The organism is Cyanothece sp. BG0011, assembly GCF_003013815.1.
Classification (GTDB): Bacteria; Cyanobacteriota; Cyanobacteriia; order Cyanobacteriales; family Microcystaceae; genus Crocosphaera.
Map to the genome: position 1 here is coordinate 1 of NZ_PRLH01000047.1, position 57,671 is coordinate 57,671.

The 57,671-nt window shown below is 38.1% G+C and carries 38 protein-coding genes and 2 pseudogenes (1 of these 40 running past the window's edge); 14 read left to right on the forward strand and 26 right to left on the reverse strand.

Annotation, left to right across the window (positions count from 1 at the left end):
• From C4E06_RS06005 to C4E06_RS06015, 3 genes and pseudogenes are all read left to right on the forward strand, one after another.
• Window positions 1–1,369: pseudogene (locus tag C4E06_RS06005) on the forward strand (group II intron reverse transcriptase); the annotation flags it as partial.
• Window positions 1,370–1,480: 111 nt separating this feature from the next.
• Window positions 1,481–3,403 (forward strand): serine/threonine-protein kinase, encoded by a 1,923-nt coding sequence (locus C4E06_RS06010; RefSeq protein ID WP_107667234.1) that lies wholly within the window; start codon window positions 1,481–1,483, stop codon window positions 3,401–3,403.
• A gap of 12 nt (window positions 3,404–3,415) precedes the next feature.
• The gene (locus C4E06_RS06015; RefSeq protein ID WP_107667235.1) at window positions 3,416–4,552 is read left to right on the forward strand and encodes a HEAT repeat domain-containing protein; all 1,137 of its coding nucleotides are present in this window, start codon (window positions 3,416–3,418) and stop codon (window positions 4,550–4,552) included.
• Window positions 4,553–4,818: 266 nt separating this feature from the next.
• Here C4E06_RS06015 and C4E06_RS06020 read toward each other — a convergent pair whose 3' ends face one another.
• From C4E06_RS06020 to C4E06_RS06040, 5 genes are all read right to left on the reverse strand, one after another.
• Entirely contained in the window at window positions 4,819–5,277 is a 459-nt protein-coding gene (locus tag C4E06_RS06020; protein WP_232826174.1) for a DUF29 domain-containing protein, read from the reverse strand.
• 535 nt (window positions 5,278–5,812) lie between these two features.
• Window positions 5,813–7,420 carry a CTP synthase gene (locus C4E06_RS06025; protein WP_107667236.1) on the reverse strand — a complete coding sequence of 536 codons (1,608 nt, stop codon included), beginning with the start codon at window positions 7,418–7,420 and terminating at the stop codon, window positions 5,813–5,815.
• 487 nt (window positions 7,421–7,907) lie between these two features.
• The gene (locus C4E06_RS06030) at window positions 7,908–8,738 is read right to left on the reverse strand and encodes a hypothetical protein (protein WP_232826175.1); all 831 of its coding nucleotides are present in this window, start codon (window positions 8,736–8,738) and stop codon (window positions 7,908–7,910) included.
• Window positions 8,739–8,833: 95 nt separating this feature from the next.
• Window positions 8,834–13,879, reverse strand: coding sequence for a Calx-beta domain-containing protein (locus C4E06_RS06035; protein ID WP_157951120.1), 5,046 nt, complete (start codon window positions 13,877–13,879; stop codon window positions 8,834–8,836).
• A gap of 143 nt (window positions 13,880–14,022) precedes the next feature.
• Window positions 14,023–17,061 carry a hypothetical protein gene (locus C4E06_RS06040; RefSeq protein WP_107667239.1) on the reverse strand — a complete coding sequence of 1,013 codons (3,039 nt, stop codon included), beginning with the start codon at window positions 17,059–17,061 and terminating at the stop codon, window positions 14,023–14,025.
• 377 nt (window positions 17,062–17,438) lie between these two features.
• On the opposite strand from C4E06_RS06040, the gene C4E06_RS06045 reads away from it, so the two are divergent.
• The 4 genes from C4E06_RS06045 (at window position 17,439) to C4E06_RS06060 (ending at window position 20,910) form a co-directional block, all read left to right on the forward strand.
• Window positions 17,439–18,125 (forward strand): hypothetical protein, encoded by a 687-nt coding sequence (locus tag C4E06_RS06045; RefSeq protein ID WP_198648366.1) that lies wholly within the window; start codon window positions 17,439–17,441, stop codon window positions 18,123–18,125.
• Between the two features lie 141 nt (window positions 18,126–18,266).
• The gene (gene htpG, locus C4E06_RS06050) at window positions 18,267–20,261 is read left to right on the forward strand and encodes a molecular chaperone HtpG (protein WP_107667241.1); all 1,995 of its coding nucleotides are present in this window, start codon (window positions 18,267–18,269) and stop codon (window positions 20,259–20,261) included.
• Between the two features lie 176 nt (window positions 20,262–20,437).
• Window positions 20,438–20,680, forward strand: a complete 243-nt coding sequence (locus C4E06_RS06055) for a type II toxin-antitoxin system HicA family toxin (protein ID WP_107667242.1) — start codon at window positions 20,438–20,440, stop codon at window positions 20,678–20,680.
• A complete protein-coding gene (locus tag C4E06_RS06060; protein WP_107667243.1) occupies window positions 20,671–20,910 on the forward strand; it encodes a type II toxin-antitoxin system HicB family antitoxin in 240 nt (79 codons plus the stop codon). Before C4E06_RS06055 ends, C4E06_RS06060 begins: the two co-directional genes overlap by 10 nt.
• Before the next feature lie 149 nt (window positions 20,911–21,059).
• Here the strand turns inward: C4E06_RS06060 and C4E06_RS06065 are convergent, their stop codons facing one another.
• Together C4E06_RS06065 and dnaK are read right to left on the reverse strand one after the other, a co-directional pair.
• Window positions 21,060–21,941, reverse strand: coding sequence for a DnaJ C-terminal domain-containing protein (locus tag C4E06_RS06065; protein WP_107667244.1), 882 nt, complete (start codon window positions 21,939–21,941; stop codon window positions 21,060–21,062).
• Between the two features lie 62 nt (window positions 21,942–22,003).
• Window positions 22,004–24,247: a molecular chaperone DnaK gene (gene dnaK / locus C4E06_RS06070; protein ID WP_107667245.1), complete on the reverse strand. Its 2,244-nt coding sequence runs from the start codon at window positions 24,245–24,247 to the stop codon at window positions 22,004–22,006.
• A 227-nt stretch (window positions 24,248–24,474) separates the two neighbouring features.
• On the opposite strand from dnaK, the gene C4E06_RS06075 reads away from it, so the two are divergent.
• Window positions 24,475–25,230, forward strand: a complete 756-nt coding sequence (locus tag C4E06_RS06075; RefSeq protein WP_107667246.1) for a class I SAM-dependent methyltransferase — start codon at window positions 24,475–24,477, stop codon at window positions 25,228–25,230.
• A 6-nt stretch (window positions 25,231–25,236) separates the two neighbouring features.
• On the opposite strand, the gene C4E06_RS06080 is transcribed toward C4E06_RS06075, so the two are convergent.
• Window positions 25,237–25,896, reverse strand: a complete 660-nt coding sequence (locus C4E06_RS06080) for a phosphoribosyltransferase (protein ID WP_107667247.1) — start codon at window positions 25,894–25,896, stop codon at window positions 25,237–25,239.
• Between the two features lie 162 nt (window positions 25,897–26,058).
• On the opposite strand from C4E06_RS06080, the gene C4E06_RS06085 reads away from it, so the two are divergent.
• Window positions 26,059–26,976 carry a DMT family transporter gene (locus C4E06_RS06085; protein WP_107667306.1) on the forward strand — a complete coding sequence of 306 codons (918 nt, stop codon included), beginning with the start codon at window positions 26,059–26,061 and terminating at the stop codon, window positions 26,974–26,976.
• Window positions 26,977–28,128: 1,152 nt separating this feature from the next.
• Window positions 28,129–28,359 carry a hypothetical protein gene (locus C4E06_RS06100; protein ID WP_107667248.1) on the forward strand — a complete coding sequence of 77 codons (231 nt, stop codon included), beginning with the start codon at window positions 28,129–28,131 and terminating at the stop codon, window positions 28,357–28,359.
• A gap of 94 nt (window positions 28,360–28,453) precedes the next feature.
• On the opposite strand, the gene modA is transcribed toward C4E06_RS06100, so the two are convergent.
• A complete protein-coding gene (gene modA / locus C4E06_RS06105) occupies window positions 28,454–29,236 on the reverse strand; it encodes a molybdate ABC transporter substrate-binding protein (protein WP_107667249.1) in 783 nt (260 codons plus the stop codon).
• 102 nt (window positions 29,237–29,338) lie between these two features.
• On the opposite strand from modA, the pseudogene C4E06_RS06110 reads away from it, so the two are divergent.
• Window positions 29,339–31,102, forward strand: a pseudogene (locus C4E06_RS06110) (plasma-membrane proton-efflux P-type ATPase); the annotation flags it as partial.
• A 167-nt stretch (window positions 31,103–31,269) separates the two neighbouring features.
• Window positions 31,270–31,986: a hypothetical protein gene (locus C4E06_RS06115; RefSeq protein ID WP_198648368.1), complete on the forward strand. Its 717-nt coding sequence runs from the start codon at window positions 31,270–31,272 to the stop codon at window positions 31,984–31,986.
• A 278-nt stretch (window positions 31,987–32,264) separates the two neighbouring features.
• Here the strand turns inward: C4E06_RS06115 and C4E06_RS06120 are convergent, their stop codons facing one another.
• The 8 genes from C4E06_RS06120 to C4E06_RS06155 all read right to left on the reverse strand — a co-directional run bounded on the left by C4E06_RS06120 (window position 32,265) and on the right by C4E06_RS06155 (window position 48,453).
• The gene (locus C4E06_RS06120) at window positions 32,265–32,474 is read right to left on the reverse strand and encodes a molybdopterin-binding protein (protein WP_107667250.1); all 210 of its coding nucleotides are present in this window, start codon (window positions 32,472–32,474) and stop codon (window positions 32,265–32,267) included.
• Window positions 32,475–32,690: 216 nt separating this feature from the next.
• Entirely contained in the window at window positions 32,691–43,193 is a 10,503-nt protein-coding gene (locus C4E06_RS06125; protein WP_107667251.1) for an FG-GAP-like repeat-containing protein, read from the reverse strand.
• Between the two features lie 835 nt (window positions 43,194–44,028).
• Entirely contained in the window at window positions 44,029–44,493 is a 465-nt protein-coding gene (locus C4E06_RS06130) for a type II toxin-antitoxin system VapC family toxin (RefSeq protein WP_107667252.1), read from the reverse strand.
• Entirely contained in the window at window positions 44,490–44,765 is a 276-nt protein-coding gene (locus C4E06_RS06135; protein WP_107667253.1) for a hypothetical protein, read from the reverse strand. Before C4E06_RS06135 ends, C4E06_RS06130 begins: the two co-directional genes overlap by 4 nt.
• A gap of 74 nt (window positions 44,766–44,839) precedes the next feature.
• On the reverse strand, window positions 44,840–45,814 hold the full coding sequence (locus C4E06_RS06140) for an N-acetyltransferase (protein ID WP_107667254.1): 975 nt from the start codon (window positions 45,812–45,814) through the stop codon (window positions 44,840–44,842).
• Window positions 45,815–45,930: 116 nt separating this feature from the next.
• A complete protein-coding gene (locus C4E06_RS06145) occupies window positions 45,931–46,359 on the reverse strand; it encodes an MgtC/SapB family protein (RefSeq protein ID WP_107667255.1) in 429 nt (142 codons plus the stop codon).
• 23 nt (window positions 46,360–46,382) lie between these two features.
• The gene (locus tag C4E06_RS06150) at window positions 46,383–47,261 is read right to left on the reverse strand and encodes a mechanosensitive ion channel family protein (RefSeq protein ID WP_107667307.1); all 879 of its coding nucleotides are present in this window, start codon (window positions 47,259–47,261) and stop codon (window positions 46,383–46,385) included.
• Between the two features lie 4 nt (window positions 47,262–47,265).
• Entirely contained in the window at window positions 47,266–48,453 is a 1,188-nt protein-coding gene (locus C4E06_RS06155; RefSeq protein ID WP_107667256.1) for a helix-turn-helix domain-containing protein, read from the reverse strand.
• 173 nt (window positions 48,454–48,626) lie between these two features.
• Between C4E06_RS06155 and C4E06_RS06160 the strand changes: the two genes are divergently transcribed.
• Window positions 48,627–49,067: a hypothetical protein gene (locus C4E06_RS06160; protein ID WP_107667257.1), complete on the forward strand. Its 441-nt coding sequence runs from the start codon at window positions 48,627–48,629 to the stop codon at window positions 49,065–49,067.
• A 4-nt stretch (window positions 49,068–49,071) separates the two neighbouring features.
• Here the strand turns inward: C4E06_RS06160 and ggt are convergent, their stop codons facing one another.
• The gene (gene ggt / locus C4E06_RS06165; protein ID WP_107667258.1) at window positions 49,072–50,625 is read right to left on the reverse strand and encodes a gamma-glutamyltransferase; all 1,554 of its coding nucleotides are present in this window, start codon (window positions 50,623–50,625) and stop codon (window positions 49,072–49,074) included.
• Between the two features lie 49 nt (window positions 50,626–50,674).
• Window positions 50,675–51,445 (reverse strand): hypothetical protein, encoded by a 771-nt coding sequence (locus C4E06_RS06170; protein WP_107667259.1) that lies wholly within the window; start codon window positions 51,443–51,445, stop codon window positions 50,675–50,677.
• A 74-nt stretch (window positions 51,446–51,519) separates the two neighbouring features.
• Between C4E06_RS06170 and murG the strand changes: the two genes are divergently transcribed.
• Window positions 51,520–52,566 (forward strand): undecaprenyldiphospho-muramoylpentapeptide beta-N-acetylglucosaminyltransferase, encoded by a 1,047-nt coding sequence (gene murG, locus C4E06_RS06175; protein ID WP_107667260.1) that lies wholly within the window; start codon window positions 51,520–51,522, stop codon window positions 52,564–52,566.
• A 13-nt stretch (window positions 52,567–52,579) separates the two neighbouring features.
• Here the strand turns inward: murG and C4E06_RS06180 are convergent, their stop codons facing one another.
• The 7 genes from C4E06_RS06180 to ribD form a co-directional block, all read right to left on the reverse strand.
• A complete protein-coding gene (locus C4E06_RS06180) occupies window positions 52,580–53,494 on the reverse strand; it encodes a YihY/virulence factor BrkB family protein (RefSeq protein ID WP_107667261.1) in 915 nt (304 codons plus the stop codon).
• A gap of 539 nt (window positions 53,495–54,033) precedes the next feature.
• Window positions 54,034–54,696, reverse strand: coding sequence for a phytanoyl-CoA dioxygenase family protein (locus C4E06_RS06185; protein WP_107667262.1), 663 nt, complete (start codon window positions 54,694–54,696; stop codon window positions 54,034–54,036).
• 94 nt (window positions 54,697–54,790) lie between these two features.
• A complete protein-coding gene (gene rpmF / locus C4E06_RS06190; protein ID WP_107667263.1) occupies window positions 54,791–54,967 on the reverse strand; it encodes a 50S ribosomal protein L32 in 177 nt (58 codons plus the stop codon).
• Window positions 54,968–55,043: 76 nt separating this feature from the next.
• Complete coding sequence (locus tag C4E06_RS29485; protein ID WP_198648373.1) at window positions 55,044–55,223, reverse strand: EF-hand domain-containing protein; 180 nt, start codon at window positions 55,221–55,223, stop codon at window positions 55,044–55,046.
• Between the two features lie 75 nt (window positions 55,224–55,298).
• The gene (locus C4E06_RS06200; RefSeq protein WP_107667264.1) at window positions 55,299–55,802 is read right to left on the reverse strand and encodes a hypothetical protein; all 504 of its coding nucleotides are present in this window, start codon (window positions 55,800–55,802) and stop codon (window positions 55,299–55,301) included.
• A gap of 9 nt (window positions 55,803–55,811) precedes the next feature.
• Window positions 55,812–57,479 (reverse strand): glycosyltransferase family 39 protein, encoded by a 1,668-nt coding sequence (locus C4E06_RS06205; RefSeq protein WP_198648369.1) that lies wholly within the window; start codon window positions 57,477–57,479, stop codon window positions 55,812–55,814.
• 136 nt (window positions 57,480–57,615) lie between these two features.
• On the reverse strand, window positions 57,616–57,671 hold the 3' end of the coding sequence (gene ribD, locus C4E06_RS06210) for a bifunctional diaminohydroxyphosphoribosylaminopyrimidine deaminase/5-amino-6-(5-phosphoribosylamino)uracil reductase RibD (RefSeq protein ID WP_107667265.1). Its footprint extends 1,027 nt past the window's final position; only the last 56 of its 1,083 coding nucleotides appear in the window; its start codon lies off the right edge, out of view; the stop codon is at window positions 57,616–57,618.

A 57,671-nucleotide genomic window follows, 5' to 3' on the forward strand; every position in this document is an offset into this window, starting at 1 on the left:
TGACGTTCAAAGAACGATTTGAGTTAGAAGAAACCCTGAAACTCAAGACAAAGACCTGGAAACATCAAGGATTACGAGAAATCCCCATCCCCAAAAAGGACGGAACCAAACGAATCCTAAAAGTCCCAACCATCGCCGACAGAGCATGGCAATGTCTTGTCAAATACGCTCTAGAACCAGCCCATGAAGCACATTCCATCCCAGGAGCTACGGGTTTAGACCAGGGCGAAGCGCACACGACGCACAAAAAGCCCTGTTTCTACATCTCAGAAAAAGCACTAATGGAATTGATAAAAGAGTTCTTGAACTTGATATCAGCAAATGCTTCGACCGCATATCACACCAAACTATATTAGAACAAGTGATTGCTCCCGAATCTGTCATCAAAGGGTTACGCAAATGCCTTAAGGCAGGAGTTAACCCAGAATTTCCCAATCAAGGAGTACCACAGGGAGGTGTTTGTTCACCTTTATTGGCAAATATCGCTCTCAATGGCATCGAAAAAATCGGGGAATTTAGAAGCAGGGGCATAACTTATTCCAAATGTGTCAGATATGCTGATGATATGGTGTATGTTCTCAAACCAGAAGATGATGCGGAATCAATACTTGCCCAAGTAGAGGAATTTCTCGCTCAAAGAGGAATGGAAATTAGCCAGAAGAAAACTAAAGTAACAGCCTCGATAGATGGATTTGACTTCCTAGGATGGCATTTCTATGTCCAGAAACACAACGGAAAATTTAAAAGCATTCCCTCAGTGGAAAATTTCAAAGCATTCCGTGATAAAGTCAAACACATCGTCAACAACTCTAATTATGGGGCGAAGGTAAAAACAATCAAACTCGCTCCCATTGTAAGAGGATGGCGCAACTACCATAAATATTGCAAAATGGACGGCTCAAGGTTTAGCCTATGGCACTTGAGTCGAAGAACCTTCAAAAAGTTCAAAAAACAAAAGACCATCAACCGATACCAAGCAATAGAATTGATTAAAAGAGCCTTTCCAAACATTAGTTACTCGGAGAACAGTTTTGCCAACGTCAAAGGGACTAAATCACCCTACGACGGAGATATAAACTACTGGTCAAAGAGAAACAGTGTCCTCTACGATGGAAGTACAGCAAAAACACTTCGCCGACAAAACCATTCATGTGGTTATTGTGGTCTGAAATTCATCGACGATGAAAAAGTAGAATTGCACCACATCGACGGCAACCACAACAATTGGAGACCTAAGAACCTCTTAGCAATCCATAACAGTTGTCATCATTATACTCACATGAGCAAAGGACGGAAAGACCAAGGTTTTCGGAAGCCGAGTGCAGGGAAACCCGCACGCTCGGATTTCACAGAGAGGGGCGAAGCATGATAGCTTCCCTCGACTCTACCCACGTTCGGTTTGGAATGGGAGGGGAAGGAGGCGACTCCTTTCTCGACCCCTAATCTTTAACACCATTCGTTTAAATTTTTGAGTTTTGTTATGAATACTGGGCTACCACCTCAAACCACGGTACACGATCGCTTTCAGATTTTACGCCAACTAGGTCAAGGAAAGCTAGGGAGAACCTATTTAGCCCAAGATAGTCATCGCTTCAATGACTTATGTATTCTCAAAGAATTTGCTCCCGATGTCAATGATCCTTTCGCCCTGAAAAAAACAGAAGAACTATTTCAACGCAAAGCACAAATTCTTTATCAGTTAGAACATCCTCAAATCCCTCGTTTTCGGGAATTATTTTCTTGCCAATATAAAGAAAAAACCACCCTTTTTTTAGTACAAGATTATGTACAAGGAGTTACTTATGATCAACAATTACAGCAACGACTAAAAGAAGGGAAAGGATTGACGGAAAGAGAAATCAAACAATTTTTATTAGATGTTTTACCCGTTCTGGATTACCTTCATGAAAAAGGTATTATTCATCGGGATCTTACCCCGAAAAATATCATTTGTCGTCAAGATGATAACTTACCCGTTTTAATCGATTTTGGGAGCGTTAAGCAACTATCGACTATTGCTAATACCTATTTTAAACATCCAGAATTATTAACCAGTAAAATTATACAGGTCGGTCAACCGGGGTATGCACCCCAGGAACAGATCGAAAAAGGGATCGTCACTGCCAATAGTGATTTATACAGTTTAGCGGCCACAGCGTGTGTGTTACTGACGGGACAAGAAGCCTTACAATTACAAGACCGGCAGAGTTTGAACTGGCGTTTACCCCCAGAGGTAGCCATCAGTCCTCATTTAAGCCAGATTTTACTGAAAATGTTGGCTAAACATCCAAGCGATCGCTATACTTCAGCTAGAGACGTTCTTCACGTCCTTACTCAGTCTTCTCCTCAACCCATGACTCCTCCCACCCTGGTGGTAAAGTCTGCTATAATGCCTCAGACTTCCTCGCCAAAAGTGACCATTTCCCCTAAGCAAAAAACAGAACCCAATATGACAGTAACGAACAGCAAAAATAGTCCCCTTACTGGCTGTTTAGGTAAGTTATTTTTACTTTTAATGCTAATCTTAGGCTCAGGAACCATGGGATGGTGGGCAGGGAAATTATGGATTTCTCAAATCCTCAATGCTCAAGAAAACAGTCAACCCAAACCCGTTTTTTCTGAGGAACCCTCAACCCCAACAATTAGTGATCAAGAGTTACAACGTAAAACAGAAATACGCACCCGTCGTCGTCAGTTAGGATTAGATCATAGTTGGTTTGTGGCGGTGGTTGATGAATTATTTTGGGAAAAATATCCCAGTCAGCGAAATAAAATTTTAAGTAATCAAAAAGATGATGCTTCTTGGCGAAATAGATGGGATGAAACCGCTAGTCAAGTATTAACAACTCTAGAATCTTTGAGTTCTGAATCATTAGAAGGAATCGGCGGTTATAGCCAAAGTGAACGGACAATTTGGAAACAACAAGCTAATGGTTTATATTTAAGTAGTCGTGCTTTATATGATTTAGTGGATGGTCGTTTTTTTGCGGCTTTTCCTGAGCAAGAAAATAAGGAATTTATTGATAAACCGATCGGTCAAATCTGGAATGCTATAATTGCAGATACGATTGCAAAATTACAAGCAGGGGATAATTACGAAAGGATAGGAATTGAACTACAGCAAGATAGAATCATTCAACGTCGAAAACGATTAGAACCAGGCCAAGGAAATGCTTATGTTGCTAACTTAAATGCTTACCAAAGCATGGAGGTAAAATTAGAAGGTGATCGCCATTTACTCCTCTCTATTTATTCTCCGACCGGTAACAATAATATACTAGAAGATTCTTCAACTCATCAATGGTCAGGAAGACTGATCGAAAGTGGGTATTATGAGTTTACTGTTGTCTCAAAAAATAAAAAACCTACTAATTATGACCTGAAGATTACTATTATAGATTAAGAGATTGATTTTATGAATAATGATGATGCATTACAAAACTTTAAAACAGCAATTTATAGTAATAATAATGAAGATTATGATCTAATTAAATTAGGATTGTTCTTGTTAGAATCAGGAGATTTTCAGCAACGTTGGGAAGTAGCAAAATTGTTGCCAAAACTGGGAGAAAAGATTATTACTCCTTTATTAAATATTTTAGAAAATGAAAAGATTGACATTGAACATCGTTGGTTTGCTGCTCGGATTTTGTCTGATTTTAATGATATAAAAATAATTATTTCTTTTACTCGACTATTACAAACCACAGAAGAAGAAGAACTTTCAACTATATTAGCAGAAGGGTTAGGGAAGATGGGTATTTCTGCTATAAATAGTTTAGAAACATTATTAGAAAAGGATGAATCTTCTAGATTATTGGCTGTTAAAGCATTAGGACAAATTCGTCATTCAGAGACTATCAAACCTGTGCTAAAAGTAGTTAATGATCCTAACCCAGAAATTCGAGCGATCGCTTTAGAATGCTTAGGAAGTTTTCATCGAAAAGAATTGATTCCTATCTTTATTCAAGCCTTAAATGATCCTGTTTCTACGGTTCGTAAAGAAGCTATTATTATTCTAGGAATGCAATCAGAATTAACAACAGAATTTAACATCATTCAAAGTTTAAAACCATTACTTTATGACATAAAATTGTCTATTTGTCAAGAAACTGCCCTGAGTTTAGGACGCATTAAAAGCGATGAAGCGATAGAAGAATTAGGGATTATTCTTAACAAAGAAACAACCCCTATAGAGCTAAAAAAAGCAGTTATCCAAGGATTAAGTTGGACGGAATCACCTCAAGCTTTAATTAATTTAAAACAAGCATTATCTAGAGAAAATTTAGAAGTTTGTTTAATAATAATTCGTTTATTAGGGACTCAAAAAAGCGACATAGTTAGACATCAAGCTACTCAAATTTTAATCGATTTTTTAGCATCAAACACCCCCATCACTCAACAACCTAAAATAAAACAAGAGATAGCCGTTTCTTTAGGAGAATTAGGGGGTAAAACAGCCATTAATTGCCTTGAAAAACTAGCCAATGACCCTAATAAATCTGTTAAATTACACGCGATCGCAGGTTTGAAAAAAGCTGGAATTAAATAATAAGTAGTTGTACTTGTAGGTTGGGTTAGGCGTGATGATAATTTAAAATAACTACTAAGGGTTTTTATTAGTCGTAACCCACCATTGAAAATAGATATTTTTGAACTTGTTTAGAAATTAGAGAACCATTGCCTTAAACTCACATCTTACACCACCCCCATTAACCGCCTTGAAATTAATTTCAAGGCTAACAAATAGCGTTCAATAAATTGAACTATAAATCATATCAATATCAACTTTTTGACTTTTTTAGCCAATCTCACCTATCATTTTGTCGGGAACCAATCTTCATCTAACAATTGTTCTAGAGTATAAGGGCATTTTGGAGGAAAAGTATCAAGCTCAGTTTTTATTTTAGTATATTTAAGACTATTTTGATAAATTAATTCAAATCTGCTAACTAAAAATTTTTGTAAGTTTTTGGTTAAGATACCATTTATCTGAAATCTAAATTCAGTAATTTCTGCTTTCCAGTGAGAGGCATTATATTGAGATTCTTTTGACCAATATTCTAACAACAAAAGATGAATTATGATCTGCCTTAGTAAACTTTCTACTTTGTTTTTTCTCTCTCTACCCAAGTCGTCTAATTCCTCAATTAAATTTTCTATATCTAACTCATTAAATTTTTTTTCTTTTAAAAGTTTAATAGTTTTTTGTATCCACAGATAATCGTCTACTTCATGTAATTCTCTTAGGTTAGATTGAGATGGTATTTGTACCATGAATATTTCCCTATTTCTTTAACTAATTATATTATACTCACATCTTGCACCAAAACAAATAAACTTAATAATTATGACAAGGTAGTCAATTGTGAATAATTTAGCATCAAAATTGAACACTTTTGCCTGTCTTGGTGAGCGTTCCCTTGCGCAGATGCGAAGGCGCGGGGTCTCACCGCTCTTGCCTCTTGCCTCCCTAAACTAGCTAGTTTTAGCGAAGGTGCAAGATATGAGTTATATATGATAAATAAAAAAAGGATGAGCAATATTATAGTAACTCATCCTCAGACCAAATATTAATGTTGATGATTTAATGATTCTACTTTTTTAACTTCTTAACTAACAAAACTGAGAACTGTACCCCCAAGTGCTGCAACAGAAAGGGAGGTTAAAGATTGGATAATCTGCATAACATTCCTCAACTTATGAACAATTACATAAATATTGTTATGCCTCCCGATCTTTTGTCAAGTTTCTGTTAGTATTTGTTGCATTTTCTTCTTTTTTTGCAAAATATCCACCATTTTTCTTGTCATTAACTGCTTTTAGTTTGGTCAATGGCAGCCTTAACAAACCCTAAAAATAAAGGATGAGCGCAGTTAGGACGGGATCTAAATTCGGGGTGAAATTGAGTGGCAATAAAAAAGGGATGATCCGAGAATTCAATAATCTCCACTAAACGTCCATCAGGAGAGGTTCCACTGACTTTATACCCGGTTTCAAGCAACGAATTGCGGTAAGCATTATTAAACTCATAACGATGTCGGTGACGTTCATAAATAACTTCCTGTCTATATAAAGAAGCCGCCAAGGTATCAGGGGTAATACGACAGGGATATAGTCCTAAACGCATGGTTCCCCCTAAGTCCACCACGTCTTGTTGTTCCGGTAACAGATTAATAACAGGATTAGTGGTTTCTGGTTCAAATTCGGCACTATTGGCACTATTTAAACCGGCAACATTGCGGCCCCATTCAATGACCGCACATTGCATTCCTAAACAGAGGCCCAGAAAGGGAATTTTTTCCTTTCTAGCGTATTCAATGGCCCTTACTTTACCATCGACCCCACGAATTCCAAACCCACCCGGAACGATAATTCCACTGACATCATTTAAGTATTTATCCGCGCCATAATTTTCAATATCTTCCGCGCTCACCCACCGTAACTTAACCTCGCTATCGGTAGCAATACCAGCATGAACCAAAGATTCAACTACCGACAAATAAGCATCGCTAAGTTGAACATATTTCCCTACTAAGGCCACCTCAATGTGTCGTTTGGGGGCCTGCATTCGTTGGATGAGGGTTTGCCATTGACTTAAATCCGGTTTACGGGGTTCGAGGTGTAATAATTCTAGGGTTTGTTGGGCTAACCCTTCTTTTTCTACCACTAGCGGCACTTCGTAAATACTACTGGCATCTTGCGCCGTAATTACCGATTCGACAGGGACATCACAAAATTCTGAGAGTTTTTCCTTCATCCCTTCTTTGAGAGGGCGATCGCAACGACACACCAACACATCCGGTTGAATACCAATCGATCGCAACTCTTTAACGGAGTGTTGAGTCGGTTTGGTCTTCATTTCCCTGGCGGCCCGAATCCAAGGAATCAGCGTAACGTGCATATAGAGGACGTTATTTCGTCCTACATCCTTCCGAAACTGACGAATAGCTTCTAAAAAGGGCAAAGATTCGATATCTCCCACTGTTCCCCCGATTTCGGTGATAACAATATCAGGATTGGTATTTCTCGCTACCCGATGGATACGTTCTTTAATTTCGTTGGTAATATGGGGAATCACTTGTACGGTTCCCCCCATGTAGGCCCCCCGTCGTTCTTTATTGAGAACCGCTTGATAAATTGATCCGGTGGTGACACTGTTGAGACGGGACATGGGAGTATCGGTAAACCGTTCATAATGGCCTAAGTCTAAATCGGTTTCGGCCCCGTCATCGGTGACAAATACCTCTCCGTGTTGATAAGGACTCATGGTACCAGGATCAACGTTAATATAGGGGTCAAGTTTGAGGATCGAAACAGAATAATTTCTGGATTTGAATAAACAGCCTAGACTCGCTGCTACAATACCTTTACCGATACTCGAAACAACCCCACCCGTCACAAAGACAAACTTAGTCATAAAAATTATTGTAGATTAGAGGATCAAGACAATAGTCACTAAAAGTATACTCAATGATCAACAGACATCTGTTGCCTTTCAGAAATTCCTTGTACTTAATATTTTAGCCAAATAAATGACCCATTGATCAACTTCTTCTTAGGATTATTATTTATGATAAATAGGGAAAAATCTCGTTTTCTGCATACTTAAAAAAGTTCCTAATGATGGCTAATACTTTCAAGTGTGAGGGAGTTATATCGAACTCAGATTAATAATAATGAGAGGGTAATCAATTTTTAAGGATAAGGCATCAAAATTAAACACTCGCTATTGCCCATTGCTCATTCCCTTTCTAAACTAGCTAATTTAATCGAAAATGCAAGATATGAGTTTTAGCCATCATTCCTCAACTGAACTTTTCTTGGTGCAAGATGGGTAGTTGAGCCAAGATGTTGATTAAAACAAAATCTTGGTTCAACTTCATTAAAAAAATTTCAGATGTGACTTAACTCCATCTCTTAACTAAAGAACTTACCCCAAGGGTGATTAATAACAATAAACCTAGTTTAGAACTGGGTTCAGATGTCGTGACGGGTGTTTCTTGGGGTGCATCAATTAGTAGTGCAGAAGTTGAAGCCGTATCTTGGATGTCCACAATGCCAATACCCAAAGTGTAAACGCCAGCAGTTAGAGGATTTGAGGTAAATGTTTGGAATCCCGTTTCTTGGTTAAAAAGGGTACTAGAAGAAGATAAGAAGGATGAATTGGTATCAGCAAGGGTTGTAATTGTGCCATCAAGCACAATGAAAGCATAATCTCTCGGACTTCCAAGAGTCAATGGAAAATCAGAATTAGAATCATTAGTTAAAAAATTCCAACTAAAACTGATAGTTTCTCCTTCTTCAACCGTGAAGCTTTGAACAATAGCCGATCCTTCAAAAGCTTGTAAAAATGGAGATATATCTAAGTCTCCTGGTGATAAACCTAATGCGGTTTCTAGATCGGAAGGGGAACCAGTTGAAACAGCAGAATTTCCTGAAAAATTAAACGCTCCAGCCACAAAGGGAAAATCATCTTGTTCCAACGAAGCTGTTGTTAACAATGCCTGAGAATTACCAAATAAAGGCCCACTACCAATAAGTCCAGTATCAAGGCTAACATCACCACTAGGTGTCCAATTGGCTAGACCATTTTCAAAACCAGGATTAAGCTGTGCAGCCTGAGCCAATGGGGATATTATTAAGCTACTAATAGTCAGAATTGGCAGCATAGCAACTGATACTTTAAAAGCCGTAGTTTTCTTCAAAGATTGAAGGTTTTGAGGGTTCATTGTCATAAATCTCCAAGAAAATGAGTTGGGATAAAGTGGTTAATCGTCAGACTGAAAATGAGAAAAAGTGGCCTATTATTAATAGGTCACTTGAGAAATTTTTAATCAAGAGCAGAAGCAAAAATAAAGTTATTGGGATCGTTAAGGGTATTGGGAGCAACACCGGTTCCCTGTACAACCGCCAAGGTTCTGACATAACTATTAGCACCAGCCGAGCCATCTATATCAATGCCGATGGTGGTAAAACCAGCAAAGGAACCGATTTGTACATAGCCTAAGTCAAGGGGATTTTGACCAAACGGGTTAAAGTCAGTGTCGTTACTGAGAAGTTGCGAGAGATCAATAACATCTAGACCTAATTCAAAATCAGAAATTAAATCTAAGCCATCATCAACATTTTGGAAAGCAAACACATCAGCGCCTCCCATACCAGTCAGCATATCACTACCTGCAAACCCAGTGATAATTTCACTTTCAGCAGTTCCCATCAGGCTATCTCGACCGGCTGTGCCATTGATTTCTATCGGGCCTGAAGGTACATCATCGTTTTCAATGGTTCCAATGCCTTGAGCCTCGCTAATCGTTACATCACGGCCATTAGCATTGAGGTTAGACAGGTTAACCAAGAAATCTTCATTGGGTTCAACGATGGTGTCTCCATTCACTTCAATGGTGATGGTTTGGACTTCCCCTGCATTCCCTGTAAAGTTAAGGGTGCCATTATTAGCTGTGTAATCATTATCAGTAACGGTTGCCGTATCATCGGCTGTGTCAAAGTCAAGGGATAACCCTGTGTCCACTTCGTTATCTAAGGTGACATCAAAAGTATAAGTAGTGGTGCCACTGTTCCCTTCGCTTTGAGTGACGTTGTTAATACTCAAAGAAGCACTATCGTCGTTGCTAATGGTTCCAACACCTTGTCCGTCTACAATATCGGCTCCGATGGCATTAGAAAGGTTAACCAAGATGGTTTCATTGAGTTCAACCTTGTTATCTCCGTTCACTTCAACCGTAATAGTTTGGGTTTCCCCTGCATTACCAACAAAGGTTAAAGTGCCACTATTAGCCGTATAATCCCCATCTGCTGTGGTAGCCGTTCCATTAGCTGTGTCAAAGTCCACACTTGCGCCACCACTAACCGCATTATTGAGGGTGACATTAAAGGTTAAGGTTTGAGTGCCATTATCCCCTTCTGTTACGGTAGCGTTACTGATAGAGAAGCCGGCACCGTCATCGTTTTCAATGGTTCCAATGCCTTGAGCATCGCTAATGGTTACATCACGGCCATTAGCATTGAGGTTAGACAGGTTAACCAAGAAATCTTCATTGGGTTCAACGATGGTGTCTCCATTAACTTCAATGGTGATGGTTTGGACTTCCCCTGCATTCCCTGTAAAGGTAAGGGTGCCATTATTAGCTGTGTAATCATTATCAGCAACGGTTGCCGTATCATCGGCTGTGTCAAAGTCAAGGGATAACCCTGTGTCCACTTCGTTATCTAAGGTGACATCAAAAGTATAAGCAGTGGTGCCACTATTTCCTTCGCTTTGAGTGACGTTGTTAATACTCAAAGAAGCACTATCGTCATTAACAATGGTTCCTGTTCCCTGTCCATCTACAATATCGGCTCCGATGGCATTAGAAAGGTTAACCAAGATGGTTTCATTGAGTTCAACCTTGTTATCTCCGTTCACTTCAACCGTAATAGTTTGGGTTTCCCCTGCATTACCAGCAAAGGTTAAAGTGCCACTATTAGCCGTATAATCCCCATCTGCTGTGGTAGCCGTTCCATTAGCTGTGTCAAAGTCCACACTTGCGCCACCACTAACAGCATTATTGAGGGTGACATCAAAGGTTAAGGTTTGAGTGCCATTATCTCCTTCGGTGACGGTGGCGTTACTGATAGAGAAGCCGGCACCATCATCGTTTTCAATGGTTCCAATGCCTTGAGCATCGCTAATGGTTACATCACGGCCATTAGCATTGAGGTTAGACAGGTTAACCAAGAAATCTTCATTGGGTTCAACGATGGTGTCTCCATTAACTTCAATGGTAAGGGTTTGGACTTCCCCTGCATTCCCTGTAAAGGTAAGGGTGCCATTATTAGCTGTGTAATCATTATCAGCAACGGTGGCCGTATCATCGGCTGTGTCAAAGTCAAGGGATAACCCTGTGTCCACTTCGTTATCTAAGGTGACATCAAAAGTATAAGTAGTGGTGCCACTGTTCCCTTCGCTTTGAGTGACGTTGTTAATCCTCAAAGAAGCACTATCGTCGTTGCTAATGGTTCCAACACCTTGTCCGTCTACAATATCGGCTCCGATGGCATTAGAAAGGTTAACCAAGATGGTTTCATTGAGTTCAACCTTGTTATCTCCATTCACTTCAACCGTAATAGTTTGGGTTTCCCCTGCATTACCAACAAAGGTTAAAGTGCCACTATTAGCCGTATAATCCCCATCTGCTGTGGTAGCCGTTCCATTAGCTGTGTCAAAGTCCACACTTGCGCCACCACTAACAGCATTATTGAGGGTGACATCAAAGGTTAAGGTTTGAGTGCCATTATCTCCTTCGGTGACGGTGGCGTTACTGATAGAGAAGCCGGCACCATCATCGTTTTCAATGGTTCCAATGCCTTGAGCCTCACTAATGGTTACATCACGGCCATTAGCATTGAGGTTAGACAGGTTAACCAAGAAATCTTCATTGGGTTCAACGATGGTGTCTCCATTCACTTCAACGGTAAGGGTTTGGACTTCCCCTGCATTCCCTGTAAAGTTAAGGGTGCCATTATTAGCCGTGTAATCATTATCAGCAACAGTGGCCGTATCATCGGCTGTGTCAAAGTCAAGGGATAACCCTGTGTCCACTTCGTTATCTAAGGTGACATCAAAAGTATAAGTAGTGGTGCCACTGTTCCCTTCGCTTTGAGTGACGTTGTTAATCCTCAAAGAAGCACTATCATCGTTGTTAATCGTTCCGACACCTTGTCCGTCAGTAATAACAACATTGCGACCACTGTTTTGTAGATTAGAGAGATTAACAAAGAAGGTTTCATCGAGTTCTACTTTGTTATCTCCATTCACTTCAACCGTAATGGTTTGGGTTTCACCAGCATTACCAGCAAAGGTTAAAGTGCCATTAACCGCCGTGTAGTCACCATCTCCTATACTAGCTGTATTGTTCGCTGTAGCATAATCAACCGTAAACCCTGTATCAACCGCTTCATCTAAGGTGACGGTAAAGGTATAGAGTTGAGTGCCGTTGTTTCCTTCGCTGAGGGTGACATCGCTAATACTTAAGCTGGCAACATCATCATTAACAATGGTTCCCGTTCCCTGTCCATCAGCAATGGTTACTCCTGACGACGCATTAGAAAGATTAACCAAGAAGGTTTCATTCAGTTCAACCTTGTTATCTCCGTTCACTTCAACGGTAATAGTTTCAACTTCCCCTGCATTACCGCTAAAAGTCAACGTGCCACTGGTGGCAGTATAGTCGTTATCAGTGGTTGTAGCTGTGTTGTCAGCAGTGGTAAAGTCAACCGTTGCACCGCCACTAATAGTGTTGCTGAGAGTAACGCTGAAGACAAATTGCTGAGTCCCATTATCTCCTTCGACTAAGTTAACATTAGTGATGGAAAGATTGGCTCCATCATCATTTTCAATGGTTCCAATCCCTTGCGAGTCACTCAGAATAATATTCCGTCCGTTAGCTTGCAGGTTATTGAGGTTGACTACAAACGTTTCATCCGGTTCAACGGTAGTATCTCCGACTACGTCAACCGTAATGGTTTGGGTTTCCCCTGCATTCCCTGTAAAGTTGAGGGTTCCGTTGGTAGCTTGATAATCATTATTGGCCACAGTGGCTGAACCATTGGCGGTAGCAAAGTCCACTGATAACCCAGTATCCACTTCATTGTTGAGGGTAACAGTAAAGGTAAAAGGCGTTGTGCCATTATTTCCTTCACTTTGGGTCACATTGTCAATGCTGATGTTAGCACTATCATCATTATTGATAGTGCCAGTGCCAGACACGAGAACTGGTAACGTTCCATTACCTTGAAGGTTACTGAGAACGAGGTCAAAGGTTTCATTTAGCTCTACCTTATTATCCCCATTCACCTGAACCGTAACGGTGCGAGTCTGACCATCTGTGCCATCAAAGCTTAGGGTGCCACTATTAGCTACATAGTCACCATCTGCCACGGTTGCCGTGCCGTCAACTGTTGCAAAATCAACATCGAAGGCATCTGTCTCACCATTCAGGGTAACGTTAAAGGTTGCATTGGTGGTTCCATTATCTCCTTCTGAAATAATGACATCACTCACAGATAAGGCGGCGGTTTCTACTACGACTAGGCTCAAGTCGTTGGTATTAAACACAGGAGCGAATGCTAATCCTCCACCAATATCTAACCCACTAAAGGAAAGATTCGTGGCAATATCAGGAGCCGAATCAAAGGTAATAATTTCAAAGGTTTGACCGAGGGTTGGGGTAAAACCATTAACCAAGCTAACGTTGACAGTACCATCTAAGGTGGCTGTCCCGTCAATATCAAGGATATCAAAATTAGTGAGGCCACCAATTTCAATGTCAATGTTAGAGAAATCGGTTTCGCTATAGTCCCCTGTGATATTTAACGTTGCAATATCACCTACCGATAAACCAGGGGTAATTCTCCCTGCGTCGTTATCAATATCCCCATCAATACTACCAAAACCAGAAACATTTCCTGCATTAATATCAAGGGGATTAGAACCAACAACAATGCTTCCACCATCGAGGCGAGTATCTCCTGCGCTTTGAGTATAGTTGCCACTGAAAGTTAAAATGCCATTATTGGCTGCAACTGTCCCGGTATTATTGAAGAGAATGTTAATGGTGAAGTTATCATCACCGGCTGACTTGAGGAAGGTTCCAGCATTATTGAAGGTATTATTGACCCCAATATTGTTAAAGATACCAATAAAGCCCGTGCTATCTTCTTGGATGTCAAAGGTTGACCCCACATTGTTGTTAATGATGGAGTCACCCTGTAAGAATAGACTACTGGTGCTATTCCAAATCGCTCCATTATTAATTTCTAGGGTTCTTGACTCTCCATTCCCCCCGAAAAACTTTTGTCCGGTTCCCCCAATGGTCAAGGTGCCGTCGACTTCGGTAGTTCCTGTACCACTCTGGGTTCCTCCGTCCCAATCATAGTTTCCTGTGACGGTTAAATCATCACTACCTGTCAGAGTTCCTGCTGTGTGGACAACACTGGTAGGTGTGACGCTACTACCTGTACTTAGGTTAAGTGTGCCATTACTGAGAGTAACATCGCCGATATTATTGCCTGTAATCGTTCCCGTAAAGTTGGCAGTTCCCCTGAAACTGTTGTCGTACCACCACTGGGTAAGGCATAATCTCCTGCTAAATTAACTGTACCAGCACTGAAGAGTACATCCCGAACAGAGACGGTGGTATTACTACTGAGGTTATGGGTTCCTCCTCCAAATTCTAAGGTAGCAGTTCCTTGGAAGTCTCCTGTATGGTCGCCACCACCCCCTAAGTCTAGAATGCCATTGTTAGCCTCAACGGTTCCTGTATTGTTGAAAACCGTGCCAATAGTAAAACGGTCATCCCCTGCTGACTTAACTAGGGTTCCAGCATTATTAAAGGTATTATTGACCCCAATATTGTTAAAGATACCAATAAAGCCCGTGCTATCTTCTTGGATGTCAAAGGTTGACCCCACATTGTTGTTAATGATGGAGTCCCCTTGTAAGAAGAGATTGTTAGTGCTATTCCAAATCGCTCCATTATTGATTTCTAGGGTTCTTGACTCTCCAGAGGCTCCTAAAAACTTTTGTCCGGTTCCCCCAATGGTCAAGGTGCCGTCGACTTCGGTAGTTCCTGTACCACTCTGGGTTCCTCCGTCCCAATCATAGTTTCCTGTGACGGTTAAATCATCACTACCTGTCAGAGTTCCTGCTGTGTGGACAACACTGGTAGCTGTGACGCTACTACCTGTACTTAGGTTAAGTGTGCCATTACTGAGAGTAACATCGCCGATATTATTGCCTGTAATCGTTCCCGTAAAGTTGGCAGTTCCCCCTGAAACTGTTGTCGTACCGCCACTGGGTAAGGCATAATCTCCTGCTAAATTAACTGTACCAGCACTGAAGAGTACATCCCGAACAGAGACGGTGGTATTACTACTGAGGTTATGGGTTCCTCCTCCAAATTCTAAGGTAGCAGTTCCTTGGAAGTCTCCTGTATGGTCGCCACCACCCCCTAAGTCTAGAATGCCATTGTTAGCCTCAACGGTTCCTGTATTGTTGAAAACCGTGCCAATAGTAAAACGGTCATCCCCTGCTGACTTAACTAGGGTTCCAGCATTATTAAAGGTATTATTGACCCCAATATTGTTAAAGATACCAATAAAGCCCGTGCTATCTTCTTGGATGTCAAAGGTTGACCCCACATTGTTGTTAATGATGGAGTCCCCTTGTAAGAAGAGATTGTTAGTGCTATTCCAAATCGCTCCATTATTGATTTCTAGGGTTCTTGACTCTCCAGAGGCTCCTAAAAACTTTTGTCCGGTTCCCCCAATGGTGAGAGTGCCGTCGACTTCGGTAGTTCCTGTTCCTGCTTGAGTTCCTCCGTCCCAGTCGAAGTCTCCTGTGACTTGTAGGTTTCCTGCCCCTGTTATAGTGCCACCAGTTTGACTCCCTGTGCCGATAGTAGCCACACTGACAATTTCCCATGTTCCGTTACTAATATCGGTTCTATTTGTGTTGTAGGTAGCTCCTGTATTGACATTAACGGTACCGAAAGTAATATCAACATCCCCCGTCACACTGCTACCACTGTTAAGATTATGGGTTCCCCCTCCAAATTCTAAGGTAGCAGTTCCTTGGAAATCTCCTGTATGGTCACCACCTCCTCCTAAGTCTAGAATGCCATTGTTAGCCTCAACGGTTCCTGTATTGTTGAAAACCGTGCCAATAGTAAAACGGTCATCCCCTGCTGACTTAACTAGGGTTCCAGCATTATTAAAGGTATTATTGACCCCAATATTGTTAAAGATACCAATAAAGCCCGTGCTATCTTCTTGGATGTCAAAGGTTGACCCCAGATTGTTGTTAATGATGGAGTCCCCTTGTAAGAAGAGGTTACTGGTGCTATTCCAAATGGCTCCATTATTAATTTCTAGGGTTCTTGACTCTCCATTCCCTCCTAAAATCTTTTGTCCGGTTCCCCCAAAGGTGAGAGTGCCGTCGACTTCGGTGGTGCCTGTTCCTGCTTGAGTTCCTCCGTCCCAGTCGAAGTCTCCTGTGACTTGTAGGTTTCCTGCCCCTGTTATAGTGCCACCAGTTTGACTCCCTGTGCCGATAGTAGCCACACTGACAATTTCCCATGTTCCGTTACTAATATCGGTTCTATTTGTGTTGTAGGTAGCTCCTGTATTGACATTAACGGTACCGAAAGTAATATCAACATCCCCCGTCACACTGCTACCACTGTTAAGATTATGGGTTCCCCCTCCAAATTCTAAGGTAGCAGTTCCTTGGAAATCTCCTGTATGGTCACCACCACCTCCTAAATCTAAGATGCCATTATTAGCCTCAACGGTTCCTGTATTGTTGAAAACCGTGCCAATAGTAAAACGGTCATCCCCTGCTGACTTAACTAGGGTTCCAGCATTATTAAAGGTATTATTGACTCCAATATTATTGAAGATACCAAGATTACCATTGCTATCTTCTTGGATGTCAAAGGTTGACCCCAGATTGTTGTTAATGATGGAGTCCCCTTGTAAGAAGAGGTTACTGGTGCTATTCCAAATGGCTCCATTATTAATGTCTAGGGTTCTTGACTCTCCATTCCCTCCTAAAATCTTCTGTCCGGTTCCCCCAAAGGTGAGAGTGCCGTCGACTTCGGTAGTGCCTGTTCCTCTTTGGGTTCCTCCGTTCCACTCAGCATTGCCACTAATGGTTAAGACTCCGCTACCTTCTAAAGTGCCACCTGTTTGGGTAAAGGTATTAACGGTACTTGTTCCATTAAGTTCAAGAGTCCCATTGCTTAGGGTAAGATTATCATCAACATCAAAGGTGTTAGTAGCCGTTAGGGTTCCTGCTGAGACTTGCAAGGCACTTTGAGACGTTAAAGTGCCAATTGTTAAGGTATTTTGGCCATTAATTTGACCATTAAAGATAGTCGTCCCAAAACCTGACCCAATTTCAATGTCATCATTATCTGCAAGTGGAGTATCATTGTCCCAGTTCGTTGCGAAACTCCAGAGACCATTACCTTCGTCTCCATCCCATTGTCTAAGTGCCATTGTTAACTCCTGTCACACTATAACATTTAACTTGATTGAATAAATACAGCCTCACGTTAAGCTGTTTAGAATAAATTAAAATTGGATTAAGGTAACAAAAAATAATGATTAATTATCACCTTTATTACCTAAAAAACTTGTCTAATTGAAAACTTCATATTAGATTTTACAGAGTCAATGTTAGTTTTCATGTATAAGTTGTTTTTTTTCTTAACAAAACTTAACAATAATCGTAACTGAAGATTTAGTCAGCGTTTCTCACCATCAAAATAAAATTTCTATATTGGCCCATGACTTACTTTCGATTCTACCTAAACTCCCACTAGAATCTTTGTGATCTACTGAATCTACTTTTTTTGTTAACATTGAAATGAAACATGATAATAACAACTTTTATGACTGGTAGTAACCAAAAACTAAATAACGACTTTGAAAAAACGTTGAAAACCATTAACGATGAAATTTATAAGCAAATAGATCATAACCTAAGACCTCGTTTAGAAGATACAGGAAAAGCGTTAGAAAACGTAGCTAAAAATCCGATTTTACAAAAGATTTATCCTTGGATAGGATTACAGTGGTTAATGTATATTTTAGGAGAAGTTGATCATCATCAAATACAGACAAATATAGATCAATTACGGCAAAAATATCCCACTGAAACTCCCGATCAACTAGCCAATAGAATTATTCAACAACAGGGGATAGAAGCCGCAAAAGTTGGTGTTTTTACTAACTTGATCCCTCCCTTTGCTTTATTTTTATTGGGGTTAGAATTTTCAGCCATTACCAAACTACAAGTAGAAATGATTTATAAGCTTGCTGCTGCTTATAACTTAACCCTAGAAATTCCTTTACGTCGGGGAGAAAATTTTGCCTTATATAACTTATCATTAGGAGGTGGATTGCTCAAAACCGGTTTAAGCGTTGTGGAAATCATACCAGGAATTGGCCCCATTGTGGGAGCCTGTAGTGATGCTATTTTATTATATGGACTGGGTTATGCTACCACTTGGTTATATCAAAATGCAGTGGCTCAAAATCAGAAAATGACTCAATATTAAATCAACTTAAATCATTACTCATGATAAGTACGGATATCCACATCTGTGAGGTGTAATAATCCCAAGATGAAACAATGGTCAAAATCAGAGACAATGATAAGAGACAATATGTAAACCCTATTCTAACAACAAGGAAAAACTATGGCGGTACTGGAAAAAGGTAACATTACCATTCATACTGAGAATATTTTTCCCATTATTAAGAAGTCTCTCTACACCGATCATGAAATCTTCTTACGGGAATTAATTTCTAATGCAGTGGATGCCATTTCTAAGTTAAAAATGGCTTCTTTAGCAGGGGAACTATCAGGGGATGTTCCTGAACCCGAAATCACCATTACAGTGGATAAGAGTAATAAAACCCTTTCTATTTATGATAACGGTATTGGCATGACCGTTGATGAGATCAAAAAATATATCAATCAAGTTGCTTTTTCAAGTGCAGAAGAATTTGTTCAAAAATATCAAAAAAGTGCCAATGATTTGATCGGCCATTTTGGTTTAGGTTTCTACTCTGCTTTTATGGTAGCCAAACAAGTAGAAATTGATACGTTATCTTATAAAGAAGGAGCAAAAGCGGTTCATTGGTCTTGTGATGGTTCTCCTGAATTTGAGATAACAGAATCTTCTAAAACTCAAATTGGAACTACCATTACATTAACCTTAATGGACGATGAACAAGAATACTTAGAACCCCAAAGAATTCGTCAATTAGTTAAGACTTATTCTGATTTTGTTCCCGTTGCTATTAAGTTTGAAAACGAAACCATTAACCGACAAAAAGCATTATGGAAAGAATCCCCCCAAAATTTAACGGATGAGGACTATTTAGAGTTTTATCGTTATCTCTATCCGTTTCAAGAAGATCCCTTATTATGGGTACATTTAAACACGGATTATCCTTATCTTTTAAACGGGATTTTATACTTTCCTAAATTACGTCCTGATGTTGATGTCTCTCAGGGTCATATTAAACTGTTTTGCAATCAGGTCTTTGTTAACGATCACTGTGAAGAAATTATCCCAGAATTTTTAATGCCGTTACGGGGTGTTATTGATAGTCCTGATATTCCTTTAAATGTTTCTCGGAGTGCATTAACCAATCATCGCACTGTTCGCAGTATTGCTAATCATATCGCCAAAAAGATAGCCGATCGCCTCAAATCTATCTATAACGAAACTCCAGAAGAATATATAAAATGTTGGCAAGATGTGGGAACCTTTATTAAATATGGGTCTCTCAAAGACGATAAGTTTAAGAAACAAGTTGAAGATATTCTCATCTACAAAACCACTTATAAAGCCGATAAAGTAGGTGGAAAATCTGAATCTGAAACCCCACAAGTGCAAGTAGAAGGAGAAGGGGATCTCTGGGAAGATGTCACTTCTAACACTGAAAATGAGGAAAAATTTAGTTACGAAAGCGAAGGTTATACTACCTTACCCGCTTACTTAGAACGGAATAAAGAACGTCATGAAAATCGCATCTTTTACTGTACTGATCCCGATACCCAAGCCACTTATGTAGAACTCTACAAAAATCAAGGCTTAGAGATCCTCTTTATGGACTCTTTCATTGATACAAATTACTTTATTCCTTTCCTAGAAAGAGAATATTCTGAGGTTAAATTCTCCCGTGTCGATGCGGAATTAGATGATACTTTAGTTCAACAAGATAAAGCGGATGAAATTGTTGATCCCACCACCAATAAAACCCGCAGCGATCAAATTAAGGAAATCTTTGAGAAGGCTTTAAATAATAATAAAGTCAACATCAAAACCCAAGCTTTAAAATCAGATAGTCCCGAAAGTACACCCCCTGCAATGGTCTTATTACCCGAAGCAATGAGACGTTTTCGTGAGATGATGGCTGTCTCTCAACAACAGGTGATGGACTTCCCAGAAGAACACGTATTTGTGATTAATACAACCCATCCTTTGATTGAAAATATCTATCAGTTGAGTCAGGGAAGTATTATTCAAGCAGGGGGTGAGTCTCCCTCCGCAGAAATGGCCAAAATGTTGTGTCAACATATCTACGATTTAGCTTTAATTGCACAAAAAGGACTCGATGGTGAGGGGATGAAATCCTTTGTTGAACGGTCAAATCAAGTGTTAACTCGTTTGACTAAATAGTTAACAGTTAGTTCAGATTAAAATTAAAAGTAGGGTGGACATTTTCCACTCTATTTTTTTAAACGGTTGGTCAAATCAATCTCAAGACAACTTTAGGATCATTTTATTTACGTATAACGTTATCCGTCAATTTTGATAAAGTTCAATCATTGATTACCGATAAACTTAGTTAAAATATGACAAAGAAAGAAAAACTATGGCAAAAAGCAATAAACAGCCCACAAAATCTTACTTTTGATGAGTTTGAAAGATTATTAAGACAAACAGGGTGGATATTGAGTCGTCAAAAGGGAAGTCATCGTTTATGGTGTTCACCCAAGGGTAAAGTCTTACCCATTCAACCTCGTAAAGATGGTAAAGCAAAAGTTTATCAAGTTCAACAATTTATTAAGTATCAGGAGGAAGAAGAATGTCTTTAGAAAATTACGATTTTGATGGTTTTGTTATTAATTTATATGTTGATGAACAAGGTGACTGGTTGGCACATTTTCAAGAAATGCCGAATATTTCTGCATTTGGTGATAGTCCTCAAGAAGCGTTAGAAGAATTAAAAGTGACCTGGGAAATGGTCAAAGAAGATTATGAAGAAAAACAGCAAGAAATTCCCACTTCTATTCATAAAAAACAATTATCAAAGTTTATAAAATAACACTACATCTTGTTTTTATACCCTACTTTTGTAAAAATATTTTCTTCAATGTTAAGATTTTGATGAGATATGGGTAACTTAAATATTATGACAGTTGAAACTTGTAGGGCTTAACTGTTATTGTTATTAAACCCTATGATTTAACTGTTTCATAACCAGTGTTGACGGGGATTAAATTGTTCTTTTTCCCTGATTTGTTGATATAAAGCGATTTCTTCTTCACTCACTTCTGAAGGAATGGCGATTTGTATTTCTACCAGTTGATCTCCCCGTTTTCCTGAACCGTCGGGATACCCCTTATTAGCTAACCGTAACCGTTGACCCGGACGCACCCCTTTAGGGACCGTCATTTTCACTAAACCATCGATAGTAGGAACCTCCACCGAACCCCCTAAAATGGCTTCGCTGGGGGTAACAGGCACTCGACAAGCGATATCGCTACCCCGTAACTCAAAAAAAGCGTGAGGGGTAATGGTAATTTTCAGATAGAGATCCCCCCCTTGTAACCCTTGGCCTTTGAGACGAATTTTCTGACCATCAATCATCCCTGAAGGCATATCCACTTCTAGCGATCGCCCATCTTCTAAGCGAATACGTTCCCGTCCCCCCCGATAGGCTTTTTCCAGGGGAATATTTAACTTAGCTTCTACATCCCTGGCACTGCGAGAGGGGTTAACCACTTTTGCCCGTCGGGTACTGCCGGGATTATAGTCTTGAAACCGCCAAAACTCACTATCTCGACTGTAACTACTGGCATTGTTGCCATTACGAGAGGGACGAGGTTGGGGGCGAGGGGGACGGCGTTTGGTTTTGCCGAAACGGACGCGATCATAATCAGCCCGTTTGGTCTCATCGGATAAAATATCGTAGGCTTCGTTAATACTCTTAAATTTTTCTTCTGCTGTGGTATCCCCTGGGTTCACATCAGGATGATACTGCCGAGCCAGTTTGCGAAAAGATTTTTTAATCTCCTCGGCAGTGGCATCTCTAGAAACCCCTAAAACGGCATAGTAGTTACGAAGTTGCTGCATATATCAGTATAAAACGGGAATGGGAATCGGGTCAGAATTTTTATTTTAATGGTCTTACGACCTTAGAACCAATCATCGTCCTCTTCATCCCATTGATTTTCCGTTGGAATCCGACGAGAGCGATCGCGGGTATAGTAGCTATCTGACTCTCTGGGGGGATATGGGCGCGGTTCAGACGGTGGACGACGACGGGATCTCGGACTAGGGCGTTCTTCTTGCCAGTCGTCATATTCATCTTCATAGCGATCGTAACGAGGGGGAGGAGAACCGTAGGTTTGACGCTCATCATAACGAGGAGGAGGAGAACCATAGGTTTGACGCTCATCGTAACGAGGGGGAGGAGAACCATAATCTCGTGGTTCTGGATAACGGGGCATTCCATAGTCATCCCCGTAAGTTCCTCGACGGGTTGTATAGGGATAGTCGTCTTCATCATCTCCCGTTAAGGTCTTACGAATGGACTCAAAAATGCCTTCATCTTCCTCATCATCGTATTGTAAGCGCACTTCTCGGTTCAGTTCATATAAAACATCTTGTAAGTCGGCTTGCGCTCGATCTAAGCGTCTTTCGTCATCTTGCTCCAAACTGTCGAGGATCTCTGCATTTAAGGATTCGATTTGACGACGATACCCACTGGTAAACTGAGTCCCAAAGTCTAAGGTAACGTCTTTTAATCGCCGTAATGCCTGATCGGTCAAGGCTTTGGCCTTGTTGCGTTTTTCGATCCGTTCTCTGCGTTGTCGATCTTCTTCAGCAAATTGACTGGCTTCTTGGATCATGCGGTTAATTTCCCCTTCGCTGAGGGTTGAAGCCCCTTGTATGACCACACTTTGTTCTCTCCCTGTCGTGCGATCGCGGGCCGTCACTTGCAAAATACCATTGGCATCAATATCAAAGGCCACTTGCACTTGAGGAATGCCCCTCGGTGCCGGCGGTATCCCCGTTAATTTAAACCGTCCCAAGGATTTATTATCTTTGGCCATTTCCCTTTCTCCCTGGACCACATGAATTTCTACCATGGTTTGATTATTTTCCCCGGTCGAAAAGATGTCGGAACGACGCACAGGAATAGTGGTGTTGCGAGGGATTAATTTTTTCGTGACACCGCCGATGGTTTCTAACCCCAAGGATAAGGGAGTCACGTCTAATAACAAGATTTCTTTGACTTCCCCTGCTAAAATACCGGATTGAATGGCGGCCCCCACTGCTACCACTTCATCGGGGTTAACGTTTTCGTTGGGTTCTTTGTCAATGAAACTCCGCACTAACGCTTTAATCATGGGCATTCGAGTTCCCCCACCCACTAACACCACCTCATCAATTTGTACGGGGGTTAATCTGGCATCATTTAAAGCCCGTTTGATAGGACGAGTCAGACGACTGACTAAATCGGCACAGAGGTCTTCAAATTGAGGGCGTGTGAGACGAGTTTCTAGGTGCTTAGGACCGTCTTCAGTGGCAGTAATGAAGGGGAGATTAATATCGGTGACACTGACCCCTGATAGCTCGATTTTCGCCTTTTCGGCTGCTTCTGTGAGTCGTTGTAATGCCTGTCTATCTTGACGAAGGTCTACTTTTTCTTGTTCTAAAAATTGTTCGGCTAACCAGTCTACAATGCGTTTATCAAAGTCTCCGCCGCCGAGTTGGGTATCCCCACTGGTCGATTTAACTTCAAACACCCCGTCACCCACTTCTAAGACGGAGACATCAAAGGTGCCTCCTCCTAAGTCAAACACAAGGATTTTTTGGGAAATTTGTTGATCTAACCCATAGGCCAATGACGCTGCGGTGGGTTCGTTGATGATGCGTAAAACCTCTAATCCGGCGATTCTCCCTGCATCTCTAGTGGCTTGGCGTTGGGAGTCGTTAAAATAGGCAGGAACGGTGATCACTGCGCCGGTGACCGGTTCCCCTAAGTAGCGTTCTGCTTCTTCTGCGAGTTTACGGAGAATTTTGGCTGAAATTTCTTCGGGGGCAAAGTCTCTCTTGAGACGAGGACATTTAATTTTAATGTTGCCGTATTCATCCCGACGGATGGTGTAGGGAACTTGTTTCGATTCGGGGGTTAATTCTGCATACTTTCGTCCCATAAAGCGTTTCACCCCGTAATAGGTATTCTGGGGGTTTAAAACTGCTTGTCGTCTAGCCATTTGTCCGACGACCAATTCTCCATCTTTATTAAACCCAACCACAGAAGGGGTAGTACGCATTCCTTCTGAGTTGGCGATCACGACTGGCTTTCCGCCTTCCATTACGGCAACGACAGAATTAGTTGTCCCCAGATCAATGCCGACTACTTTGCCCATGTTTATTCTTTTCTCCAGCTACTCCATTTAATTGCGGTTGGTTCGTTCGAGAGTTTAGCTTGATTAAGTCTCGTTGACAATATTGTATCGAATTGTCGTCAGTATCAGTGAGCAGTGAACAGTTATCAGTCATCAGTTATCAGTTATCAGTTATCAGTGACCAGTTATCAAAAGGGATTATACTATCTTTTATAAGATTAAAAAGTTTAATTAATTAAGATAAAAAAATGAAACAATGGTACGAAGAGTTATTTGAGAATTATGCCCTTAAATATGAGCAAGAAGGTTTCACTCATGGCACGATGGGTGAGTGTGATTTTATCGAACAAGAAATCAATTATGACAAAAATACCCGAATCTTAGATATTGGCTGTGGAACGGGTAGACATTCTATTGAATTGGTCAAAAGAGGTTACGAAGTGGTAGGGATTGATTTATCTGAGTCCCTTTTAAATCGGGCAAAAGAAAAAGCGAAAGAAGAAAACTTATCTCTTGAGTTCTATCAATATGATGCTCGAAATTTACCTTTTGTCGATGAGTTTGATTTAGTCTATATTATGTGTGAGGGGGGTTTCTGTTTAATGGAAACCGATGAAATGAATTACCAAATTTTGGCCAGTGCAGCTAAAGCGTTAAAACCGGGTGGGCTGTTTATTTTTACCGCTTTAAATGCTTTATATCCCCTGTATCATTCTGTTAAAGAGTTGATGGATGATAATCTTAATTCTGGAAACACAGAAGAACATTCTTTTGATTTAATGACCTTTCGAGAGTCTAGCATTTTCAATATTGAAGATGATCTCGGCAATCAAAAAACAATTCACTGCAACGAAAGATATTATGTCCCCTCGGAAATTACCTGGTTATTACAAACACTAGGTTTTAAAAACATTGAGATTTTTGGCGCAAATCTTGGGGCTTTCAGTCGCAATGATTCATTATCACCCGATGATTATGAAATGTTAGTAATTGCTAAAATCTGAGTTCAATTAATGGGTCAATGAATATTCTTGAGCAAGAAATAATAAACTACAAACTTCTTCGTCAGTGGTTTGGGTAAAATCTTCGTACCAAAGGCTAATAGAATTCATATATTCTGGCATGGTTAAACACACTATTTGATCCACTTCTCCTCTTAATTCTTGACAAACCGAAGGCGGTGCAACGGGAACAGCAATAATAATCTTTTTGGCTTGCTGTTTTTTCATAATAGCGATCGCTGCTTTAATGGTTGAACCGGTAGCAATGCCATCATCCACTAAAATAACGGTCTGATTATAAATTCTAGGAAAGGGTTTATCTCCCCGATAAACTTGTTCTCGACGGTGCAATTCTTTTTGTTCTTTTTGGGTGACTTCTTCTATCACTTGAGGGGATATATTTGACCAATTAATAACATCTGTATTGAGAATTCTTGCCCCTCCTAAAGCAATGGCACCCATGGCTAATTCTGGACGGTTAGGAACCCCTAATTTTCTCACTAAACAAATATCGAGCGGCAGATTCAATTCTTTGCTAATACAGTAAGCAACGGGAACCCCTCCCCTAGGTAAAGCTAAAACCACCGTATTTTTCTGATTTTTATAGCTTGTTAATTTCTTGGCTAATTGTTGTCCTGCTGCTGTGCGATCATGAAAGCGACTATTCATGGTATTTTTCCCCTAGATTGTGTTTTCCCCTAACTTCTTTTTTTGTAGCGTTTGGCTAGGATTAAAACTCATTTATCCTATTTATTCTAACATTTTCAGATGGCTCAATCGGTCTTTGTGTTACAAAATATAAAGTCGATTTATCATTCTTGTTTAAAAATAATGCGATCGCCTCAACTTTGGCAAGTTACACTGATCTTAACCCTTGGGATTTTATCCGTTTCTTCTACAGCAATTTTTATCCGTCTTGCTTTGGAAGCTTCGGGAAAATTGGGACTAGAGTTTAGTCTTTTTTTAGCAGCGTCTCGTTTAATTATTGCTTCAATGGTTTTACTTCCTGCTTGGCGTACTGTTGTTAAAAATAAAGCCAGTGTCAAAGCTTATTATTATGCTGTGGGTGCAGGATTTTCTTTAGCGTTTCATTTTATTTGTTGGATTACTTCTTTATCGTTTACCTCTATTGCAGCCTCGACGACTTTAGTCACCACTAATCCTATTTGGGTGGTTCTTTTATCGTGGTTTTGGTTTAAAGAAAAGCCGAAAAAATTAACTCTTTTCGGAATTTTGATTGCTTTATTAGGGGGCATTTTGATCACGTTAGGGGGCAATGATGCCAATAACGCTTATCGTCAACCTCTGTTAGGTAATACCTTAGCTTTGCTGGGAGCTTTTTTTGTTAGTTTCTATTTAATTTTTGGTAAAATTGCTCAACAAGAAGGGTTAACTATTACCAGTTATAGTGTCATTGTTTATACTATGGCTGCTATCCTTCTTTTTCCTTTACCTTTTATGTTTGGTTCTGGTTATACGAATTATCCAAATTCTGTCTATTTTTACGTCCTTTTAATGGCCATTTTTTCTCAATTAATTGGTCATACTAGCATCAATTGGTCAGTGCGTTATGTGTCTCCGACTTTGGTGACTTTAGGAATTTTATTTGAACCCATTGGGTCTAGTTTCTTAGGGTTTATTATTTTTCAGGAAATACCTTCAATTTTTGTATTAATAGGAGCTATTATTATTTTAGTTGGTGTTATTATTGCTGTGATTAGTTCTCAAAATAAAGATAAATCCGTTTAGCCTTACTCGGTCAAATATTAAATATTAATTTTTAACCCTTTCTTCTCAGAATTGAACTAACAATTATCTTCTCCATTTTGCTCTTAAATAATACCATTGATCTAGATAAACTTGTGGATAAGCTGATCTTAACTATCCCATTTATTTCGTATAAGCAGAGGAAGGGTATAACAAAATAATAGGAACTTTTGGCTAACGAGGATTTTCTAAGGGTTGATATCAACAGAATAGGTAACTAAAGCGCAAATTAAAATCGCGATCGCCAACTTCTCTATAAAACTAAATCTCTTGTTTATTTTCGGCAAGCTTATTTAAGACAATACCCAGTAAACAATCAATTATAATTTTGTCGGTTAAGGTAAGTTTATGCTGACCATAGTCTTGCTTAATATATCTAAATCTCAGTCAGTGCTTGCTTTTGCATCAATTCAATGGTTAAACCACTCCCCTAAATAGTCATACTTTTTAATCCTATTACTTCAGAGAAGTTTGATGCTAGGGTTGAGCTAAACTGCCCCAAGAATTCATCAAGATCCTTGATAGTATTGATTAAATTTTCTGCTAGGTATTCTAACCTAATTAATCGAAAATATGCAGTAAACTGTTGATGCTAATGCCCAGATAAAATATAATTAGCTAAAAAGCCATCATCTAAAAAAATGCTCCCTAATTTACCATAATTTAAACCTTTTTAGCTTAATTTTTCTATTCCTAATCTTTGAGGAATTGAGAGACTAGATTTTTCTGTGGGATCACAGTTTAATCACTGGCTAATATCCATTAAACTCCCTCTAAACCATAAGGTAGAATGGAGATGATCATTCACAATTTCAGCGTCATTTCCTTCTGTAAATGCACTGAGATAAGCAATATTACTCATCTATTTTGGGTTTAACAAATTATGGCAGTGATGATCAATGGCTGGAATTTCAAGAATATCTTTTATATGTAGGATCTTTTCTCTCCCTGTCAACAATTTTCCCTTAAATATAGATCGTCAGACTCTAAAATCCCTGAAAAATCGAAAGTTATCTTTATCATAAACAAGACTTATTGTCAAATAGTTGCAAGAATAATTTACATTTGCTACTATCAGGATTATAGAAGGTAATCAAAAGCCTCTGGTGACTAACAATTACGGAGTGATTAACTATGACTAAGTACAAATACACAAAAAATGCGATTTCCAGAAAGAGACAAAATGAAGGAATGAGTTTATTGTCTTTATTATTCTTTATGATGGGAGCCGTTAATGTCTATGGACATTTACAAGGCAATGATAACCAAGTCACCACCACTAACGATAACGACATGACTGGTTTATTAAAAGTAGGTATTTTGGCTATGTTTTTAGCAGGGGTTATGGAACTTCTGGTTATTTAACTTTATTTTTAAACTGAATTTTTTAATGAGAAAATTATCATAAGGGAGTAACTAAAGTATCAATACTATCATCATTACTCCCCACTCAAATCAGTTAATTTTCAGGTTTTGTAAACCCATACTCTTCAAAGACAGCTTGAGCTTTGTCTTCCAATAAAAAGTTAACAAACTTTTTCGCCTCTTCAGGATTTTTGCTTTCTTTCACCACAGCAACAGGATAAACAATAGGGGAATGGGACCCTTTAGGTGCAGTGGCGGTTACTGTTACTTTATCAGAAATTTTTGCATCGGTACCATAAACAATACCAGCGTCAACATTGCCTGTTTCTACATAGAAAAGAACTTGACGAACATCTTTTCCATAAACTAATTTTGGTGTTAACTTATCGTAGGACTTTAACGAGGTTAACACCTCTTTTCCATATTGGCCAGCCGGAACACTATCAGGATCACCTAAAGCAATTTTATCTAACTTAGCAGTGGGTAACGTTTCAAAAGTAACTGATTCTTGGCTATCTTTTGGGGTGACTAAAACAACATTATTTTCTAGTAAATTCTTACGAGTATCTGTCAATAATAAATCCTTATCTTGTAGTGCATTCATCTGCTTCGGTGCAGCAGAAATAAAGATATCTGTCGGCGCTCCTTGTTCAATTTGTTGTTGCAAAGAACCCGAAGAACCAAAGTTATAAACAATATCGACATTGGGGTTTTCTTGTTGGTAAATAGGTTGTACTGCTTTCATGGCATCTTGCACACTGGCCGCCACCGAGACAGTTAAGGTAACTTGAGGGGTATCCTGTTGATTAGAATTGGAACCCGTGCAAGCTGTCACAAAAGTGGCTAATGTTAAAGCAAGAAAATGTTTTCTTTTCATGAAGATTGATGATCGTCTAATTGAACTAGAGGTATGCTAAAAACAATTATAGAATTGAGTCTATAAAATTAACAATATTTTAATCTATTCGCCATTAAAACAATGAACAGTGGCACGGCAAAACCTCAAGCGTCATCCTTATCTGAGGTCATCAAACAGTTAGAAACTTCCCCTGATGGTTTAAGCCAAGAAGAAGCCCAAAACCGTCTTAACCAATACGGTTACAATGAATTAGAAGACAAAAAAGTTAACCCCTTAATGATGTTGCTATCCTATTTCTGGGGTCCCATGCCTTGGATGATAGAAGCAGCCATTATTCTTTGTGCATTAGTGCAAGATTGGGTAGATTTTGGGATTATTTGTTTTCTGTTAATGGGTAATGCAGCCATCGGTTTTACCGAAGAAAAATCCGCCGGGGATGCAGTGGCCGCCCTCAAAGCGCAACTGGCCCGACAAGCTACTGCCAAACGAGATGGACAATGGAAAACCGTTCTCGCCAGGGAATTAGTTCCTGGGGATGTCATTCGCATCAAAATTGGGGATGTGTTGCCGGCTGATCTAAAATTGTTTGACTGTGATCCCTTAACCATTGATCAAGCCGCCTTAACTGGGGAATCTTTGCCCGTTACCCGTGAAACCGGGGATCTGGTTTATTCCGGTTCCATTCTCAAAAAAGGTCAAGCTGAGGCTGTCGTTACCAGTACCGGGGTTAACACCTTTTTCGGCAAAACTGCTAAATTAGTCAGCGAAGCCGAATCGACAGACCACTTACAAGAAACGGTTCTCAAACTCTCAGATTATTTGATCATTATCAATATCATCCTCGTGGCCATTATCCTCTTAGTCAGGGTTCACGATGGGGATAACTTTGTTCAAGTTCTCAAATATTGTCTCGTTTTAACTGTTGCCTCCATTCCCCTTGCCACTCCAACGGTATTGGCTGTCACCATGGCCATTGGGGCCCAACTGTTAGCCAAAAAAAACGCCCTCGTCACTCGTTTAGCTGCCATTGATGAACTGGCCGGGGTCAATATGTTATGTTCGGATAAGACGGGGACTTTAACCCTTAATCAACTCTCATTAGGCGATCGCTGGACCTTGGAGAACATTGATCCTGAAGAAATGCTGTTATCAGCTGCCCTTGCCTCTCGCAGTGAAGATCATGATCCCATCGATATCACCATTATTAATGGTTTAAAAAACCCCGATCAACTGCAAAATTATCAAATTACCCACTTTATCCCCTTTGATCCCGTTCGTAAACGCACAGAAGCCGAAATTATCAGTCACGACGGCACAACCTTTAAAACCAGTAAAGGTGCGCCGCAAGTTATTTTAGAGTTAAGTCCGAATAAAATAGCGATCGCCCCTCAAGTCAACGCCCAAATAGATGCTTTGGCCCAACGGGGTTATCGCGCTTTGGGGGTGGCGACGACGAATGAAGAGGGAGAATGGCAATTTTTAGGGATTCTGTCCTTATTTGATCCCCCTCGCCCTGATTCCCAGATCACCATCGAAAATGCCCGAAAATTGGGGGTTCCTCTGAAAATGATTACGGGGGATCAAGTGGCGATCGCCAAAGAAACCTGTCATCAATTAGGGTTAGGACAAAATGTCATCGATGCCCAGATTTTCCGAGAAACGTCCGCTTCTCAAATGAGTCAGTTAGCGAGGGAAATAAAATATGCTGATGGGTTTGGTCAAGTCTTTCCTGAAGATAAGTTTCATATTGTCGAAAGCTTACAAAAACAAGGGTATATTGTGGCGATGACGGGAGATGGGGTGAATGATGCTCCGGCCCTAAAACAGTCTAGCGCAGGAATTGCCGTTTCTGGGGCGACGGATGCAGCCAGGGCGGCTGCGGATATTCTCACATCTTGCACCAAAACAAATAAACTTAATAATTATGACAAGGTAGTCAATTGTGAATAATTTAGCATCAAAATTGAACACTTTTGCCTCTTGCCTCTTGCCTACCCCCCCTGCCCCCCTTTGAAAGGGGGGTGTGGGGGGTTTTAGCGAAGGTGCAAGATATGAGTATTGTTTTATTGACCCCTGGTTTATCAGTCATTATCGATGCCATTAAACTGAGTCGTCAAATTTTTCTACGAATGCAAAGTTATTGCATTTATCGGGTGGTGGAAACCGTTCGTATTTTGTTCTTTGTGACTATCGCTATTTTAGTTTATGGGTCCTATCCTGTTACTGTAGTGATGTTGGTACTGTTGGCTTTAATTAACGATGGTTCAATGGTAACCATTGCTTATGACAATACCAGAATTCCTAAACAGCCTCAACGTTGGAATTTAACCTTTATTCTTAGTTTTGCAACGTTTCTAGGTTTAGTGGGAGTTATTGAGACTTTTCTGCTCTATTATTACACGGAAATTTATCTCCAGTTGTCCCATGAAATGGTACAAACTCTGATTTATTTACACCTAGCAGTTGGGGGAATGATGACTATTTATGTAACAAGGGTGCAAGGCCCTTTTTGGTCAGTTTCGCCGGCTAAAACCATGTTAATGGCAACTGGGTTATCGGTGGCTATTTCTACTATTTTAGGCTGGTTTGGCATATTAATGGCTCCGGTTGGCTTTTGGTGGACCTTTGCCAGTTGGGGTTATGCCTTTGTTTGGTTCTTAATTTTTGATTGGTTAAAACTGTGGTTATACCGTCTCTTGAACAAGAAAAAAGTGGTTATGTTGGGACAACGTTATCTTCGTATTTGGAAGCAATTCAGTGGTGATTAAATGGTATGATTATAGCTTGCACCTTTGATAAGATTAGCTAGTTTTTAAGGGTTCAGCTATGAGCTATTTTCAGATAACACTAACTGCTGAGTGCTGAATACTAAATGCTTACATTATTAAGTTTATTGGTTAGACGTGCAAGATATCAGTATGAAAAAATAAGAAAAATAACCCTGACTCAAAAGGGATTTGTTACCTTATTTTTAAGGTAACAATATCCGTTATGATGAGGTTAAATTATTAATGTGCTTCTATCATCACAATAGAAGTTTCATCAATTATTCAACCCCTAACATAACATCACTCGCTTTGATAATAGCATAGGCTTCTTTACCTTCACTTAATCCCAAAGATTCAGCAGACTCTTTAGTAATCATGCCACTAATTTCTACCCCAGGAGCAACTTCTAGAGTAACAACAGCATTCACACTCCCCATTTCAACTTTTTTGACGGTTCCTTTTATGGTATTACGCGCACTACTTTTCATAGATTAACTCTCGAAATTAATTAAAAGTCTTGGTAACTATAACATAGTTTTTACATAGGGGGATAGCTCCAGTGGTTTCTTTTTTGTGGCTCATTTCATGTTGATAAGGCGAAGGGTTTCATTTATCATTATTCATCAATTTTTATTGATGTAATGTTTTATGATATAGATAGAGAATTTATTCAAGCTTATAATGATAATAACTTCAAGGAAGAATTACACTATGGTGAAAATGAAATCTTCAGTCGTTAATGTTATCTCATTGTTAAGATTGATAGCAAAATCTTGATTATTAACTAATATTGTGGTTTGGCCTTCAGCTATAGTGATTTTTAGATCATCGAAGGAGTCAATGGGAAGGTTTGAGAAGTGGATAACATCCCCTCTTTCAAAGTCTGTAATGCGATCGGGGTTAGCTGTGGTGGAGTCGTTGAAACTGTTGTAAATGAAGATATCTGCGTCGTTTCCGCCGGTTAAGATATCGCCACCGAGTCCCCCTGTAATCATATCATTGCCGTCTCCTCCTGTAATGACATCATCGTTACTTCCGCCGGTTAGGGTGTCGTTACCGTTTTCTCCCTCCATGACAACGGTATCATCACCAGAATGGGTAAAGGTGTCGTCTCCGTCATTTCCTATCACCATTTCTAGGTTAGTATGGCCTAAGTCGAGGGTGACAGCATCAGCAGTGGTAACGATCGCAATATCTGTTCCCTCTCCCCCATCAATAAAGCTATCTTCTGCATCAATATAGAGTAAGTCGTCTCCTGCGTTACCCTGTAGGCGATCGTCTCCTTCATCCCCGACTAACCAGTCGTTCCCATCGTTTCCGACTAAGGTGTCGTTTCCTGCTTCTCCTGAGAGGAAAATATCATCATTTGCGGTGGTGTAAAGGGTGTCGTTGCCAATGTTTCCTATGGCAACTTGGAGGTTACTGTCTGCGAGGTTGAGGGTTAAGTCGGTTTCGGTTTCGTGGATAAGGAGGGATACTGCGGTGTCATCTTCTGCGAGTATTTCTATTCCGGTGTCGGTTTGGTTAACTTTAAACCCTGTTTGAGTGACAAGGAAGGCAATATCGGATATTTCGCCACTGGTTCCGTCATTTCGGTTGAAAATGGAGCGTTTTTTGATAATATTACCGTCTTGGATGGTTTCGGTGGTGATACCGTTAAGGTTAATGCTAGTGATACCGTGATCTGTTAGGGTTTTGAGTTCGTCGGGTTGACTGATACCGTCTTGGTTAATATCTTGCCATACGAGTATTTGATTAAACTGGGTATCTGTAGCGGAAATAATCCCGTTTTGGTTGCTGTCTAGGGTTGCTAATGCGTCTAACCCAGAAGTAGGGGAACCGTCGTTAAAGTATTCGGAGAAAACTTCGGTAATATTGTTTATGGTCCCGTCTTGGTTTAAGTCTAGGGTTAGAATACCGTCGGTTGTCCATGCGGTGTTTTCAGCGTAACCATCTGCATCTATATCAAAGAAGATAGTAGAAGTAGATAGTTCAGATAAGTCTAATCCATTACCATCTAAATCAAGAATAATAGGATCTAAAGGAACTATATTGTTAGTATTTGTTTGATAAGAACCAAAAGCATATTCTGACGATTCTAAGAAAGATGGTAGAGGATTATTATAAGTTATTGTTATATCATCACTGTTTACAATTGTTTTGAAACTATTAAGATAATTTTTGTTGCTTGTTGTATAAGTAGTTTCCGTTGTAATTTCTTCTTGTTTTGCTTGTAAAAACTGATCGAGGGTATCTAAAGAAAAACCTTGATTGAGAGCATCCATTATAAATTCATAAGCTACAGAATGATCTGCCCCAACCGATAGATTATCAGCCAAATATGGATTTTGTGATGATGGATCTTCCTTAAGATAAAAGTCTAATACTTCTCTGGTAATTTTAATATCTTGATCTCCTAAAGGTTTGGTATATCCTAATGGGAATAGTCCATCATAATCACTACGAACAAGTATTACATTTTCAGCATCAGTTTTATCTAAACGTCCCTCATCAGATGAATATGGGATAAAAGTAAGTGTGTTCCTTTCAAAACCTGGACTAGCTGGATCTAATCCAATAATCGTATTAACTTGAGTATAATTATCTTTTGCATATTTTCCGATTGCTCCTGCTACTTGTGCGCCTAAACTATGACCTATAATTTGCAATTGACTAAAATCAATCTTTAACTCATGAAGTTTTTTAGCCATTTCTTGTCCAGCTAATTGAGTATCTGAAGCAGGAATGAAATAATTAACATTTTGGGCTAATTCAGACCAATCACCAATAATTACATTATGATTAGGATATTTATTTTCAAGCAGTTCTGCTACTAGAAAATTCCACTCTGGACTAACATTATTAAGCCAGCCAAATGTGATTAATATAGTCGCTTTGTTAGGATCTATTTCCCCTCGTGTAATCAAAGCTCCCTGATTATTTTCGTTGAGTTCAAATTCTTCCGTAATATATATTTGTTCTTGACCATTCTTTTCTTGTCTTATGAAAATATTTTCTAATCCATATTCTGAGGCAAGATTTTGTATTTCTTCGTTGGTTATATCTGGCTGTTTTAAAATATTTTGTAATAATAATTGTTTTTTAAAGTTGGTTAATTTGTCAATAGTTGTTTGTTGCTCATTGTAGTTAGTCAACCCATTAGCTATCCCTTGAATTCCTAATAACCACCCTTCTAAACTACCATCATCACTAATAGTTTCTATTCCATTGACAATATTAATAGCAAATTCTGTTGTACTGATAATATTTAGAAGTTGTTCTGATACGGCAAAGTCATCACCGAAGGTTGCAGATAGATTACTTCCTAAGAGAAAGCTGGCATTTACAAAGTTAGCGGTTGCTGCTAACCATTCATCTTCTTCTGCTAATTGAACACCACTATTAATACTTAAAGCTGCTTGAGATAAATAGCTATATTCTGGTAATCCTATGGGTAAAGCTGCATTAACGATACTAAGAAATCCTGTTAACCCATCTCCATTATCAATTGCTTGATAACCGTTATAAATTCCTGATGAAAATTGCTGAACATCGGCAAAGGTTTCAAACCCTTTAAATGATTCAAATCCTAACTCTTTAACTGTCTCAGTTAAACCAACATCAGGTAAGTCAAAACCGCCTAATTCTGCTGCTCCTAATGCTGCCATTCCCGCATTAAATATTGCCCCTCCTATATCCCCATTATAAGCAGATTGAACTGCACTTAAAGAAGCTCCAATTGTCTTTAAAGTAGTGGCAACTGTAGAAAATGTAGTACCTGAAACTCCTAAAAATGCTCCAGTTCCTGCTAAAGATGCTCCTGCGGTTGCTACTGCTGCCGCTACACTTAAAACTAAGGTAACTGTCCCTAATAATTCGTTAACAAAGGCTTTCTTTCTTGCTTTTCTTTCTTGTATTCTCCCGTCAATAATTTGGTTTAAAATGTCTTTTGATTGCTTGGCTAATTCACTGGATAAATCTACTGCACCCTCTGCATAGCCAATCTTATATAAAACTTCTAAATACTCTTGGTTAATATCGTCAGTTTCTTCCCCTAATTCCTGACTGATAATAATTTCATCATAGAGGGCTTTAGTAGCTCCTTGAAGGTCGGTTTCTGACTGTTTTAATATCCCTAATAACTGTTCTTCTTCTGCGTCTAATTTGGCGATTTCTGTTTGTAATTCGTTAGCTTCGGTTATTAAGGCGTTGGCAGTGTTTAAGAGATTTTCTTGTATGGTTGCTGCTTCTTTTCCTTGTAATGCGTCGTGGATATCTGCGGTGGTTTCTGCCAGAATAGTTTGAATATTTTCGGGTAATTCGGGTTGAGTTTGGATGGTTTCTAACTCACTTAAAAGTCCGGCTAATTGCCCTTTATATTCCGCTTGTTGGATAATATCTTCGATGGGTTGCAGTCCTAAGTCGCTTCTTAGGTCGTTTAATGCCTGTTGTAAGGCATCTTCGGCCTGTAATTGGTTTAATTGTTCCAGTTTTGCCGTGGCAATTGCCCGATCTCTGGCAATATCTGCCTGTTCCTTCTCAAATTGTGCGGTTATGGTTTCATCGATACCGAGTTGTCGTTGTGTTGCGAACTCTTGTTCTAGTGTAGCTTGGGCTAAGTTTAATTGTTCAACTTGCAGCAGTTGCACCAGGGTTTGTTCTGTCCAGTTTCTCAGATATTCCAGGGCATCTATGCGAAGTTCGGCAATATTTAACTGTTGCTGTAGGGTTTCAATATCTTCTTGAGTATTGTTAATATTGCTTTGTATTTCGTTGAATTCTGTTTGTGCGATCGCCTGTTGTTGTTGGATGAGATCGATTTGATCTTCAGCAGCTTCTTTAACTAGGGTAAATTGATCGGCTTGTTCTTGTGCCTGGTCTTGTAATGCCCGATATTTGAGCATTTCGTTGTAATAATAGTCTGCTTTGACTGCATCATCGGGTCTAGCGATGCCTCCGGCGCAACCACCCCCTGTATCACTCATTAAGTCCCGATAGTCTGTGTAATAAATTTCGGCAGCAGTGGCGAAGTTGTTGGCGGAAGCGACTTCTAAAAGATAGGCTGCTTCTTGACTTCCGGCTTCGGTTGCTTCGATGAGACGGGTTTGTAGTTGGGTTTCGAGGGTGTTGAGTTCTAATTGTTTTTCGGTGGCGAGGAGGGTATAGTTTTCTTTGAGTTCGGTGGCAGCGAGTAAGTCTTGCAGGGTTGACTGTTTGCTTTGTATCTCGGTTAAATATTGGTCGTTTTGCACCTCTAGAAATGCCTGTAAATCTTCCATAGAGGCGGTTAAAGCGATGCTGGTAGCCTCAGCTTGTTGGGCTAGTTTTTGGACTTCGGCGAGGGCGTTTTGTGCGTCTAAGAGTTGATCTTCGAGGTTGCTATAGTCGCTGTCGGGACTGTCTATGGTGGCGAGTAATAGTTGATGTTCCGTTTCAACGACGGTTTTTTGTGCTTCTAAAAGGGTGATTTTTTGAGTCAGGGCGGTTTGTTGCGCCGTTAGGATGATCTGTTTTTGGTTTAAGAGATCGATTGATTGTTGTAGTTGAATGGTTTTAGTTTCATCCCCCCTTAGTCCCCCCTTATCAAGGGGGGAAACATCGCCCCCCTTAGTAAGGGGGGTTGGGGGGATAGTATCGAGTTGGGTTTGCAGTTGTAACTGTAGCGCAATAGTTTCTGATAGTTCGGTGTCGAGGAATAGGGTTTGTTGTTCAACCCACGCGCGAGTATTGGCTATTTGTTGCAGCAGGTTTTGAGTATTGGTGTCGAGGGTGGCTTTTTGTTCTAAGACATCATTAAGGGCGGTTTGATAGGCTTCACTACTGTTATCATATTCAGCAAGTTCGGTTGTAGTGGTAGCTTTAGCTTCCTCTGCTGCCAGTTCGGCGATCGCCAGTTGTTCTTTGAGGGTGGGGAGTAGGTCGGAAAAGGTTTCCAGTTGTGCTTCTTGTTCGGGGAGTAGTTGCCGTTGCGCTTCTAATAATTCGAGTTCAGCGATAAATTGATCTAGGGTAAGTTCAGCTTCATCAGCAGCTTGGTTTGCTTCTTGCCATTGGGTGATCAGTTCGTCGGTCAGGTTTTGTTGTTGGGTATCGTCGATAACTTCTTGATCTAGGTTGGCTGCATATTTTCTCAGGTTGGTTGCTTGTTTGGTGTAAGTATCCCAGATGATCCAATGGTGATCGACATGGGTTATGGTTATCCATTTTCTTTTACTCCTAAAAAGGCCACGTTTTTTATAACTACGCGATTCTGTCCAAGTAGGGCCAGCTTTACGGCTTAAGTCCCAGTGTATGGCTGCTTGTTCTTCGTACCAGTCTGCTTGTGATAAGGCTGCGGTTGCATTGGCTTGTTTTTGAGCAATTTGGGCTTTTAGGGTTTCTAGTTGTTGTTGGGAGTTGGTGAGTTCATCAGTTATTTGTTGTTGCAGGTTGTAAAGGGTGGTTGCGTCAGATAAGGCGGGGTAATATTGATTTCGGAGATTATTAAGGGCAGTATTAGCATCATTTTCAATAGTTGCTTTACTGTCTCCATTAGAATGCCAAAGATGAACATAATTATTAACATCAAAATGAACTAAGTCAGTTTTGCCATCTCCATTAAAATCTCCTGTTTCGTATCTATAATTATTAACCCCGACTCCATATCCCCCACCAGGAGTAAAACTCTTAATGCTAAACGTTCCATCTCCATTAGAATGCCAAAGATGAACATAATTATTAACATCAAAATGAACTAAGTCAGTTTTGCCATCTCCATTAAAATCTCCTGTTTCGTATCTATAATTATTAACCCCGACTCCATATCCCCCACCAGGAGTAAAACTCTTAATGCTAAACGTTCCATCTCCATTAGAATGCCAAAGATGAACATAATTATTAACATCAAAATGAATTAAGTCAGTTTTGCCATCTCCATTAAAATCTCCTGTTTCGTATCTATAGTTATTAACCCCGACTCCATAATTATCAGGATCAAAATGGGTAATATCAAAGGTTCCATCACCTTTAGAAAACCAAACATGAATATAACCGTTACCACCTCTCCAACTATCATCAACAAAATGAACTAGATCAGTTTTTCCATCTCCGTTAAAGTCTCCTACTTCATAACGATAATGATTATTATTTACTCCATAGTTACTAGGATCAAAATAGCTAATATCAAAGGTTCCATCACCTTTAGAAAACCAAACATGAATATAACCGTTACCACCTCTCCAACTATCATCAACAAAATGAACTAGATCAGTTTTTCCATCTCCGTTAAAGTCTCCTACTTCATAACGATAATGATTATTATTTACTCCATAGTTACTAGGATCAAAATAGCTAATATCAAAGGTTCCATCATCTTTAGAAAACCAAACATGAATATAACCGTTACCATCTCTCCAACTATCATTAACAAAATGAACTAGATCAGTTTTCCCATCACCATTAAAATCTCCTGCTTCATAACGATAATTATTATTCTCTACTCCGTATCCCGTACCAGGAGTAAAACTCTTAATACTAAAAGTTGCATCCGTATTCGGTTTATTGCTATTTTCCCAAGATAATAGTCTTTGTTCTTTAGTATTTAAAATAATTTGATATTCTTCTAAATAATCTTGTAATTTATTGGGATTTTGTTCAGCTTGTAGGGTTAAGTATGCAGTTTCTACTCGAAGATTTTGGAGCTTTGATATTACTTCATTTTTAACGATTTCATTATTATGAAGTGAAACATGATAATCATTGTTTTCATTAGCAACAATTAAATCCGTTTTTCCATCTCCATTAAAATCTCCTAACTTCCATTGATGATCTTTTAAGTTACCTCCATGATTTTGCCATAAATACGTAATAAACCCATTACCCTGAGAAATGGAAACATGATAATCATTATTTTGATTAACAACAATTAAATCAGTTTTTCCGTCTCCGTTAAAATCGTGAACATTCCATTGATGAGTATTTAAAGTTCCTCCATGATTTTGCCATAAATGTGTACTGAACCCATTACCCTGAGAAATAGAAACATGATAATCATTATTTTGATTGACAACAATCAAATCTGTTTTACCGTCCCCATTAAAATCTGCTAATCTCCATTGATGATCTTTTAAACTACCTCCATGATTTTGCCATAAATGAGTTACGAACCCATTACCTTGAGAAATAGAAACATGATAATCATTGTTTTCGTTAGCAACAATTAAATCCGTTTTTCCATCTCCATTAAAATCTCCGAACTTCCACTGATGAGTGTTTAAACTTCCTCCATGATTTAACCATAAATGAGTCGGGTTAAAACCATTTCCATTAGAGATAGAAACATGATAATCATTATTTCCATTAGCAACAATTAAATCAGTCTTTCCATCTCCATTAAAATCTGCTAATCTCCATTGATGTTCACTTAAAGTTCCCCCGTGATTTTTCCATAAATGGGTACTAAAACCATTACCCTGAGAAATAGAAACATAATAATCATTATTTTCATTAGCAACAATTAAATCTGTTTTCCCATCTCCGTTAAAATCCCCAACTCGCCACTGATGAGTGTTTAAATTTCCTACATGATTTTGCCATAAATGTGTGCTAAACCCATTACCCTGAGAAATAGAAACATGATAATCATTGTTTTCATTAGCAACAATTAAATCTGTTTTTCCATCCCCATTGAAATCTCCAAATTGCCACTGATGAGTGTTTAAACTTCCCCCATGATTTAGCCATAAATGAGTTGGGTTAAATCCATTTCTATTAGAGATAGAAACATGATAATCATTATTTTGGTTAACAACAATTAAATCCTTTTTACCATCCCCATTAAAATCTGCTAGTCTCCATTGATGTTCCCTTAAAGTTCCCCCGTGATTTTTCCAAAGACTGGTTTGATTAAACTGAGCAGTATCATCAATAAGTAACTGATTTATACTATCTTGTTTCTGTTTAATATAATTTTGTAAATTCGTTTCTATAAATTGTTCTTGTTGCTCACTAGATAAGTCAATTTCGATAACTAAATCTTGAGTTTTGTTAATAATTTCATTATCTAATTTATCAATTAATAAAGGACGTAATATTTCAGCAGTTTGGTTAATTAAAATCTTAATACCTTGATCATGTAATGCGTCTATTTCATCAGTAACTCTACTTTTATTAGCAATAGCTTGATCATTAATTTCTTTTATTTGCCGATCAAAAAGACTATAGTTAATCTCAATAAGACCACGTTTACTACCACCCCAATCAGTTATAGCATCTACATCATTCCATGCTCCACTACCATAACTATAAGCATAATCTTCATTACGTTTATTATTAGGTTCTCCAGGAATCCAACTTGTAAAAGTAATAGGTTCTCCATTAACCCATCGCCAATGTCCCTCTGCAACTTCATCTGTTAAACCTATCCAATAAGTAAGATAACCGAAATTTTGATTTAACCATCGTTGTTCTTCCCAACTGTTAATAACAACAAGATGTCCACCAGCAGCTATTCCTTCATTTCTAGCTGCGTGCCAATTATTAACAGATTGACCTATAAAATAATAATTTCCAGTTACATTACTGAACTTTGCGCCTTTTGATAAAGCTTTCTGTTGTACTTCTTTCTTGTTATCGGAAACGATATCTAAATCAATGCTTTTTTGACTGTCAATATCTATATATACTTGATACTTATTTGAATAAAGTTGTGAGTTAGTCTCATAGAAAGATTGATAATTATTTAATGTTTTATTTAGTTGCTCTACAATCTCTTTATATGCTTCATTGTTGCTTAAAATCCTTATTAACTCTTCAGTAACTTTAATAACTTCCTGATGTGACCATTTATAATCACTCTCTTTTTCAGAATTTAATTTAGTTAAGATTGCTTGTAAAGTAGTATATTGATTTTCAAAACTCGTTAAAGTTGAAATATGCTCAATTTTTTCAGTTAATAAATTAACCTGTTGTTGTTGAGTGGTTAAAACAGCGATCGCCTCTTCCAAACTATCAACAGATTCCCCTAACGCATCCGCATAATTAACCTGCGCTTCTTGACGTGCGATCGCCTCTTGTAATTGAATTTTATCTAATAAATAAACCCCTTCAGGATCAGCTAAATTATCCTCTATATAAGTCTCTAATTCATTAACTGCTTCGGTGCGTTGTTTCGATAAATTCCAGACATCAACCGTCAACTGATGAGACTCTTTTAAATTCTCTAACCAAATAGCGGATAAACCCTCTATTTCCTCTGCTAACTCGGCCCCTAAAATAACATAACCTTCAATACTATCCGTTTCTAAAGCAACCGTTACCGCGTCTTCTGATGCTGCTTGAGACTGTAAAGAAGTCAATCTATCTGAGACTATTTCCTCCCCTTCCACCGCTAAAATTTTCTGCCATAACTTCACCACTTCTGGGGTAGTTTCATCAATAGTCCAATCTAAAAACCCTGTGACATCTTCCGTTAATAAATAATGATAGGTTGTCTCAAGCTCAGTTAATGCTGTCTCTGCTAAGGTTTCAGTATTTTGTAACTCTTCTAACTCAGTTTGTAGAGTAGATAACTTTTCATTAGCATTATTAACAATGGTTTCCTGTTCAACAATCTCCTGATTATTTAACCGCTCTAAATCTTCTGTTTGCTGCTGTATTTGTAACTTAACTGACTCTAATTTTTGAGCCGTATCTAACCCACTCAAGGATAATAACTCTTGTTGTAAAGAATATCTCAAAATATGAGCATTTAACTCTTTTTGTAACGCATAAATTTGTTGTGCATTACTATTACTATCTTGACGCAGTTGTGATAATTCTTCCTCAGTATCAAAAATGTCTTGTTTAATCTCATCTGCCTTAGCTTGAATAATTAACTTTTCCTGATCCGAAAACTTTTCAATCGACTCTTTTTGCTCCTCAAATATCTCTATCTCCTTGACTAAATCTGCTTTATCTGCTATTAATTTTTTTAATCTTTCCTCTTCAACCCAATAATAATCATCCGCAATAGTTAACCTCTCTTCAACCGTTTCTATCTGAGAAGCTGTTACAGAAACATTCTTTTGTAACTTCTCATACTCATCTAAAAAGGTTTGAAAAGCAACATCAAAGGCAATTTTTAAAGAGTTAACTGCTGTTTCGTCATTTAACAAACCTAAACCCGTTAGAAACGCTGTTAAATCATAGTGTGACTGGGTTAATAATTCGATAGCTAATTTAGTGTTCATTATAATTAATTAACTTAAAAAATAAACAAAATATGTATAGATGTATTGAAACCTATACATGGGTTTAATCGTATTAAACCCCTACGTAATTAAAAAATATTAGGGAACAAAAACAAAATACAACAAATAAACTGTGTTGAGATTAATAAGAAAATGTACTGACACGATAACACACTCTTATCAGTTTTTCCAGGTCACTTACGAACATAATCTATCAGTAAATACACGGAAGATTAACAAATAAATTATAAAGTTTCTGTAAAGTAATTGTCCCTATTTTAAAGATTTGATGAAGCAAAATAGTGCAAATGCTGATCAATTCAACATTCCATAAATTCATCAATTATTAATTAACTATCCGTGAAATTACTGATAAATAGGTCACGGATATGATGATTGATATTTGTAGGGGTCAACGGCCGTTGACCCCTACTGTTATTTTTACTTTTTTGTCAAGAGTAGCTTTATATTCCTTTACAATAATTTAGTACACTTGGTCAAAAAAGTTTCGATTTTTCTAGCAAAAGAAGGGTTTTGTAGCGATCGCCGACTAACCTATAACGAAAAATTAGGAATATTTACAGCTATTTCAAAATTAGACAGACGTGCTGTAGATGTTTAATCTTGTTTATCATACCACAAGCCCGTAACTTCGTTGCTTATTGATAATAATTTTCACACATTGCGTAATGTTAAGAGAGTCAAAATTTTTTATTTTGTATAATGTTTTTATTTTAAATAAGATTCACTTATTTTTTGTCGAGGGTAAGGTGGGCAAAAGGTAAAAATATGAGAGGAGGAGTAGAGATAGGTTGAGTTTTGCCCACCCTACGAATTAATTAATATTTTGCCATTCTTCTGCTTCTGTAAATAACCTAAGATGCTTAAGATTGGTGGTACTAACAACAATATATCTACCCGGAAACTTGTTAACTAATAATTGCCAATGAGCAGCAATGATGATATCAATATCTAACGAGTTATTGGCTGCGGTTGGGTTTCCTTGTAAACGAGAAGTTGACCAAATTTCTGCAGCTATATTAGCCACTTCTTCATCAACAATTAAAACATCAATAAACTGTCTTAAATTGTTCGCTTGATTTAGTCCTTCTGCATCATTTCCCTGTTTAACTGATAAAATTAAACTTCGTTTTAATTCATAAAAGCAAAGTTCTGAGGAAACAAAATAAACCCACCTTGCTAATAGACGCTCAAACCAAACTTTGCATTGAACTGCATCTGGATGATCGTTAGGATTAGAAAGTTTACCTAAAATGTTAGTATCCAGAAAAATAATCATTTTTGATCAAATAACTTTCTATTGCGATATGTGTCAATGGTTTCTTCTACCATTTTCCATGCTTCTAACTCTTTTTGTTTTTCTTCTGGTGTTAAATTTTCTTGACGCTGTGTCGCTTTTTCCCTCCATTTTCGCATCATTTCGATTCCTTCTTGATTAATTCTAATTTGTTCTTCTCTTGTGCGTCCATAATGTTTCATTTCCGGGAGTAATTCACCCACAGGTTCGGGGTATTCTTCGTGATCGAGATTAGAATGGGGTTTATGTTGCATCTTTAATCACCTTGAATAAAGTCCGTAGGGGCTTAATAATATTAAGCCCTTATCATGATTATATCACCAATCTATTAAGAGGATTTAAACAAAGGTTTTCCGTCAGGCGATCGCTTAATAGTTCCATCTTTATTGGTATCAACTTCTGCAAATAAATAGTTACCTTGATCATTTTTTTTCAAAATTAACTTATCTCCGAAACGTTCATATAAAGGAGGACAAAAAACAGGTATTCCTTGATATTCGACGATGTTATTATTGTTATCTAACAAAACGGGACAAGTAACTAAGTTTCCCTCGGCATCGAAAACCCATTCTTGACTTTGAGGATCTCGTAATGGCGTAGGATATATCGGTAAACCATTACTACTTTTTAAAGTCTCTCCTAACTGATTTTTAACTGAGTGTAAAAAGACCTGTTTTCCTTGGGGGTTAATAATAGGTTGTTGTGTTTTAGGATCTCGTAAAGGAATCATTGCAGGTTGTGGCATTTGAACCGCTATATTTTCAGATATAGGGTTTTGTAAGGGAGGTAAATCTTGATCGCTGATGTCATAATGTTGGCTGTATTGAATGGCTGCTTTTTTAAACCCAAACCTTTCAAGTAACTTTTGAACCCCAGTTTGTTCAATACTAATCAGTAAATCAAGATCACTAAGTTTCAGTTTTTCAGCCAAAGTGATCGCATTTTCAACTAATAAAGTAATGGCTTCAGGTTTACGATGTTGTGGTTGAATATACATCCCCATTGCTCCACCCATACGACGAGGCAAAAAAGGGCTATCATTAACATCTTCATAGTCTAAACTAGGGGTTTCATCGTGAACATAAGTGAATAAAAACCCGACAATATCCTGGGTTTCTTCATACTCCAACAGAAAACTATAGATAGATGGGGAGGCTAATTTTTTCTTGACATAAGATAGGTAGTCAAAATGGGATTTGAGAATTAGGGAAGGATCATATTTGGTTCTTTGTTGAAGAAAACTTTGCCAAAGAGGAGCGATGGCGGTAGCATCTTTAAGAGTTCCTCGTCGTTGCTGATACATTTGTTAATTACGGATTAATGATTACAGTTTCGTTTTTACAAAACATTTCACGAGAATCTACAGTTAATCAACAAAATAAGTCAAGAGCAGAAAATAACTGGTTAAAGAATAACTGTTCACTCCAATTTAGCTAAAAGTCTGAGGACAATCAATGCCACTATAGTGCCTGTTATCCCTAATAACCACAAACCACAACCCATGGCCGTCCCTAAAGCGGATGATACCCAAATAGCGGCCGCAGAAGTCAAACCATGAACCCTCGAACTCCGTAAAATAGTTCCTGCACCGATAAAACTGACCCCTCCAATAATTCCAGAGATGGTTCGTCCGAGAATGTCTGGGTTTTGTTGAGCAGCACCGAGTTGAATCGGAATGAGAACAAACATAGCCGCCCCAAAACTGACTAAAATATGAGTCCGCAAACCAGCAGCTTTATTTTTGGTTTCCCTTTCTGTGCCGATAATAGCCCCGGCTAACAAGGCTAAACCCAAGCGAGCAATCAGAGTTAATTCGTTAACAGGAGCAAAAGCAGAGGGTTCGGACAATGGTTTTAATCCTCATATTTAAACTATTCTAATGCTGTATTTTCCATCTCAAAGATACGGGGATAGGTTAATTTATGTTTAGCAAAGGCTTCTTTTGCCCTGGTGGTTAAATCCGTTTTGTAAATAAATTCATCCCTTGCGTCTAAAGGATAGGATTTGAGCTTAAATAAAGTTCCCCAAGGTTTTTCTTCAATAATGACTAAAATGGGTAATTTTAAAGCAGTATATTTGCTAGTATGGGCAACCCGATAGAGGAGTTTCTGCACTACATTAACATCGGTTTCGTGAGCAAAATAAAACTCCGTCACGACTTGCGCTTCTAAGGCTCCTGCATTGGCATTAGACACTGCTTCTGTCCAAATTTTATTATGGGGAATGGTGACTAAATTATCATCGGGGGTTTGTAGTTTAATGGCTCGAAGACCATAACTAATAACTTCACCATAATGGTCTCCTATTTTAACACGATCGCCCACATCATAGGGGGATTCAAACAAACCCACAATGCCAGCAATAATAGAACTAGCATAGTCTTTAAAAGCAAAACCCAAGGCCACTGCCACGGTCCCGGTTACAGCAATAATATTGTCTCTTGATAGATGAAAAAAGAGATTCATCAGAATGATAACGGTGATGACTAAGACAAACATTCTTAAGAAAGGTAAAAATTGCTTGACTCTCAAACGCCATCGTTTGGCAATTCTTTCTGATAACCAAAGAATGAGTTTATCGACAATTTTTAAAAGGGAATAAGCACTAACTAAAATCAATATTCCCTGAATGACTTTATTGATAGTAAGTTCGGAAATAATATCGTTGTCTGAGTTATCTTGAATTTCACTCAAAGATGATTGTGCTAACCAATAGAGTTGATAATTAATTTGAATTAGGAAATGATTCATGGTTTTATTCTCCATTCATAATAAAATTATTACTCGATAATTTTTGTTTTAATTTAGGATAATGATAAGGATTAATGGTTAACATTTGATTATGCTTTTGAATCAGCCCTTGACGGCGTAAAACTTGTACTTTTCCCGTTACTTCTCCTTTGTCATCTCCTAAACTTTCTGCTAAATCTGATAAGGTTAAACTGCCATGTAATAATAAGGAATATAAAATGTATTGCTCAGGAAAATTTATCAAAGGTAAGTCAGATAATTCGGGATAGTTGGTTAGTAATTTCTCTTCAGTTTCTTCTGATTCTTCTCCTTCTTCTGTTTCTTTTTTTTGATAGATAGAATTGAGAAAAAGCTGTGCAGTAACAATACTTCCTCCCTCAGAAATATCGGCTAAATGCTCAAAATATTTTTTCCAATCGTCTTGATTCGTTTCTCCTGTATCTTCTAAAATTTGTTGTTCTATTTTAAATTTATCTAAGCCAATATCAAAGGATTCAATAATAGGATTCAGCCACTCTTGTAACGTTTCTGGAGAAAGTTTAGGTAAGACAAAAACTTCACCACAAAAAGCAGAAATATTGCTCACTAAATTTAAATATTGCCAACTCACTTCATTAGCCCCAATAATCCAAAAACGCTGTTGTGGATGTTGACAAAACAAAGATTGTAAATATTCAATGGTATCTAATCCTTCTACAGAACGAAGAAAACAAAAATCAAGATTAGGAATAACAAATATTTCTGAAATATCCTGTTTAGTTTTTATATTTTGCTCCTGTTCTTGTAAAAAATCTTCTAAAATAGAGACAATACGCTTCATATCAGTGGGTCTACCATCTAAAGGTAACACCTTGATAACTATTTGTTTTTGTAATGACCATTGTTTGATGCTATCTGCTATTAGAGGAGAAACAGCAGTAACGGGACTACTTAAGATAACCACTGAGTTATCTGCAGTTTCTGGATTATTTAACCAACGTTCAAAAGCATTATCGAGGGTTTCTATAATAGCTTCTTCTTCTGTCGGATTATTATCTAAATGATTAATTTTGTCTTGTATTTGTTGTTTGATATTGGCTGGTAATTCACGGGGTGACGGTTTGGGTTTTGGGATATGATTAGAGTCTTCTGTTTTCCAAGAAAAGAGAACATTGGACTGTTTAATCAGCCAATTTTGCAGTTTTGCAAGCATTGTTAGATTTGCATGGATAATAATTTATCTCTACTATACTCAAATCTTATAGCTTATTTAGGGACTCATAAAAAACTTTTTAGCTCGAAGTCTAAATATTTGTTACATTAAACAACAAACTTATTTCTACCCAACACACACCAACCCACCTTTTCAGTGGGTTCAATTGCTCTATGAAATATCTAACTTGTCTTTTATTAACTAGCTCGATATTCAGCAGTTTTATAGAGGTCGCATCAGGGGTTCAAACCTCTGTTTTAGTCAATAAAGGGGATATAAAGAAAGACGCACTCACTCTTCCTCAAGTTCCCTATGAAAAGACGCGCAATGTTCATCCTCCCTCTGTTCAAGAAACCAAAAGAAGACTCGCCCAAGAGATATCCATTCAAATTGCCAATGATATTGCCTATGGGTTAGTGGTGGCCCACGATAAAAAACAGATTGGATATGGAACCAAGATGTACCGAAAAGTACAAACTGCCATTAACTTGTTACGACGGGGAGCGGGCCTTAATGGTGCTTCTCGTCGCTCTGGGGTTCCTCGTTCTGTTTTAGACCAACTGATGAAATGGGGACAGGAACGGCCGGGGGCTTCTCTGTATCATGTAGAGTAAGAATCTAACAAATAATGCCAACTCCTGCCCTGCGGATATCTCCTATAGCTTCTAAAGAATGATTATCTGTGAATCTGACCCCATGAACCCCTCCAAAAAACATACTCAATTCTTGCCAAGGAATAATCTTTGTATTAGGAGGTAATTGTAGGTTTTCAAGGGTTGCTAATGGTTCTGTTGGTTCGAGATTAAACAGGTTATTTTCCCAGTGAATTCTGGGCTTGTTAATGGCTTCTTCTAGAGAAAAATTAAAATCTAATAAGTTAGAAATGACCTGTAAAAGAGCGGTTCTAATGCGGTTTGAGCCACCTGAGCCTAAAACGATTTCTGGTTTTCCTTCTTTAAGAATAAGGGTCGGAGACATCATCGAAGAAATACGACAATTACAGGGCCAACAATGGAACCCTAGGGGATTTAAATCCGCTTCTCCTAACATATTATTGAGCATAATTCCCGTATTAGGAATCACATAAGCTGACCCCTCTCCATTAGAGTTGGTCACACTGGCTGCATTCCCTTCTTCATCAATGACACTAATATGAGTGGTACTGCCCCATTTATTAATGGTTTGTTGTAACTTATTTTGAGACTCAAGAAGGTTTTTTTGACTTAAAAATTGACCAATTATATTATCTGCATACACATAATTATCATAGTTGATTTTTCTCGCATCGTTCGTTAATGCCATGACGGTTGCTAATAATTGGAGATGGTTTTTACTGCCAAACTCATAACCCTTTAAATCAACAGTTTCTAGAAGTTTAAGAGCATAATTAATTAAAATACCCCCTGAACTGGGAGGGGGATTGGTTAATAATTGATAACCTCTATAGTTAATTTGCAGAGGCTTTCTTTTTATGACACGATAAGAGGTTAAATCCTCTTGGGTTAAATAACCGCCGTCTTTCATATCGTTCAACATTTGATGAGCGATATCACCTTGATAAAATTCTTGAATACCTTTTTTAGCCAAGGTTTCTAACACATTGGCAAAATCTTTGACATAGGCTCTGTCTCCTATGTTTAATAACTGATTATTGGATAAATATAATTGTTGAGACTCGTGAGAAGCCCTTAAAATGGGTTCTAAAACTTCGAACGTTACGCGATTATAAGGGGTGACTTCATACCCATTTCTAGCATAGTCAATGGCGGGTTCTATGAGTACAGAAAAGGGTAACTTGCCCAGTTGCTGATGAACCTCAAATAATCCCATTAAACTACTCGGAATAGCAACGGAACCCCGACCAATATGAAACACTTGGGTTGCCCCACCAAAGTTAAGACTCACGGGATAAAAATCAATCTCTTCAACGGATTTTTTCATCCGAGGCGTCTGACAAAAAAAATCAAATAAAATACTTTGTTTATCGTGGGTATGGGCTAATAAAAAGCCTCCGCCGGCCGAGGAGGTTAAGGTAGATTCGACGACAAAAGAAGCTAACATAGCAGCGATCGCTGCATCAAAGGCATTTCCTCCCAATTCAAACATAATTTGACCGGCTTGGGCTGTTTTAGGATGTCCGGCGGCGATCGCTCCGTGGGTTTTTCGATTCATCAATTTGAGCTTGCTAACACTTCAACGACTGAATTAACCCCTAATTTTATCAATCCATGATTCGGACTCGATGAGTGACCACAGTAATTCCACCACTACGGACTAAAATGGCAGAAAGCCAGCGATTTTCGGGGGTTTCACCAGCAGGAACTCGTTTAAATAAGCCTCCCGACTGTAATAATTCTAGTTGCATGGTGGCAGGATCTAAGTAGCGATCGCTTTTTATGGCTTCGGTGGTGGCCATTCCGGCTAATAACTCATCACTCAAGGGTTCATCAACAATGACATCAAAATCAAAGCTTTCCCCTACTTTGACCGTTTCTGGTACATTTACGGTCACTTCTGGGGGGTTTTCTCCGGCGGTTAATCTCGTTTCTTCGTTTAAAATTTCCTGACGAACCAATTTATCCTCTTGGAAGGTTTGACGGGATTTAATTTTGCTTTCGAGTTGAATCTTTCGACCCCCTTCTTGCCGATTTCCGGTTACGGTGGTTAAGGTTTCAGCAACCCAACCGGTGGCTTTTTTTTCCCAGGATAACAGTTCGGTTGTGTAGTTCAAATCGGGATATTGTTCCCACAGTTGTTGCAACCCTTGGGTAAATTCATTTAACATTAACCCGTCGGCGGTTACATATTGGTCACTGTATAAGGAGCGAATACGTTCGATATCTTGTCGATTCCCTGCCGCATCTATCTGAGTGATCAGGGCTTTTAATTCCACGGGTGCAGTGTCAGGACTTTGGGCCCGTAGGCTTAAATGAGTTCCTAAACTCACACTGAGACCGATTATAACAGAGAGGAACCAACGGCGATACATCATACGTCTACCTTTTGTGAACTATCCTGATTAACCATACAGGATTTTCTCTTTATTGTAACGAATATTTTGTTTTTATGGCACGTTTATTAATCGCAGCCAGTGGGACTGGGGGTCATGTTTTTCCTGCTGTGGGAGTAGCAGAAAAACTATCAGATTACGAGATTCAATGGTTAGGAACCCCTAACCGTTTGGAACAGAGTTTAATCGGCGATCGCTATCCTTTTCATTCTATCTCTGTTGAGGGCTTTCAAACCCGTTCTCCTATTAAAAAGTTACAAATTTTATTAGGGTTAGTGGGTTCGGTTTTTGAAGTCAAGAAACTGATTGAACGAGAAAACATTGACGGGGTGTTTACCACTGGGGGATATATTGCCAGTCCTGCTATTTTAGCGGCGAAGTTATCAGGAATTCCGGCAATTCTTCACGAATCTAATTATATTCCAGGTAAGGTAACTAAGTTATTAAGTCGCTTTTGTCATACGGTTGCTTTGGGATTTGAAGGTACTGAAAAATATTTACCCAATACTTCAACTATTTGGGTAAGTACCCCTGTGCGATCGCAGTTTTATACACCCCAACCTTTAGACTTAAATATTCCTGACAATGTGCCTTTAATCGCCGTGATTGGAGGGTCTCAAGGGGCTGTTTCAGTTAATCAATTGGTGCGTCAATCTGTTCTGAGTTGGTTAGAAATGGGGGCTTATGTGGTACATTTAACTGGAAAAAATGACCCTGATGCTGATAGTTTTCAACATCCTCAATATATTTCTTTGCCCTTCTATGATAACATGGCTGGACTTTTACAAAGAGCCGATTTAGCGGTGAGTCGTGCTGGTGCAGGAACCTTAACAGAATTAGCCATTACTCAGACTCCTGCCATCTTAATTCCTTATCCTTTTGCAGCAGAAGATCATCAATCTTTTAATGCTCAAGTGTTTGTTAAAGCAGGGGCGGCTTATTGTTATCAACAAAAAGAGTTGACGGATGAAAAGTTAACTAATTTAGTTGTAGATTTATTGAAAAATCCCGATAAACTAAAGGAAATGTCGCAAAAAAGTTCGGAGTTAGCGGTTATGGATAGTGCGGAACAATTAGCTAAGTTAATACGAGAAAGTCTTTAAGATTTTGGGTCATTTATTTATCTTGACGACTGCCAAATAAATGAGTATAAACATAGGTGAATTCGCAACCTAAAAAGAAGATTTGACAAGTCAAGAAAATCCATAATAAAAGTACCATAAATCCCCCGACAATACCGTAAGCTCTAAATTGTTCACCAATGCGAATTACTCCATTACTCACTAAACTTTGAAGGAGGGAAAATAAACTAACAGAAATCAAAGCACCTATCCAAATATCACTCCATTTAACTTTAGTTGCAGGTAGGGTTTTATAGAGAATCATGACCACAGAAGTCAAGAGAAAAAAGGTAACACCTAGTTGTAAACTATTCCATAAAAAGGCTTCATCAATGCGGAACCAGGTAATCACTTGTTCCACATTTTTAATGATTTTTAAAACCACTTTCAAGGCGATATTAGACAGTAAAGAAACTAAAAGTAAAGCAGTTGAAATTAAGACTAAGAAAAAGGCAATAATTTGATTTTTAATAAAATTAATAACTGTCCAAATCCAGCCATTACGATGAGATTGACGATGATGGACTTTCCATATTTTATCAACGGCACGACCCAACGCACGAAAAATACGACTTGCGGTTATGAATAAAATAGAAAAACCGATAATTCCTGCCCCTAAGCTACTTTCGTTTAATTGAACTAAGGTACTTTCTACAATACGATAAGCTTCTATGGGTAATGCTCTTTTCGCAAAGACTAAAATTTGAGTATAAGCATTAGTATCAGGTCCTAAGATTAAACCAGTGATACTTAAAATGACCAGCAAGATAGGGAACAGAGAAAAAATGGCATAATAGGACAAGGCTGCCCCCATTTCTATACAGTCGTCTTGTTGCCATTTTATAACGGTACGGGTGAATAACTGTACTATTTTTGATGATAGTATTCGATTTTGGACAAATTCAATCACGGTTATATATTCAAGATTTATAATGATAAATATTTAGATTATAGTTAATTTACCAAAAATTCGATTATATAATTTATTTGGATTCATAGTTTAGATAAAAGTTTAACTTAAGTTAATAGTTTACTTAGATAGACTGGTTGATTATGTTTTTGTTCCAGAACAAAAATATTTATATAAGAGAAATAAATTCTAACAATAACTTAATTATTACATCAATAAGATTGGTTTATTTAGTTCCACTCTTCTATAGTTGGTTTATACAACCATTTATTAATCTTTTTTATATCCATAAAACCTTAAGTTAGGATAATTCTATTAGTTGTATAGTCCTAACAATATTTATTTTAAATTACACTAATCTAAATAGTACCCAAATTAGAGCAATTGATTAATCTTAAGGAACATAATATGACAATTATACGCCAATAAACTAAGATAGAATCTGAAGAATTAGATTAATATCAGTGACCACTCACCAGTTTAATACTTAATATTGAGGATACACTGTTCTACTTTTTTGACTTTTTGTGAGAACTTGATTAAAACTCAATATGATGCGGCCATTCTAAACCGTTGGGTAATATTTTAGGACCAAAAAGAAAATGAAGGACACGCCTTGATAACAAAGTAGAAGATTTAGAAGAAGCGTGAAGTAACAACGGCCGCATAATAATAATGTCTCCTTTTGTTACTAATAGCGTTTGTTCAGGAGTTGACTGTTTTAACTGATTAATTTTTTTCGGTTTTAAACTTCCATGATGATGAGAACAGGGAATAACCCGTAAAGGGCCGTTCTTGTTGGTAGAATCATCAAGATGTACCCTAACAGCTATCATAGTCTTAAGGATATTATCTGGTCCATGAATAAAAGTCATACCTTCTTTTTGTGACCAACCTGGCAATTTATGAGATACATTTGAAGAAATAGGAATACTTCGATCTTGATGAAAGGCAACAAACCAATTATTAGATATAGATTTGTTAAAATAAGTGCATTGTACAGGCACTAATGTTTTAATATTAGGTAAGGAATTAATTAGTTTTTGTTGAAGCGTTTTAGCCAAATTTTGACACCATTGATACTGTAATAAGCAACGGGTTCCGACTAAGTTAATATCTTCAATGTTACGGCTAATTTCATCACATTCTGAGGGAGAAAAACAATCTTTGATTATTTGATAGCCTAGAAGTGAAAAACTCATATATCATCTCAAGTTGGCATGAAAGCATAATTAAGCGATCGCTATCTTGGAAAAATCAACTAGACAGCGATCGCCTATCATCTTACGAGAATATTTACTCTTCGTCGTTTTCCTCTTCATCTTGAGGATAAACAAAACTATTGGATCGGCCAGATAGAACAGATTTACCTAAAGATAAGGCTTTTTGTGCTTCTAAGGCTGCGGTCCGTTTCCAGTGGGCCTTGCGTTGATCTCGTTTGGTGTTGGATGTTTTCTTCTTAGGGACTGCCATAGGACTTAAACATAAAATAATTACACAACCTTTCTATTATACGGTATTCTTTGGTTGACTTGCTACTCATAGGATCTTATTCTGCTAAAGAAGCTAATTCATCAAAGGTAATAAAACCATCCTGATTAAGATCACATTTATTAAAGGTGGATTCAACCGCTTTGCTAATATCAAAATCTGTATTGTTTCCCCAGATAGCTTCTAATAATTGTTTTAATTCTTCTCGATCAATTTTACCGTTATTATCTTGATCAATTTCATCAAAAAACTTTTTTTAATTCTTCGGTTTCGTGTTGATTTAAGGGAAGGTTCATGGTTAGTAACTCCTCTATTAATGACTAATTTGTATGGTCCAAGGTTCGCCGGATCGAGGAATACCAAACCCTGGTAAGTTTAATAATACTCCAATTTGATGAATATGATAACTTACCATTCCCATTTTACCAATTTCTAGGGTTAACTTATTAAATATTGTATCTTCCCACGGTTGTTTTTTCCCTTCTATTATTTCCCATTTTCTTTCTATTATAAATCCTGATTGTAAAAGACGGATAATTTTGTTTCCTTGAAAATAGCAAAAACTGACTGAATCTGATACCGTATAAGCTGCTAATCCTAATATTTTTTTATTAGGGAAAATTTGAGCGATTTCTTTACTATAAGAAACAACCTTTTTTGGTTCATCTATATAGAGTTGTATCCAAGGAGTTTCTTGATGATAACGAACGGGAAATTGATAACCTTCTTTAACTAAAATAGAGGCAATCTTTTTAATTTCTTCTATGTCAAATTTATCTCGACTATAAGATAAATAAATTGCTCCAAATTTACCCATTCTTTTAAATTATCGAATCGAGTTTTCTGTAGATACATAAGGTCTTAATAAGTTGTTAGCTTCATAGAAATAGAAAACATTAACAACCACACCCCCTCGCTTAATTTCTATTTTACCAATTTCTTTGATTTCTGTAAAAAAGGCTCTGAATTCATTGGTTAATTCTGGCATTTCATGAAACCGTTTTAAGGTAATATAAAGGGCATTTTTTCCTATCCATTGATCCGTATCGGGCCAAAAGTCAAAACCCCGTCTATCATAACTGAAACAAGTCACAGGAATGTCATGTAAGGGTTCTAATGCTAAATCAATTAATCCTGCTAAATAATAAGCATTTGTAAACAAAAAGTCTGACTGTTTTAAATAGTTCAATAATAGAGGAGACTCTGTTACTTGTTTTCTCAATTCTTCTACATCAATTAACTCAGTTGTGGGATCGGTTTCAGGGGTTAAAAACCCTCCTACTATAGCATTATGACTCGATGTAAATAAGGTTCCTGTGTTCAAATGAAGTAATAATAATAATAAAATAGTATTAATGGCGATCGCGCTACCAAATAACCATCGTTTGACCCATATTTTTGAATTATTTAACCATTGTTCTCCATAAAATCCTAATAGTAAAATCATGCCCCAATAACCGGGTATTGGCCAAGTCACTAATATTTGTTCTTTACCTCCTAATATAATTAATCCCAAGGTTAAAGGTAAAGATATCCAGTAAATAAACAATTTTTTATTGTTTAAATTGCTAACATTTTTTTTCTTAGATAATAATTGATAACCATCAAAATATAAACTTTTACTCATTACCCACCATAAAGGAAAGCCAATGGTAGGAAATAATAAAGCAATATTAACTCCTAAAACCCCTAAAGCATTGAGGAAATTATAAGATTTTTGAGGCGCATTGGGTACGGGTAAAAAGCGATCAAAAAGTTGAAACTTTAAAGAGATCCAATCATGTTGATAATTCCAAAATAACAAAGGAAATAAAGTTACAATAAATAAGAATAACCCTAAAATTGTCCAAGGGGAGATTAAAGCTTTACGGTGATTATTACTACATAAACAAAAGCCAACTAAACAAAATCCTAATACAAAACCATGATATTTACTTAAACAAGCTAATCCAATTAAAACCCCTAAAATACTGAGACGATAACTGGGTAAATAAGTTTGATTGCGTTTCGTAAAAAACTCATCAACAGCACAATATAAAGCCGCCGACCAAAAAAAAATCAAAGGACTATCGGGAAGGGTGATAATGCCAAAACCTAACTGAAAAATAGGAATAATTGATCCTAAGATTAACGTTATTTTTCCTGCTGTTTGACTAAATAATTTAGCAGTTGTTAAGTATAATAAATATAAACTGCCTGTATATAAAATTAAAGTGCCAATACGTAGAGTAAAAGGGGATGTAATTCCCGTTAACCAAATCCCGAAACCAGTGGTTAAAGCAACAAAAAGAGGATGATCAAAATAACTCCAATCTAAATGTTTAGTATAAAGATAATAATAGCCCTCATCGTAACCCGGTAACAGCCAAAAAGCAATCAAGGAACGAAATAATAAACCGAGCAATAATATTGAAACCACTGATGGAAACCCATCTAGTAAGGGAAACTTTTTATTAAAAACAGGATTTAAAAAAACTTTTTTTTGTAAAGTCATTATAGCTAATTAGGTTAGGACATTTTATATAAACTGAGGTTAACAATGCTCAATTCAATTCAAAATTTATTTTTGGGGATAAGTCCAAAACAAATAATATTCAATTCTAAATTATACATTCTGCATTCTAAATTACCTATAAATATCCTTCAACTAAAAAATCTTGATCCACTTGACGAAAACTAATATTTT

Bases quoted from the DNA above. Each gene is read 5' to 3' on its own strand.
- C4E06_RS06120 (WP_107667250.1), bottom strand. From the start codon at position 32,474: ATGAAAAGTAGTGCGCGTAATACCATAAAAGGAACCGTCAAAAAAGTT.
- C4E06_RS06055 (WP_107667242.1), top strand. From the start codon at position 20,438: ATGACAAAGAAAGAAAAACTATGGCAAAAAGCAATAAACAGCCCACAA.
- ggt (WP_107667258.1), bottom strand. From the start codon at position 50,625: ATGAATCGAAAAACCCACGGAGCGATCGCCGCCGGACATCCTAAAACA.
- C4E06_RS06060 (WP_107667243.1), top strand. From the start codon at position 20,671: ATGTCTTTAGAAAATTACGATTTTGATGGTTTTGTTATTAATTTATAT.
- murG (WP_107667260.1), top strand. From the start codon at position 51,520: ATGGCACGTTTATTAATCGCAGCCAGTGGGACTGGGGGTCATGTTTTT.
- C4E06_RS06015 (WP_107667235.1), top strand. From the start codon at position 3,416: ATGAATAATGATGATGCATTACAAAACTTTAAAACAGCAATTTATAGT.
- C4E06_RS06160 (WP_107667257.1), top strand. From the start codon at position 48,627: ATGAAATATCTAACTTGTCTTTTATTAACTAGCTCGATATTCAGCAGT.
- C4E06_RS06025 (WP_107667236.1), bottom strand. From the start codon at position 7,420: ATGACTAAGTTTGTCTTTGTGACGGGTGGGGTTGTTTCGAGTATCGGT.
- C4E06_RS06065 (WP_107667244.1), bottom strand. From the start codon at position 21,941: ATGCAGCAACTTCGTAACTACTATGCCGTTTTAGGGGTTTCTAGAGAT.
- C4E06_RS06170 (WP_107667259.1), bottom strand. From the start codon at position 51,445: ATGATGTATCGCCGTTGGTTCCTCTCTGTTATAATCGGTCTCAGTGTG.
- C4E06_RS06020 (WP_232826174.1), bottom strand. From the start codon at position 5,277: ATGGTACAAATACCATCTCAATCTAACCTAAGAGAATTACATGAAGTA.
- C4E06_RS06080 (WP_107667247.1), bottom strand. From the start codon at position 25,896: ATGAATAGTCGCTTTCATGATCGCACAGCAGCAGGACAACAATTAGCC.
- C4E06_RS06185 (WP_107667262.1), bottom strand. From the start codon at position 54,696: ATGAGTTTTTCACTTCTAGGCTATCAAATAATCAAAGATTGTTTTTCT.
- dnaK (WP_107667245.1), bottom strand. From the start codon at position 24,247: ATGGGCAAAGTAGTCGGCATTGATCTGGGGACAACTAATTCTGTCGTT.
- C4E06_RS06115 (WP_198648368.1), top strand. From the start codon at position 31,270: ATGAGTATTGTTTTATTGACCCCTGGTTTATCAGTCATTATCGATGCC.
- C4E06_RS06205 (WP_198648369.1), bottom strand. From the start codon at position 57,479: ATGACTTTACAAAAAAAAGTTTTTTTAAATCCTGTTTTTAATAAAAAG.
- C4E06_RS06100 (WP_107667248.1), top strand. From the start codon at position 28,129: ATGACTAAGTACAAATACACAAAAAATGCGATTTCCAGAAAGAGACAA.
- C4E06_RS06085 (WP_107667306.1), top strand. From the start codon at position 26,059: ATGCGATCGCCTCAACTTTGGCAAGTTACACTGATCTTAACCCTTGGG.
- C4E06_RS06140 (WP_107667254.1), bottom strand. From the start codon at position 45,814: ATGTATCAGCAACGACGAGGAACTCTTAAAGATGCTACCGCCATCGCT.
- C4E06_RS06125 (WP_107667251.1), bottom strand. From the start codon at position 43,193: ATGAACACTAAATTAGCTATCGAATTATTAACCCAGTCACACTATGAT.
- htpG (WP_107667241.1), top strand. From the start codon at position 18,267: ATGGCGGTACTGGAAAAAGGTAACATTACCATTCATACTGAGAATATT.
- C4E06_RS06075 (WP_107667246.1), top strand. From the start codon at position 24,475: ATGAAACAATGGTACGAAGAGTTATTTGAGAATTATGCCCTTAAATAT.
- C4E06_RS06155 (WP_107667256.1), bottom strand. From the start codon at position 48,453: ATGCTTGCAAAACTGCAAAATTGGCTGATTAAACAGTCCAATGTTCTC.
- C4E06_RS06010 (WP_107667234.1), top strand. From the start codon at position 1,481: ATGAATACTGGGCTACCACCTCAAACCACGGTACACGATCGCTTTCAG.
- C4E06_RS06200 (WP_107667264.1), bottom strand. From the start codon at position 55,802: ATGGGTAAATTTGGAGCAATTTATTTATCTTATAGTCGAGATAAATTT.
- modA (WP_107667249.1), bottom strand. From the start codon at position 29,236: ATGAAAAGAAAACATTTTCTTGCTTTAACATTAGCCACTTTTGTGACA.
- C4E06_RS06030 (WP_232826175.1), bottom strand. From the start codon at position 8,738: ATGACAATGAACCCTCAAAACCTTCAATCTTTGAAGAAAACTACGGCT.
- rpmF (WP_107667263.1), bottom strand. From the start codon at position 54,967: ATGGCAGTCCCTAAGAAGAAAACATCCAACACCAAACGAGATCAACGC.
- C4E06_RS06130 (WP_107667252.1), bottom strand. From the start codon at position 44,493: ATGATTATTTTTCTGGATACTAACATTTTAGGTAAACTTTCTAATCCT.
- C4E06_RS06150 (WP_107667307.1), bottom strand. From the start codon at position 47,261: ATGAATCATTTCCTAATTCAAATTAATTATCAACTCTATTGGTTAGCA.
- C4E06_RS06045 (WP_198648366.1), top strand. From the start codon at position 17,439: ATGATAATAACAACTTTTATGACTGGTAGTAACCAAAAACTAAATAAC.
- C4E06_RS06040 (WP_107667239.1), bottom strand. From the start codon at position 17,061: ATGGCACTTAGACAATGGGATGGAGACGAAGGTAATGGTCTCTGGAGT.
- C4E06_RS06135 (WP_107667253.1), bottom strand. From the start codon at position 44,765: ATGCAACATAAACCCCATTCTAATCTCGATCACGAAGAATACCCCGAA.